The organism is Paenibacillus tyrphae (assembly GCF_000722545.1).
Taxonomy (GTDB): Bacteria; Bacillota; Bacilli; order Paenibacillales; family NBRC-103111; genus Paenibacillus_G; species Paenibacillus_G tyrfis.
Genome location: NZ_JNVM01000017.1, coordinates 288,358 through 346,028 on the forward strand (window position 1 = coordinate 288,358; position 57,671 = coordinate 346,028).

A 57,671-nucleotide genomic window follows, 5' to 3' on the forward strand; every position below is an offset into this window, starting at 1 on the left:
CATGCTGTCGGCCAAAGCTACGGCGCTCGCATCCTTGCCGTTTTGTAAGGTCCATTGAAGCAGCGCCATGGCATTGGCCGCGTACAGCTTCGCCAGATAGTCGATCGAAACGGCGAGCTCAGCCGGTTCCTTTTCCAGATAAGCGCGGCACGCATTGTATAAAATCACCTCGAATTCCACGCGCAAATCCGCTGCGGACACGTGTACGTTCAGCAGTGCGGCAATCTCCGTTTTATGGACTGCCGCTTGATCTATCATCGTTTCAATGACTTCCCCCACATTGCCTTGCTTCATGGATTCAAAGCGCCGCGCAATTTCCCTCTCGAACGTGTCGGCATGCTTCTTCACCAGCTTTTCCAGCAGGTCGTACTTATCGAGAAAGTGACTGTAAAAAGTCGATTTGCTGGTCAGCGAACGGGTACAAATGTCCTTTATCGTAATTTGATTGAAATCTTTTTCGTGCAGCAATTGGATGAATGCTTCGGAAATGCTTTTTTTGGTTTTATACACTCGAACGTCTTCTTCCATCTCGTCCATTCCTTTCTGAAAGTCGCTTTTCGAACCATAGGTATGCGCATCGTCCGATTTCGTACTTCTTGAACTTTTTTGCTTATGGTTAGACCGGGCCGAGCCCTCTACTATAAGGTTTGTAACCCAATCAAGGAGGGATAACGATGTTTAAATCCTATGTTGACAACGAGCAATTCAATTTGCAAATCAACCGTTTCTTGAATGACTTCTATCAGGAAGACGAACGAGCTAATCAGGATTTGCAAGGGATCATCCCGAGATTAAAGGATGCGGAGAGCTGGTATGAAGCCTGGCTGGATTACGCGGTCATGCGGGAAGAGCGGCAGGATTACGATCTCGCTTCCGTTTATTATCAGGCTGCCGAATTTTATGTGACTCCGTCCGATCCGAACAAAGAGAAGATGTATCATAAGTACCGCGAGACGTTCTACAAAGGCTTTCGCAATTTCGACTATGAATCCTATCAGATCCCCTATGAGGATTCGTATCTTCCTGCGGTGAAATTAGTTACGCCGGGTGCCCGGAAAACCTTGCTCGTCTTCGCCGGCTACGATGCCTACATGGAAGAAATTCTCAAGATGATGAACTTCTTAAGAGGGATCGATTATCATATTATTGTCTTCGACGGACCCGGACAAGGCACGGCGCTCAAAAACGGCTTGAAATTCATTCCGAATTGGGAAAAACCGGTAGCCGCCGTCATCGACTATTTCAAGCTTGACCGTGTCAGCGTACTGGGAGCCTCGTGGGGCGGTTATTTTGCGATGCGCGCGGCCGCTTTTGAGAAACGGATTGATAAAGTGATCGCCTTCAACATTTTCTACTGCGGTCTCGATGCGCTGAAAATGAGAATGCCGGACGATGTCTGGAACAAGCTATCCTCCCTGTTGGCTGCCAATGATGCCGATCAGATCAATGACATGTTCTACAGCATGATGGCGTCGAATATCGATCTAAACTGGAAAATCACAAAAGGCATGGAAAATACGGGCGAGACCACCCCGTTCGGTTTGCTCAAAAATTTCGAGAAGCATACGATGGCCGGACTCGGCCCGTTGATCAACCAAGATGTATTGCTGCTGGCCGGGGAGGAGGATCAGTACGTTCCGATCGGCCGTCTGCCGCAAATCCAGCAAGAGCTGTGCAATGCGGCGTCCATCACGACAAAGGTCTTTACCAGAGAAACCGGCGGCGAGCAGCACTGCCAGGCCGGCCATCGTCATCTGGCTTTTAACGAAATGAAAAAGTTTCTGTAAGCCCAGCTTCGTCTATTCTCCAACAGGTTAGGAATCCTACTCCTAACCTGTTTTTATTATCATAGCTGCAAGTTAAACGAAAGGAATAAGCCCTAGTTCCGTCGAACTTCTTCGTATGATGCGAATGAAAAATCACACCACGCTTAAGTATATAGCGACCATTATATTATTTCTCGGCATTCTCCTCGGCCTGCGCTGGATTTGGACCGAAATTTTCTCCACCTTGGAGCACCCCCAGGCCGTCCATGGCGTGCTTGATTTGCGCGGTGTGGACTTGGATCGATCCCCTACCATCTCCTTGGATGGCGAGTGGCAGTTCTACCCTGACAAATTGGCATTTCACCGGGACATAGCGTTGACGGCAAACGAATCTCGCCCGATTCAAGTTCCGGGAGACTGGAGCAGCGTGCTGGCGAATGGCTCGGATCACTCGTATGGGTACGGAACGTATCGGCTGCGCATTCTGGTCGACCCGCTGAAGCAGCCTGTCGCTTTTTGGTTGCGGGGCATACAGGCCTCATCCGGTGTGGAAATCAACGAGCAGGTTAATCCCAATATCGGAAAGCCTGCCGAACATGCGAATGAGTATACGCCCGAAAACGTCTCCTACACGGCCTCCTACGAAACACTGGGGGCTACAGAGCTTGAATTGCTTATCCGGGTGGCGAATTTCGACGACCCTTATAACGGCGGGATCCTGCGCCCCATTTACTTTGGCTCCCAAGCAGCGATCGACTATGCACGCTGGTATTCCATCGGGTTTCAACTGGTTACGTTTATCATCCTGATGCTTCACGGGATGTATGCCTTTATCCTTTATACGTTTAACCCGCAGGAACGGACGTTGGTCATTGTCTTTCTGTTGACGCTGGCAACCGGAATTGCCATTACGACCGGTCATGATAACCTGCTTTTGCTATGGCTGCCGATCAACTATACATGGGCGCTGAAAATCCGACTGATCGCCCTCCTATGGCATTCGTATTTCATGCTTCTACTCTTTCGAAGGTTCTCTTCGGCTCCTCCGAAGAGTGTCGGCTTGCGGGTACTCAGCGCGGTGCTCCTTGCTTATACGGGATTCCTGTTCGCTGCCAATGCGGCATGGGTGAATGGATCGGTTGACTTGGGGATATTTGCTTGCTTCTACTTGCTCCCCTTCACTTGGTTTGCCTATACGGCAGGAACTATGCTCTTCGGGAAAAAAGCCGTCAACGACGGCGTCTTTTTAGTGATGTCCGCAGTCGGTATTATGTCGAGCTTTCTCTGGAGTCTGCGGAGCTCCTATACACCCGTTTATTATCCGATCGATATTATTGCGGCGATTATCGGCTTTTCGGCCTACTGGTTTAAACAATATTTCCGCAACGCCGGGGAAAACGCCGCACTCAACGATCAATTAAGGAAGGCCGACAAGCTGAAGGATCAGTTTCTTGCCAATACATCGCACGAGCTGAGAACGCCGCTGCACGGCATTATCAATATCGCGCAGAGCGTGGTGACCAAAGAGAAAGCGAAGCTGAACGAGCGCAGCCTGAAAGACATGGAGCTGCTGATCACCATCAGCCGCCGCATGTCGCATATGCTTGGCGATCTTCTCGATGTCGCACGGCTCCAGGAACACCGCATCGCGCTGCAGCAAGAGCCGCTGCACATTCAATCCGTCGTTCCCGGCGTCATCGGCATGCTTCAATTCATGCTTGAGGGCAAGCCTGTACGGCTGCATATGGACATTGCGGAATCAATGCCGCCGGTCATGGCCGATGAGAAAAGACTCGTACAAATTTTATACAATCTGGTGCATAACGCCCTCAAATACACGGAGGAAGGAACCATTTCCGTGTCCGCCGAGACCCGGGAAGGGCACGCCGTGATCCATATTTCCGACACCGGGGTCGGCATGGACAAGGAGACCCAGGCGAGGGTGTTTCTCCCTTATGAACAAGGATCTTATGGTATAAGCGACGGGCGGGGCATCGGACTTGGGTTAAGCATATGCAAGCAGTTGGTCGAATTGCACGGCGGTTCGTTGACCGTCCGCTCCGAGCTTGGGAAGGGCTCGGTGTTCAGCTTTAACCTGCCGTTAGCTAACGTATCGCATCTCCCATCGCTGCCGCAAAATCCGCTTCTGCCTCAACATATCGCGAACGGCTTGAAAGAAGTGCGTGCCGGGGCGATGGCCTCGGATGACGCCCTCGGCAAAATGGCTGCTTCCGTGCTTGTCCCGCCGCTTGGGGATGACGTGAAGGCGCACATTTTGGCCGTGGATGACGATCCCGTCAACTTGAATGTGCTTGTCGGCATCCTTTCGTCGGAGCCGTATCATGTCACGACCGCTCATTCCGCCCGCGAGGTGCTGGAGCTGCTGGGTACACAGCCATGGGATCTGCTGATTGCCGATGTCATGATGCCGCAGATGTCCGGCTACGAGTTGACGCAGAAGGTAAGGGAGCAGTACTCCTTATCCGAGCTTCCGGTGCTGCTGCTGACCGCACGCAGTCAGCCTGCCGACATCTATACCGGATTCAAGTCGGGAGCCAACGATTATGTGACCAAGCCGGTCGACGCGTTGGAGCTGCAATACCGGATCAGGGCGTTAATCACGCTGAAGCAATCCATCCAAGAACGGTTACGTATGGAAGCCGCCTATCTGCAGGCACAAATTCATCCTCATTTTCTGTTCAATACGCTGAATTCCATTATGGCGCTGAGTGAGATCGACACGGCAAAAATGCGCCAGCTCGGCGATGCGTTTGCATCCTTTTTGCGGATCAGCTTTGATTTTCTCAATACGGGAAAGCTTGTAGAGCTGTCTTACGAGCTGGAGCTTGTGGAAGCCTATCTGTTTGTTGAACAAGAGCGGTTCGGCAGCAGGCTGTCGGTCTTGTGGGAGGTTGATCCCGGCATCGACTTGCTTCTTCCTCCGCTTTCGATCCAGCCGCTGGTCGAAAATGCCGTCAAGCACGGTCTTCTCAGTCAACACAAAGGCGGGACGCTTCGTATCCGGATTGCCCGACAGGAGGGGGGCATCCATATCGAAGTCGCGGATGACGGCAAGGGCATGGAGCCGGACAAGGTCAAGCAGCTATTGAATCCGGCGGCACAAAGAAAACGCGGAATCGGACTTTCCAATACGAACCGGCGCCTGACGCAATTGTACGGTCAAGGCTTGTCCATTCGCAGCAAGCCGAACGAAGGAACCGCCGTGTCCTTTGTCATTCCGGACAATAGGAACAAAGGTCTTGACCTTGCCCCTGCGGTAATCTTGTAGGATGGAATCAGACCGATGCGAAAGGAGAATCCGCCATGCTTACCGTTGGGCAATTGGCGCGCATTTTTAACGTATCCGCCAAAACGCTTAGGCACTATGACGCCGTCGGCTTGTTCACGCCCGTCAAGGTCGGCGAGGAAAATCAATATCGCTTCTATTCGCCCGAGCAACTGCCCGAGCTGCGCCGAATTTTGTTTCTGCGCTCCATGGGGCTCGGCATCGAGATCATTCGCGAGCTCAAACGAAACGGGACGCTGGGGGATGCCGAAAAGCTGAAGCCGATCCTCTTGGAGCACGCAGGCAGCATTCGTGACGAAATTGGACGCCAACAAAAGCTTCTGGCTGCGATTCAGCACATGGTCGATTATATTTCCATTACAGGAGGAACGAACATGGAACCGAAGCTGGTGAAGAAAGCCGCTTTTACCGTTGTCGGGATGGAGTGGAACAACAAAAGCAGCGAAGGCGGCATTCCCCAATTGTGGGACCGATTTGTACCGCGGGAGGATGAGATTCAGGAAAAATTGCAGCCGGACGTCTCGTATGGCGTCTGCATCCCCGGCTCGAACGGAGATCTCTCGTATATTGCCGGCTTTGAGACGACGGGAGAGCACATCCCGAACGGCATGATTACATTCACGGTGCCGGAACAGACCTACGCCGTGTTTACTCACACCGGCAGTCTGCGCCGTCTCGGAGAGACGATGGAATTAATTTACAGAAAATGGTTGCCCCTGCATAGTCTGGAGCCGTCGCAAGGCATGGACCTCGAAGTATACGACGAACGGTTTACCGAGCCGGAAGATGAACGAACCCAAATCGATTTGTACATCCCGGTGAAGCCTTAAGCTCTCTGCCCATCAAACAGCGGCATGGGCCGCAACTATCCAAAGGAGGCAAGGATCTTACGATGGTTACTCAAAAGGCGCTTTCGCACGTTACCTACACGGGCTCCGGCCCGTACTGCTACGCCAATTCCTTCGCGATGATGTTCGGGGCGGGCTCACCCTCTCCGGCCGTGATCGAGTTCGCTACCGGCAGCCCGTTCGGGATGCAGCTGATCGGCGGCACGCTGCCGTTCTTCGATCCGTACGGCTGGGACCCCGAGGCAGGCTTCGACGACGCGCTGGCTGCCCTGGGCTGGGCGTCCACGGTTACCAAAAGCGGCGACGCCGACGAGGCCCTCGCCCGCCTCAAAGCGTCCCTGTCGGACGGTCCGGTATGGATCGGCCCGCTGGAGATGGGGCATCTGCGGCATCAACCGGAAATGACCGGACCGATCGGCGCCGACCATTACGTCGTCGTCCTTGAAATTGACGACGAGCGCGTGCTCATGCACGACCCGCAGGGCTATCCGTACGTTTCGCTGCCGCTGAGCGACTTCATGACGGCCTGGCGAGCCGAGACGCTCAGCTACGGCAAGCCGTACACAATGCGCACCGGCTTCACCTGGCTCGCGGAAGTGTCCGAGGCGGATGCCATCAGGGCGTCGATCCCCGCCGCGATCCGCTGGCTCTCGATGGAGGGCAACAACAACACGCCGGCAGACACCCTCGGCAACGGCGAAGCCGCCAAAGGGCTCGCGGCGCTCATCGAGAGCGGCTGCAGCAGGGAGCTTCGCGGCCACTTGATTTACTTCGCGGTCCGGGTCGGCGCGCGCCGCGCCGCGGATGCCGCGACCTGCCTGGCGCGCGTCGGATACGCCGAGGCCGCACGGATCGCGGCCGAGCGGGCGCGGATCATCGGCTCGATGCAGCACCCGCTGGTCACCGGCGACGACGCTTCGGCGGCCGCCTTGCTGCGGGCGCTCGCGCCGACGTACGCCCAACTGCTGGCAGCGCTGGAAAGCGGAAGCTGAGCGCAAGCCTAACTAAGAAGCAGGCCGATCCTAAGCTCATGCAGCGTAAGGGTCGGCCTACTTTATTCTTGCTCAAGGCGAGACATGCGGATGAAACCAAATCTTATGGAAATCAAGCCAGCCTAAAGCGCTAATGGTAACTCCACGAACCGATTTATGAAACGAAGTATTGTTTTTCTTTTGAACAAGGTACAGGACGGAATACGTCTCCCGTATCAGATCTTCCACATCTGCCAGTTTGTGTTGGCGTTCGTTCTCGTCGGATTCGCGAAAAATAGATTCGGCCGCTTTTTTTACAGCCTCCGCCATGGGATCGTCAAATGCAGACAAGAAGTAATTTTTTTGCAGATACATCTCCAGCTCGCATACCTCGTCGTTGCTAAAAGTGTTTCCAAACAATAGACAGTCATGCTGTGGCAAAGAATGGTGAACCGCAAATTCGGACGGATCTGTAATTTCGATTTCCATATGAACGCCAAAAGACTCGCATCGCTCCCGAATCCAAGCGGCGTCTTCCCCGTGATATTCGGTTGTAAGCAAACGGAACGTTTCCCCCTGGTAGCCGCTCGCCTTCAACATGGTCAAAATTTCCGAACGACTTACACTGGAATTCGCTGCCGTTATCTTATCGGAGACCGGACGGTATGGACGGAATCCTTGCGCGGGAAATACCCGGTCGCCCCCCAATTCGGCAATCATCCGTTCTCTATCGATGATGTGATGAAGAGCTTCTCGGAATTTTGGATGGTTTTGCGGACCGGTCTTCCACTGGTTAAATACAAGCAAACCGCAGCAACAGAACAACGTTTCCATGTCAAGCCACTCGCCGTTTCCTTTCATCAAAGCATCCCGCTGCGCTTTGGAAGCATCCCCGTCCGAAATCATAACCGATGTCCAGTCAGGCTCCTTCAAGCGGCCTGTTTCTATTTCGGGGAAGATGAGGACCTCGACACGATCCAGGTGCGGCCTGCCTTGAAAATGCGCCGGGAATGCCTCCAAAATACAGATGCCCTCATTGAGACGAACCATTCGAAAAGGGCCTGTTCCTACCGGTTTTTTCCCAAATTCCGCTTCGCCTGCCCGTACAATCTCTTCGGGGACAATACTTGCGGGAATCGTAGAAAGAAACCGCAGAAACAAATAATTCGGTTCTTTCAAACGGATTCGCACCGTTTTATGGTCCATGGCATCGATCTTCTCGATGTCTTGAAACATCCAGCTCGATTCAAATCGATCAGGGTTCAAGCGAAGTCGATCCAGTGAAAAAACGACATCGTGAGCAGTCAGCTCTTGCCCGTGATGGAACATGACGCTTTTTTTCAAATGAAACGTCCATTCTCTGGCATCGACGCTGCTTTCCCAGGAATGCGCGATACAAGGTGTGACGGTTCGGCTTTCCTGATCGTATTCGACCAACGTATTGAACAACTGGCCTACCATGTGCGCATCGAAATTATAATAAATCAGTCCGGGGTCAAGCGTTAAAATCGAACGGTACACGGGAAATCGCAGCGTATCCTGCAGCTTATTGGAAACGGCTTGGGTGGAAAAGCCCATTCCTTCCGACAGCCAGTCCATAAACTGCTCTTTGACAGCAGCCGCCCCGAAACGGTTCATCAGCTCCATCGCTTCCTTTACATTCCCCTGCTCCATCCTAAGCTTAACTTCCCGAAGGAGGATTTCGCCCGAATCCGTGAGTAAGGTCAGCATAGAAGTATGACCGCGGCCCCGCCCGGCTTTCCACTCAATCCAGCCCAGCTCGCAAAGCTTACGGACAATCAGTTTAGCGTAGCGAGGCGTACAGTACCATATCCCGGCAAGCTTGTCGACCGTAACCGAGAAGGGCTTACCTACCTCATGGTTGTTAAAATATTGGCGAAGCTCTAAAAAATGCGGAACCGTCAACATAGTGAACCTCATTTCTCGCTAAAAAAGGTGAAGTGATTTAATCAAATCATACTCTTTTTATCCCTTTTTTGATAGCTATACTGAGGGTTAGGGAAGACGAAACAGCAAAGGTGATGAAGAGGATGAACATGATCTTAAAAAAGCGCTTAAACCTGCCCCGGTTTCATCCGGTAGCATGGGGAGTCATTATCGGAACCTTCCTGTCGCGCACAGGATTTTTTATGACACTGCCGTTTTTGGGTATTTATTTGGGAAAAGTCAAGGGAATCGATCCGGCAACCGTCGGGGCCATTTTAGCCGTAAGCTTATTGGCCGGAACCTTAAGCAGCTTTGTTGGAGGAGCATTATCGGATCGTCTGGGCAGATATCCGGTTATGATTTCATCGATGGCCGCCTGGAGTCTTGTCTTGATAGGCTTCGCCTTTGCCACCGAAACTTGGGCTTTCTTCTTATTGAGTGCGCTAAACGGTCTCTGCCGCAGTGTTTTTGAACCGACCGCCAGAGCCCTGTTGGCCGACGTCACTCCTTCCGAACATCGTGCCGACGCCTTTAATGCGAGATATTTTGCTATCAATCTGGGAGGAGCTATTGGACCATTGGTGGGCTTGAAGCTTGGCGCAGGCAGCTCTTCATCGCTTTTGCCGTTTTTCGCAAGTGCTGTAATTTTCTTTATTTACGCCTTGGTCTTGGTGGTTTTCATGGTCATGTTCAAGCAGAAGCTTCATGAGAAATCGGCATCGATCACGATGAACCAAATGGCACGAATTATTTTTACCGATAAAATATTCCTCTATTTTCTTCTGGGTAATGTATTTGTCACAGGTGCCTATTCCCACTTGGATACTACCTTATCGCAATATATTGGTCATGATCGGGTCGAATCGTATTCGTTTCTTTTCGTGGTCAATACGCTCTCCGTATTGGTATTGCAATATCCTCTTGCCAAACTGATGAAGCGCTTCTCTTCCTTAACGGCATTAAAAGCCGGGTGCCTGTTATTTGGATTGGGTCTGTTCGGGTTTGGGATTTTTGACAATATCTTGATGCTTGCCTTGTCGATGGTCGTTTTTACAACGGGCGAAATCTTATGCTTTGTCATTGGAGATGTGCTTATCGGTGAAATTGCGCCCGAACATCTGAGAGGGGCCTATTATGGCGCCAGCGGATTGGCATTTATCGGGCAGAGTGTTAGCGCTTGGATTGGCGGTATTTTACTGAGCGTACTAGGTTTCGGGCAAGGTCCTGTCCTATTCGCGATCCTCATGCTTTTGGCGTTTATCGCCTTTCCATTCTTCCATCGGGGGCAGCACTTATGGGAACAACGGCAGGGCCTTGAGAAAACAAATGATATGGGGTGCTTATGTGGGGAAAATTCAGGAATTTAAGTGTGTTGCTGCGGCAACATGCTGTCTTTCGTTCTTGGATTTTAGGTGCCTCCTCCATGCTAAAGGCTTCGCAAATGATAAGATCATCGTGCGAAGCCTTTGTAGGTTTATACAATGGGTTACGATTTTATAATATCGGCGACGATTTCGTAAGAACGCAGGCGTGCCTGATGATCAAACACATGGCCAACGACCATTATTTCGTCCGCTTGGGTAGCGTCCAGGAATGCTTGCAGCTTTTCTTTCACCGTTTCCGGACTGCCGAAGATGGAGGAGCCAAGCTGGTTCTGCAAGGCTTGTTTTTCGTGCTCGCTCCATAGGCCGTCCATGCTGTCCACAGGCGGCTGCAGCGGCGCTTCATGCCCCCGGATCAGGTTGAGGAATTGCTGCTGCAATGTCGTGCCCAGACGTTCCGCTTCTTCATCCGTATCCGCGGCAATGACATTGACGCCAACCATCGCATACGGCTTCTCAAGCACTTTCGAAGGCTGGAAGGCACGACGATATAATTCCATCGCCGGCACGGTGTTGGTGGGCGAAAAGTGACTGGCGTAAGCAAACGGCAGACCGAGCTGACCGGCCAGTTGAGCGCTGAAGCCGCTGGAACCGAGCAGCCAGATAGGAATCGTCAGGCCCTCTCCCGGGATCGCCCTCACATGCCTCGGGCCTGAGGCCAACGAGGGGTCGAAATAGGCCCGCAGCTCGGCCAATTGGTCGGGGAAATCCTGGCCTCCGCTCCGAATGTCTCGGCGCAGCGCGAATGTGGTTCGCTGATCGGTGCCGGGCGCGCGCCCGAGACCCAGATCAATGCGACCCGGGAACAGGGATTCAAGCGTTCCGAACTGCTCTGCGATCACCAGAGGCGAATGGTTGGGAAGCATGATCCCGCCCGAGCCTACCCGGATCGTTGACGTACCGGACGCCACATGAGCGATCACAACGGAAGTAGCGGAGCTGGCGATAAAAGGCATATTGTGGTGTTCCGCCAGCCAATAGCGGTTGTACCCCCACTTCTCTACATGCTGGGCAAGGTCCAGCGTGTTGCGAAAAGACTCGGCAGGAGTTCCCCCGGCGATGATAGGAGACAGATCGAGCACGGAGAATGGGATATCGCTCAGTCGTTTGTTCGAATGGTTTGCAGACATATTGTCTTCCTCGATTCTTTTTGTTATTTTGCCTTGCATCCGACTTTTCACGCCATGAATTTATATATCGCGATATCTATCTTTTTAGATACAATAAAAAAAGCAGCATACATGGAAAATCTCTACGCATAGGAATTAACCATGTTTGCAGGTCTATTATTTCATTATATATAGAAATACAGATATGTCAATGCAGGGACCGATCCATAAAGAAGAGCTGTCTTTTCAGTAGAAATCTACTTCAAGGACAGCTCATCCGATTTGTCATATAAAAATATTCCGTTACTCTTACTCGTGAAAATCAAGTCCCGAACGGACTTCTTTAACGTAGCCTGCGCGAATCACGAAATCGCCGAAATGCTCGCCTTCCTCGCGTTCCTTCGCATAGCGGTTCAAGATCGGCCGCAGCTCCGCAAGAATTTGCGTCTCGTCAATATTTTCGCGGTACATTTTATTGAGCCGGTTGCCGGAGAAGCCGCCGCCCAAGTACATGTTGTATCTCCCCGGAGCCTTGCCGATAAAGGAAAGCTCCGCAAGCGCAGGCCGGGCGCATCCGTTCGGACAGCCGGTCATCCGAATGACAATCTCCTCTTCACGCAATCCTGCCTCATCCAAGATCGATTCGATCTTCTCCAGCAGCGTGGGCAAATAGCGCTCCGATTCGGCCATCGCCAGACCACAGGTCGGCAGGGAAACACAGGCCATCGAGTTTCTGCGCAGCGCGGAATATTGAATCCCGTCGGTCAGTCCGTATCCCTTGATGATTTCCTCGATTTTTTTCTTCTTCTGGGCCGATACATTGCCTATGATCAGGTTCTGATTCGGCGTCAGACGGAAATCCCCGTTGTGCACCTTGGCAATTTCCCGCAACCCGGACATTAAGAGGTAATTGTCCTCGTCCTTCACCCGGCCGTTCTGAATGAAGAGGGTGAAATGCCATTTGCCGTTGCTTCCCTTCACCCAGCCATAACGATCGCCATTGTGGTCGAAATGATAAGGGCGCGCTTCCTCCAGCTTCCACCCCAAGCGCTGATGAAGCTCGTCGATAAACCATTCCAAACCGCGGTCATCGATCGTGTACTTGAACCGGGCATGCTTTCGTACCGAACGGTCGCCATAATCCCTTTGGATCGTGACCGTTTTTTCGGCCACGTCGACGGCCTGCTCCGGTGTGACGAACCCGATCACCCGCGCCAGCTGCGGATACGTTTGCGGATCGCCGTGCGTCATCCCCATGCCTCCGCCGACAGCCACATTGAAGCCCAGCAGCCGTCCTCCCTCATGAATCGCGATGAAGCCAAGATCCTGAGAGAAGACATCGACGTCGTTGGAAGGCGGCACGGCTATGCCGATCTTGAACTTACGCGGCAAGTAAACCGGTCCGTATATCGGTTCTTGCGCTTCGCCGTCACGGCTGTCGACAACCTTCTCTTCATCCAGCCAAATTTCGTGATAGGCTCTGGTTCGCGGATCAAGATGATGGCTGATCTTCTTGGCCCATTCGTACACCTGCTCGTGGATTTCGGAAGCGTACGGGTTCGGATTGCACATCACGTTACGATTGACGTCCCCGCATGCCGCAAGCGTGCTTAACAGCGCTTCGTTGACTTCCTTGATGACCTGCTTCATGTTCCACTTGATCACGCCGTGAAGCTGGAACGACTGCCGGGTCGTGAGACGAATCGTTCCGTTCGCATATTGCTGCGCGATGCGATCCATCATCAGCCATTGCTCCGACGTAACGACGCCGCCTGCGGCCCTCACACGCACCATGAACTGGTAGGCCGGCTCCAGCTTCTGTTTATTCCGCTCGTTGCGAAGATCCCGGTCATCCTGCATATAGCTTCCGTGAAATTTCATCAAGCGGTTATCGTCCTCGGGAATGGAGCCCGTGATTCTATCCGTGAGCGTGTCCGCAAGAGATCCCCGCAGGTAGTCGCTTCGCTTCTTGATCTCCTCTACATCGCTATGAGGCGCACTATTTGCTGAAAGTAAATTATTTTCGCTCATGTCCCTATCCCCTCTCGTTATCTTTGAGTCTGAACTCAGTAGACATCTCGCTGATAACGTTTGTCCTGTTGCAATCGTGCCAAATACTCCGCAGCGGCCTCTGAGCTAAGTCCGCCCTCCCGCTCGATCATGGTGGCGAGAGCGGCATGAACGTCATGCGCCATGTGCTTTTCGTCTCCGCACACGTAGATGCCGGCTCCTTCCTCCAGCCATTGATACAATTCCTTGCCGTGTTCAAGAATGCGGTGCTGCACATAGACCTTCTGATCCGTATCGCGGGAGAACGCCACATCCATGCGGGTCAGCACGCCATCCTTCAGCCAACGCTGCCACTCGACCTGATAGAGGAAATCCGTGGAGAAATGGCGGTCGCCAAAAAACAACCACGTCTTGCCCTGCGCCCCGGTTTCTTCCCGCTCGCCCAAGAAAGCCCGGAACGGAGCAGCGCCTGTGCCGGGTCCGATCATGATGATTGGCGTATCCGGATTTTGCGGAAGCTTGAAATTCGGATTGTGCTGGATAAATACCGGCAGCGAATCGCCCAGCTCCAAATGCTCGGCGATATAAGTCGAGCATACGCCGTATCGCTCTCGTCCGTGCGCTTCGTATTGTACCTTTCGGATCGTGAGATGCACCTCGTCCGGGTACGCCTTCGGGCTGCTGGAAATGGAATAAAGACGCGGCGGCAGCTTGCGAAGAATCGATACGAATGATCTGCCCGATACTCCTTTAAGCTGATAATCCTGCACCAGATCCAACAAATCCCGGCTTTTGATATACGCTCGAAGCTCCTGCTCACGTCCCGGCGCAAGCAGCTCCTGCAGGCCGCTGCCCGGGAAAAGAGTGGCCGCTTGCTCCAACAGCGGTTTGGTCAGAACCGTAATTTCATAATGACCGGTCAAAGCCTCAAGCAGGGTGCGCTCGTTGCCGTTTTTATCGACCGGAACGAGCTCCTCCCGGTTCCAATCCATCGCCTGGACCAGTTCGTCGACAAGTCTGGGATGATTCTTGGGATACACGCCCAAGCTGTCGCCCGGCTCATACTGGAGATTGGATCCTTCAAGCGAAATCTCCAGGTGACGTGTTTCCCGGTCCGATCCGCGGCCGTTCAGATTCAAATTTTCAAGCACTGCGGCTTGAAACGGGTTAGACCTCGAATATTCCGTCGGCTGCGTCTCGTTCCAGACGGTTGCACCGCCGCCATTTGCGGAGGACTGGGCCGCAGGGGCCTCGTTCAGAGAAGCCAGGACACGATCCATCCACTCCGCCGCGGAATCCTCAAAATCGACATCGCAGTCAACGCGTGCGGTAAGCCTTTTGCCACCGAGCTCCTCAAGACGCTTGTCGAAGTCCTTGCCCGTCTGGCAGAAAAATTCATAGGAAGTGTCCCCCAAAGCCAATACGGAAAACCGCAAGCCTTCCAATTGCGGCGCCCGCTTGCTGTGCAGAAATTCATAGAAAGACAGCGCATTATCCGGCGGTTCGCCTTCCCCGTGCGTACTCACCAGAATGAGCAGATTTTCAACCTTCTTTAACGTATTCGGCTTGAAATCGCTCATGGAGGAAAGCGTTGGCTGGAGGCCCTGCTCCTTCAGCTTTTCGCTCAGCTTCTTGGCCAGCTTCTGGCTGTTCCCGGTCTGGGAACCGAATAGCACCGTGACCTCCTTGGAGAGGACCGGTTGGTTCACGGCCGGAGCAGCCGCCGAAGCTTCAGTTTTGTGCAGAGCCGTCAAATAACCGCTCAGCCAAATCTTCTGCACCTCGGTAAGCGTAGGCAGCAAACGGTTGAGAAGCTCCACTTGCTCTTGATTAAAAGGACTGTTCATCACCTGTAATATCAACAATATGCACCTCACATAGGATGAAAAATAATTCCCAGTATTCTTATATAATTAATTTTATCTTATCTCCAAGCTATCATAGCCGGGGAAACGGATCAATTAAAAGGATTTTATAGCTTTTATTAGTTTTGCTGATAAATCGCCGGCGCTACCGGATCAAAAATTAATATTGCCCAACAAACCAATATCCGATATATTGGTTTTATGAAAAAAGATCAGATTCAACCCATTCAACGGCAGTCGTTTAGAGATGAAGTCTATCAAACTTTAAAAAAGTGGATTATCACCTTGGAATTACATCCCGGAGAACGCTTGAGCGACAAAGAATTGGCGGAGAAATTCGGCATTAGCCGCACGCCGGTCAGGGAGGCGCTCAAAAGGCTTGAAGATGAAGGCCTGGTCGCCTCCCTCCCGGGATCGTCCACTTACGTAGCGCCATTAAATGTAACGGAGGCGAAGCACGCATTTACGGTCGTCGCCGTCTTGCACGCTTTAGCGGCAAGGCTCGCATGTCCTGTTTTGAAGGAAGCGGATTTTCAAGCACTAGAGGCAAGCAATAACGCCTTGCAGCTTGCGATTGAACAAGGCGACGTGATTCAAGCCATCGAGGCGGATACGCATTTTCACAAGGTGTTCTTGGACGCGGCCGGGAACCCGGAGATCCTACTGGCATTAGAACGCAGTATCCCCAAAATTCAGCGACTGGAGATTTCCCAATTTAATAGCCTGAAAGGGTTAAATTCCGTGGAGCAGCACAATCACATTATGGCCGCTTGCCGAAGTGGGGAGTATGAAAAGGTTGTCCGTCTTGTCGAAGAAAACTGGCTAAGTCTCGGCGAGCTGCTAACCCAACCAACGGAACCGAGGTGAGTCCAGTTGAAGCCCATTTTGATCGGTATATGCTCGGCCTTCTTTTTTGCTTTTACCTTTGTTCTCAATGCCTCGATGGAGCTGTCCGGCGGGAGTTGGATTTGGAGCGCTTCGCTGCGCTATCTCTTCATGGTTCCGCTGCTCTTGGGCATCGTACTGGCTCGAAAAAACCTGCGTCCGCTCTTAACGGAAATGAGAAAACAACCTGGAACGTGGCTATTGTGGGGTACGGTGGGATTCGGGTTGTTCTATGCTCCTTTATGCTTCGCAACCGCATATTCCCCCGGCTGGCTGATTGCCGGCACATGGCAAGTTACGATTATCTCGGGCACTTTGCTTGCACCGTTATTTTGGGAAACGATCTCGACCGACAAAGGACCCATGCAAGCCCGGGGGAAAATTCCCGTTAAGGGTCTGATCATGTCGCTCCTCATCCTGCTAGGGATTATTCTCATGCAGATTGAACATGCCAAAAGCCTTTCCTTCGAAAGCCTAATGCTCGGGGTGGTCCCTGTGCTGATCGCGTCGTTCGCCTATCCTTTGGGCAATCGGAAAATGATGGAGCTTTGCGAGGGGCGTTTGGATCCTTTTCAGAGGGTATTGGGCATGACGATTGCAAGTCTGCCTTTCTGGCTGGTCCTTTCCTTGTATGGCTTGTCTACCGTAGGATTGCCAAGCAAGGAGCAGAGCTTTCAAGCGCTGCTGGTCGCCCTTTTTTCCGGCGTCGTGGCCACCGTCCTCTTCTTCAAAGCAACGGATATGGTGCGAGGAAATATGCGGAAGCTGGCTTCGGTCGAAGCCACGCAATCGATGGAAGTCCTGTTCGCCTTAGCCGGGGAGCTGCTGTTTTTGTCGATCCCGCTGCCTTCTCTTTTATCTTGGTGCGGGATGATTGTCGTTGTTCTCGGCATGATTTTGCATAGTTATGTGGCGAATAAGCAAGAGGAACGTCGATTGAAACCGTCAGCCGCGCTGAACGAAAGAACATAAAAATATCGCCGTCCAGCTCCGACAGAGCGTGTGAACGGCGATATTTTTAATTCCTCCCGCATAGCTAGGAGGACATTTCTTCCAGCAACAGGCCTAACCGGTCGAGGTTCTGTTCATTGCCTTCAATACAGTATGCCTTGGCTTGCTCGAATTCCTCGGTTATCTTGAAAAGCTGACGGTAAGTAACTTTGGTGCGGCCTTCCAGGTTCTCAAAAGTTGCCGTTACCCGAAATTCGGGACTGGACAGATGATCAAGCACGATCCGCTCCAGCGGCACGATCTCGACAAAGACGCTATGGTTCGGGTAATCCGTGCCATTCGGTCCATGCATGGTGAAACGCCACGTGCCGCCCGGCCTGATATCGCACTCGTGAAATGTATTCGTGAAGCCACGCGGCCCCCACCAACGAGCGAGCAAGTCAGGGGTTGTCCAAGCCCGGAATACAAGCTCCCGCGGTACATCGAACTCACGTGAGGAAATAATTTCATTTTTACCCATGGTCATGACCATTCCCCTCTTCAAAGACCTTGCCGAGCGCGTCCAGCATGAGTTTGGTACCGTGCTCCCGTATTTCCGGTGTATCGTGTCCGTCAAAGTAGGCCCCTTGCTCCGTAAAAATGAGTTTCGTGCCGCCCTCCAGCTTGATCAGCTCGACCGTTGTATTCGAGACGGAGACGCGTGTGCTGCCGGAATCCAGGGTGTACGTATAGACGATGCGCTGCTCCGGAACAATTTCCTGGTAGCTGGCGTCGAACGTAAAGACCGGCCCTTCCGGCGGCCCGCCGCTGCTGTACTCGCGCCCGCCAACCCGAAAGTCGAAGATCTCCGGCTTCGAAAACCATTTCGCTTTGGCAACCGGGTCAGCCCAGGCTTGATAAACCCGCTCCGGCGAGGCGGCATAAGTCCGCTCGACGACGAAGGTCGCATGCTTAACAAATCGTTCATTCATTGATTTTCCTCCTTAGGTTTCGGCATTCTCTCCTCGGCAAGAAAGTCCCCCAACAGATCCAGGTTTCGCTCCCAAATCGCTTGCCGCTCAATGACCAGCTTCTCAAATGACATTTTCATCGCTTGCAGAAGGCTCGTGAAATCTTCCACCGTTAATTGCGCCTTGCCCTGCATAAGCTTGGATACATGTTCGAGCTGCTCCAACAGTTTCTGCTGCAGCTTGATCTGCTCTTTGACTCGGTTGATCTGCAAGTTGACGATCTCAAGCGGACTGATTTGCCCGCCGGTTAAAACCGATTTAATCTCCTCAAGAGATAGCCCCAGCTCTTTCAGCGATAAAATCTGGTGCAAACGCGACAGGTCCGATTCATTGTACAGCCTGTGGCCGGATTCCGTATGTTCCGACGGAGAGAACAACCCGATTTGATCATAAAAACGCAAGGTTCGTACGGTAAGCCCCGTCAGATTGGCGAGGTCTCCGATCTTCCAATAGCTCTTCATTCATCATCTCCACTCTTTGGCGCTAGCTTTATACCGGTAGCTTCATTATAAAACCTTACGTTACGTAAGGTGCAAGCATAATTATGCCGTTTGGCGCAGATTTGTTGGATAGCGTAAAAACGACATCACGATCCGCCTTATCTGAAGCCGCGTAGATCATGATGCCGCTCAAATCACTTCATTCGTATGACCCGTCTAAACGACAAGTCCTTCCTCCTGCGCTTTCCTCACCGCGTCTTCCCGGTTATTCACGCCCAGCTTGGCATAAATCATCGTAGTGCAATTACGAACAGTACCTTCGGAAAGAAATATTTTTTCCGCGATCGCTTTTATACGAAGCCCTTTCACCAGGGATGCCAGAATTCCCCGCTCACGCTCCGTCAACCCGTAAGGGCAAACGCGCCCTTGCAATTTACGCAGTCCATCCAGTTCTTCCTGCTGCACCTTCATCTCTTTGAAGAGGACATCTGCGATGGACTGGGTAATCAGCGTTTCCCCTTGGTGGACGACCCTTATCGCCTCCACTAACTCAATGGGGGAAACGGATTTCAACAAGTAACCGTTGGCGCCGTTCTTGAGCGTATCGGTGGCCTGCGAAGCCTCTTCGATGGTTGTCACCATAATGACGCGTAAGGCGGGCCATCGTTCGCGTATCGCTCGCAGCGTACTCGGTCCGTCCAATACAGGCATTCGGACGTCCAGCAGCACCACATCGGGATTCACGTTTGGAATCATGTCTAGCGCTTCCTGCCCGTTTCCGGCGAGCCCAACGACTTGCATATCCTGCTGTTGTTGTAAGATCAGCTGCAAGCTTTCTCTGATGATCGGCTGGTCGTCAACGAGAAGTATGCGAATGCTTGCTGCTTGTGGAAGAACCGCCAGATGAGGCAGGCAGCAAATAACCGCTACACCTCCTTCATCCAGACAATGAAGAGATAAATATCCATCAAGGGCTACAAGCCGCTCCTTCATCGATTGCAACCCGAATCCGAATTCAATTTCCTTGTTTCCATTCCCGTTATCTTCAACCTGCATTCGGATTTGGACTTCTTCGAAGTACAATCCCACTTGTATAAGTGAAGCACCGCCGTGGCGCACGGCATTGGTCAGCGCTTCCTGCAAGCAGCGATACAGGGGTAGCTTCCGGGACCGACTTAATTCAACCTCCTTGCCGTAGATGCGCAGCTTGACAATCACCCCGGTTGACTGTTGAAATTGCTCGATCAATTCGCGAAACGAGGACTCCAAGGTCGTTAACGATTCCCCGGTGGTTTGCGCCCAATTGTGAACGATTCCCCTGGTTTCATTCAAACCGCGGCGCGCCATGTGAAGCAGGGTGTCCAGTCGCTTCACTTCGGTATCGGGCAAGCGAGGCCGAAGCGTCTCCATGCCCATAATTAGCGATGTCATCGTGTGTCCGATCGTGTCGTGCAGCTCTCTGGATATCTTGTCTCTCTCCTCAAGCAGCGTTATTTGCTCCACTCGACTCGCATATTGCTCCAAAATTTGGTTCTGTTCCTTAATGATCAGGCTCTGCTTTTGCGTACGGACCAACAATTGAAAGCCGAAGCCGCACCCGTACATTCCCAAATGGTACAAGATGGCTTGAAAAGCGATACTATCGAAATCCAGACGAGCGGTATTCCATGCGAGAAAGGGAACAAGAAGAATCGTAGCAGGCCCCGTCCAACGGTATGTTCGTTCCGTGCTATGGAATCCCACGACAAAGGCGACAATCACAAACTGCCATTGGGTCGCTTCAAAATAGTAGTTTACAGCAATGTAAAGGCTCCCGCTCAGCGCAATCTCAGCAATCAAATAAGCGCTGGTGGAATACCGGTAAAACCAATAAGGAATAACAAACGCAAGAACCGAAACGAATAGCACCGCCCCTACAGGGTACGGCAAACGGTCGTGATATCGAACAAGCCCGATGACAATCGTGATCCACCACATGAAGCGGATTGTGAAAATGATCCAATCGAACCATGCCCATCGGTTGGCAAATGTCAGCAGGGTGAACACCTCATTTCCGGATTTAACTGTCAACCATTATAGCATGTGCCCCCATGAAGCGATATCACGAATACGAATGACAATGTACAACTTCCCAAAATGACAGGTTCGACCTCATACTCAGCCTTATCGCTACAGCCTGGCGATATCCATCGCTCAAAAACGAAAGGTGAAGATGATGAATATGTCGGATACACGGAAATGGTTGGCTGCTCTACTCGCTTCTTGCTTGGTATTCCTATTGTGCATGCCACAGGCTAATGCGAATGAGGCTTCGCCGTTCTCCGCAGAAGTGTTGGAACAATTGATTGATCCTCTCATGAAGGAGGAAATGAGCAAGCTTCATATTCCCGGCGCAGCGGTTGTCATTACACAAGGAGAACGCATCATGTATAGCAAAGGGTATGGCTTCGCCGATCTGGAACAACAAGTGCCCGTTAACCCGGCAAGCACCCTGTTTCGGCTAGGTTCCTTAACCAAATCCTTCACCGCTACGGCTGCTATGCAACTGGTCGAGGAGGGAAAGCTCTCTTTGCATGACGATGTCAATGCAGCCCTGAAGGATTACCAGGTTAATGGAAATCATGGCCCGATTACACTCCATCACCTGCTCACGCATACGGCAGGTCTGGATGTAATCATGTATGAAAGAGATAATCGCCAAGGATTGATCCCGCAATGGTCGACGGATACGGTTCGGACGTATTTGGAGAGGCAGCCGACGGTGTTTGCCCCCGGAAGTAAATTCCTATACAGCAATGCCGGGATAGGACTTGTGGGAAGTGTGATCGAACAAGTATCCGGACTTCCCTTGAATGATTACATGCGGGAACGCTTGTTCCAGCCACTCGGCATGAGCAGCGCGAACTTGAATCTCCCGCAGGATCGGACCAAGTTGGCCAAGAGCTATGCCTATACGGACAACGGTTATCAAGTGGTTCCTTATTCGGGAATTCATTTTCCCGGGGCAGGAGCCGTCAATATGACGCCGAATGACTTCGCCCCCTACATGATCGCACATTTGTCCAACGGCTATTTCCACGGTAAGTCCTTGCTTAAACCGGAGACGGTCCGGATGATGCATGCGAAGCAATTCTCTTCTCATGAACGCATGTATGGGATTGGGTATGGTTTTTTTCGGTCAGAGACAGTGAATGGAGTTCCCTACTTGTGGGCGAATGGAGGAATTGATGGATTTAATTCGAAAATGGTGCTCATTCCTTCCCATTCGATCGGTATCTTCATTACCGCCAACACCGGAGATAGCGGGATGGAAATGCACGGGAAAGTCGTTCATGCCATATCCCAAATTATCGACTCGAAAGTAGCCCACAAGCCGCTTCCTCCCCTTGAAAGTTCAGGGAGTGCAATCAAGGAACTGGAAGGACGATACGAGCTGCAATTGGCAGCGGAGCATGGCTGGGCCAAGGGGCTTCGCTTGCTAGGCAGCGTACCCTATACGGTTGAAGCAAAAGACGATCGAACATTAGTGGTGACCGGCTTATTCCAGAACGACGGGCAACAGATGCTCAGGAAAGAGTTTACCCAAGTAGATGAAAGGTTCTTCCAAGAAGTCGGCGGGGAGGAACAGCTGTACTTTCATAAAGAACAGGGGAGATGGACGCTGACAGGGCCGATGTACTTCTCAATCCCGCGCACGGCTTCCTTTGAGTCGGGAACTGTCTTGTTGGCGCTGTATGTGGTACCCGGCATTTTGTTCACGCTTATTCCGCTCCTATGGATCGTGAGGTACGCGATACGGCAATGGCGCAAGCAATCGCACAGCATCTCTGTAGTTGTTCCAATCATCGCTCTCCTTCAGAGCATATTCTTCGTTGTCCAGTTCATCTATGGGAATGGAGAGATTCTATACGGATACTCGCAGTTCTATCAGGTCGTGGTGGCTTCAATGCCTCTTATTTCGTCGGCCGCGGCTGTTTATTTCTTGATTCGAATCTTTACTGCCAAGGAGCTTGACCGATGGAAGACCGTAAACGTTGGGATCGCCGTGCTTACACTCCTTTATACGGCTTACTTGTTCTATTGGAACTTTCTTTCCGTACATTACTCTTAGGATTAGGAGGCTATAATGATGTCGCTTAAACGAACGATTGTCTATTATCTGGGGATAACGCTTGGGATTACTTTCATTATGCAAGCGGTGATCGGGGCAGCTTACACCCCCGCAAATATCATCTTGATGATGTGGGTGCCAGGCTTGGCTGCCGTGGTATTCACCTTGTTCGGCAAGGCGCCGCGGCCCGGAATGCTTGGTTTACGGTTTTGCCGCCCCTATGATTTGATTATGGCAGCTGCAATCCCCGCCCTAACGTTTGTCATTACCACCGCAGGCTCGGCTCTATTATTCGAGGGCAGCATCAGATGGGGGGATTACAAGCTTATAGCTGTAACGGACAGCTTCACGCTGAATCTCCTCGTCACGATCCTCGTGGTCGTAGCCAAATCTTCCCTGTTCGCGCTTGGCGAAGAGTTGGGCTGGAGAGGGTATGCGCAAAGCCGGATGATCGCTTCATTCGGTTCCGTGAAGGGGATTGTGATTCTGGGTGTCGTATGGGGATACTGGCATTTCGGGGTTACCCTTACGGGAGCTACCTTTAAAGGCGCGCCGTTGCTAGGGGCACTTGTCTTGATGCCGCTAGCATGCATCGGCATGTCGTTCATATTCGCATGGTTGACTCTGAAGTCAGGCTCCGTATGGCCTGCTGCTGTGGCCCATGGAATAACGAATATTCTCTTTGATTTCTCGTTCCTCTTAACCGATTATAAAGGAAGCGCGGCTCTGTACTATACTTGGATTGTCGCGGTGATGTTACTCGTGGGAGGCATCTTTATGTGCTTGATCCAAAGAATGCGGCCCCCGGTTACGGAAGGCACGAACAGTGCTGCCTGATCCCAATTAAGGAATATCTTCTTAGGCCCGAGTACGATCGAATGACACTCGAACGTGCTCGGGCCTCTTCGGCGCTTCTGGAGTTCCGCTCTCCAATTTGTGTTAAGGTTCAGCTGAAGGGGTCGATCTTCACCTCGCACGCTCGTCGATCCATGGTCGAGGAGGAATGCTCCGCTAAATGTAGAATATTCTCAAAGTGGGGGTCGAGAAGTCTTCCCGCCAATATGTTAATACAAGTTGAATCCTAGAAGAACCGAGGACACGACCAATGAAGCTTCAATTACTATATAACGAATATCTGAATCTAAAATTCAACAGGGGATTACCGTCCGTTTCAACGGATTGCTTTGAATACTGCCTTTATGAAGACGACAGTGCAGAATTATTCTTTATCGGTCGCGAGAATGAGTCGTTTATCGAGTGGGCGGATGAATTACAACCGAAAGATCCGAATTACACCGTAAACCCGGACTGGAAGCCTGTGCTCTCGGCTTTTTTTGAACATCTCGATGTCTATGATGAGCTAATACTCTATTATCTGTTGTTTACGATCAACAAGACGATGTCCATCGTCAAGGTCAATCCGTACAATGCAATGAATGATTTTATGAAAAACTATTGTTTTTTCAGTTAGCTCAATTGTCGGATGCTACAAGCTTGAACGATGAACAGAGACAGCAATTACGAGACTTTTTCTTCTTTTTCTACCTTTATACTCATCCGGTGAATGAGGAGACCCTCTACTCCTTTTCATTCCGCGGGCAAGATTTGGTTCATACGAAAACCAATATCCATATGGAGCATTATTTTTCTGTTTACCACGATTACTACAGCGAGCATCTCGACAAGCACAGAGATGAATTAGTCATCGCTCCCCATGAAATAAATGCCTGCAAACATCTCACGCTGGAGCTGTTAAGGGCAATAGAGGGGAAATCGCCCAAGCTGGCCATGCCTTCGGAAGAAGGCTTGGAAGATATATTACGACTGATCAATGACGTCGATTATTTGATCCATAGCTATTCCGAGAATAAAACAACGGTATTCGGGATGATGAGAGACTTTCTCTCTGACCATCGCTCTAACCCCTATCGCGAGCATTGTTTCTGTACGCTGCTTCAGAATTATGTCTGTTATATCCTTTATTTTAAGTTTGATGAAATTCATGATTTGGTAGATTACTTCAAAGGCACTCCGTCATGGTGCGAAACGATCATCAATAAAATCTTTGCGGACGCCATCTTCATTCAGAAGATGATGAGGCAGAACCGTATAGATATTACCGAGTATGGAGATGTAGTCGAATTGTTCGACGAAGAGGCCCGAAGGATCTATCTGTAATCAGTTTAACGGGGTTATCGGCGAAAAATGCGAAAGGAGCCTGCCGCGGCAGCTCCTTCACAACATGTTAACCCATCATATGAAGAATGGCTTTGTTTACACATGCTCTGGCTAAATCTACAGCTGTCTTCCCATCTCGATCTGTAGCATGAATGTCCGCGCCATATGCTAACAGCATTTCAATCGCGGCAACATTTTCCCTCCTAATCGCTCGATGCAAGGCGGTTTGTTTATAATCATTTCTATATTCAAGATTAGCTCCGTGATCCAGCAGGAATTTAATCCCCACAATGTTATTGAAATCCGCAAAGCTATGTAGAGGAGGGAATGGCTTCTTTTCCTGGTTCACATCACAGCCCAGCCTTAGAATATCTTCCAGCAGAGCTTCGTCTCTACAATGAAGAGCAATCCCGAAGCCCTTCTTATTCACCTCTTTTTGATAAACATCGGGAAATTCCAGACGAATATAATTCACAATATCGCTTGAGCGTTTAAAAGCAATTTCCAGAGGCGTTTGAGTCAGAGAACGTTTTCCTACATTTGCCCCCTTCTCGGCCACTAATCTAAATGCCTCTAAATTATTGTGTTTACTACAAAACTGCAATGAAGTGCCACGATACTTAAGAACTTTGTCTAAATCGGATTTGCTTGCGTGGGTGACTAGTTCCTTAATTTTCCCCATGTCGTTCATATAACATGCGAATACTAATGTATTCTTAATTTTCTCCGCCTTTAACGATTGCTGTAAGACTTCTTTTCTTTCCTCTTCCTTCGGTTCCAAACCATATCTCTGGTAAATGATTAATTCAAAGGCATCCGTATCAAAAAGCTCAGGATTCATATCGTTCACAAGGCCGTGCTCAACTAATTTGCCCGCGTCGACTTTGATACAAAGAATGCCCTTTCCCAGCATGAGTTCCTCAATTTCGTTCATATACTTATCAAAAAGAGCAATCGTGATGTGACCATCATAGGAAACTTTGTTTTCGAAAATGGCAAAATAGCCGCTCGTAAACGAATTCGCGGTGCCTAAAATTAAATAGGTATATGTTTTTTCGCTTAGCATAGGTTCATTGATAATCGCGTCTACTAAATCAGCAAGGTTTTTCATCTATTTAGGCCTCCATGTCTTTTCACGATTTCCGAGATAAATTCATCATTCTGTGGCCCCAGCCATGAGTTCTCAATTCTCCTCCTCGCGCTTCCTCCCTGCAATTTCAAGCATTTTTCGAGCATTCAGAGCAGGAGGACTTCCATTCACGTTGATGGATATATTGCTCGCCCCACTCGCCCAATTGGTCTAAGATGGATTTCAGCGACATTCCTAATTCACTCAGTTCATAGACTACTTTCGGCGGCACTTGATTATATACCGTTCTAAGGATGATGCCGTCTTCCTCCAACTCCCGAAGCTGCTGAGTTAACATTTTTTGCGTAATCTCGGGAATGGCCTTTTTTAAATCGCTCGTTCTCTTCGGCGCGGGTCCACAGTTTAAATGACATAAAATCAGCAGTTTCCATTTCCCTCCTAAAACCTCCAATGTCGCTTCTGCGGGGATGTTAAACGTCCGTGTTGCCTGCCTTTCCATGAGATCACCATCCTCTCGTCGGTTCTTAGGTATAGTTACTTTTTGGTTCCTATATTACTTTTTGGTGCTTATAGAACATAAAAGTGCGTTCTTCCCTTTTTTTCCTGTATAAGAGATAATTTCATCGTACCTCATTCGAAGTAAAAAGTTGAGAGATGGAAGGTGAACTCAATGAAAATCTTGACCGTTGTATCGCACCCTAGGGTGAATTCCTTAACCTTTTCTGTTGCAGACAGGTTTCTACAGGGACTCGCTGATGCGGGACACGAAACGGAGATGCTGGATCTGCATCGCCGCGGCTTTAATCCTGTGTTGTGGGAAGCGGATGAACCGGATTGGTCATCCGATCGCAAGATCTATTCGCCTGAGGTTGAGGCCGAAATCGAACGAATGAAGAAGTACGATGCTCTCACCTATATTTTCCCGATCTGGTGGTTCAATCTGCCTGCTATGCTCAAGGGATATATCGACCGGGTATGGAATAATGGTTTTGCGTACGGCTCCAATAAATTGCATCATAAACAAGTACTGTGGCTCGGTCTGGCAGCAGCTCCGAAGGAACTCTTTGAGAAGAGACAGTACGATAAGATGCTGTCCCAACTGCTGAACACCGGAATAGCCGATTACTGCGGAATCTCTAATAGCAAGGTTGAGATATTATACGATACCTTGGATTCAAGGCCGGAAATTTTTGAGAATCTCCTGATGCGAGCTTACCATCTAGGACTCTATTATGACAACGATGCAAGGGTGTAACTTGCGTCTTTTTATGCACGCGTAGCAAAATCCGTGGTTTGCTCGAACAACAAAAAGGACACGACCCGTTGAAACGAGTTGTGTCCTTTTTGTTTTTATATAATGGCTTCGTTAATATAAATGAATAGCGAGGACATAAATACAATCAATATATGGTGCTTCGCATCGCCAAACTAAAAATGACATCATGTATCCACCTTCTCTGAAGCAGAGTAGATCGTGATGTCATCTACTTCCACCTGGTGTGTCTAAAAGGTCACTAAAATGATATATTGTTGATAATGAACGGAGTGATGGCCGAACTGCTCAATCCTCGAAATGACTTTCTTTCTAAGGGTATTTTCGGCAGTGAAGAAAATCGCGATGTTTTGCTGGCTTTCCTTAACAGAACGTTTTTCGAGGCTGGAAAACGGCCGCTGACAGAAATTGTTCTGCTTAATCCCTACCCCGATGCTCCCCGAGATAAGTCTGGATATTCGCGGCAAAACGACAGAAGGCGATCTGATCAATGTAGAAAACGCAGTTGCTGCCATCAATACGCGGCTCTTTTTCTATCAATGGAGTGCCGATCTGCATTGTATAGTAAGGGGGTATTCGGGTAATTTAAGCTACGAAAGTTGAGTCAATTGTTTCTAAGGATCAAGTTTCCTTCTTCTTGCCATTCACTGAGTGCTTCTTTAACTATCTTTTTGCCCTGTAAAACTTCATTAAATTTAGTTATTCCGATATCTTGTACATGAAGTAAGTTGATATTGCTTCGAAGCATCGACTCTTCTAACGGTTTTGTAGACGGAATTAACTTATAAAAAGCTTTAACATTATAGTTGTCCGCCCCTTTAATAAAGGAAGTTCTAGAAACCAGAAAGCTAGTTTCTCTCGATTTAACCTCAGCCCATTCGTTTCCATTGATTAACTTCAAATAATTCCATGCACTTTCGATATTGTTTCCCTTAGAATTAATAGCCATTAGTCCTTTCAAATTAATTGTTCCACCAGTATTGGGATTCTCGGGATGAGCAGGAAGAGCAGCTATTCCCCAATCAAGCCCAGACTTAGTTGCTTTCATTTCTTTTATTAGCTCTTGTAATTCATTATACTGCAAAATCGACATGGCCAATTTTCCTTTAAGGAATAAGCTTTTTGCATCTTCATTTTCATTTTTGTCATCATAATTTGGAAAAGTTTTGTTTGAATTAAGCTCCTGTATCTTGTTCCAACAATTTTCCCAAAATTTGTTATTAACAAGCAGCTCCTTTGAGGAAGTATCTACCATCTGAATACCAGATGAAGCTATATAAGAATTCAATATTGAATAAAAAGAATTTGATTTATTAAAGCTGAAAGAAAATCCATAAATTTTTGAGTCAGTATTTTTAGTTAGATGCATTGCTTTTACAAATATTTCATCCCATGTCTGATCGTCTGTTGGATAGGACACCTTAGCATCATCAAATATTTTTTTATTGTATATAAGAGCATTTGTTGAGAATTGTGGCGCAAGAGCGTATATTTTACCCTCACCCATCTTTTTCATTGTTTCAACAACAGGCAGTGCTATTCCTGAAATATCATAGTTATCTTTTTTTATTAAAGAATCCAATGGAACTATTAAATTATCCGCTATAAGTAACGGTAACTGATCATAGTTGGTCATTACTATATCAGGAGGGTTGGGATCACTCATTTTATCTTTCATAACTTGAATAGGATCTAATTGATTATTGTTATTCGGGTTATCTATCACCGGCAAAACCCTTACTTTTACAGAAGGATAGGTGTACTCATAAAAATCAGTATATTGTGATCTGAAATACTCTTCCCCCCTTGCACCTCCATAATATAGATCCATAATTTTCAATTCTCCAGAAGGCAGCTTTGTAACATTATCTTTTGAGCAAGAGATGATAAGTATTGTACATAAAAAAGTACTTGAAGCGATTAATACCTTTTTTATGATGTCCATACAATATTCCTCACAATTTTCCTTAGTTTTATTCGGAAGACTACTATCCTACGACGGTCCCATCTTTCATATAAATCCTTTTCTCACAGTAATCAGCTATGGTTTCATCATGAGTAACGATAATAATCGTTTTCCCGGCGCGATTTAAATTTTTCAAAAGCAACATCACGTCCTGTCCGTTTTGTTGATCAAGCGCTCCAGTCGGTTCATCGGCTAAAATAAATTCCGGCTCTCCAACGATTGCCCTTGCTATCGCTACTCTCTGTTGCTGCCCTCCCGACAATTGATGCGGCTTTTTATTACGGGCATCAATAAGATCGAACTTTTCAAGTGCCTCTACAGCTAACTTCTTGCACTCTTTATAAGGCATTTTCCTGTAGAGTAATGGAAGCATAACGTTTTCTAAGGCTGTATATTTTGGAATCAATGAATAATTTTGAAATATAAAACCTATTTTTTGATTTCTAATTTTGGCCAATTGCTTGTGATTGAGATGATTTACATGCATCCCTTCTAATATATATTCCCCGCTAGTAGCTTTATCTAGACATCCTATAATATTTAACAAAGTGGATTTACCTGATCCGGAACGTCCCATGATCGCAATCATCTCACCTTTGTTTACTTTTAAGCAAACATCATGAAGCGCCCTGCTTGTAACATCCGTATTTGAATATACCTTAGTTATATTTTTTAATTCGATAAACATCTTATTTTCCACCTCGGATAAGTTGAGCAGGCTCGATAGATTTTAATTTTAAAATAGGACCGAAGGATGTAATAAACGATATAGAGATACAAAGAACAAATGAATATATAATAATATATATATTGATATCTATGGCTATTGGTGTGTTAATTAAATTTTTCGCTATATAAAAAATAACTAAAGCCAGCGAAAAGGCGAAAAGAGCAAGTACCAATATTTCAAAGATGATTAAGTTTATGAGCGAGGTTATGGTGGCCCCAAGAGAGAATCTGATTCCAAATTCTCTGTATCTTTGAACAACTGACGATAGCATTACGCCAATAAGTCCAAAAATGGACAACAGCAAAATCAAACTGGAAAAGATCAAAGAAAACAAGATGATAGGCCAACTTATTTTTTTTAATTCCTCGAGTTGTTCTTTTATCGTCGAAATATCACCATAAATTTTATTTGATTCTAAGTTTTTTTGAACTGTTTTTTTTACCTCTTCTGTGGAAGTATTCTCTTTGCTTTGAATAAGCATATTGGTTTTCAATCGTGTGATTAATTGGTTACCGTAATTTTGCTCCGATTGCAAGGGACAAATAAACATTGTTTGGTTAGTAAGTATTGAATTGGCTAAGGTAGACGATCCCCCTCCCCAATACACCGGGTTCTCTTTCAAAATTCCAACGACTACAAATTTCTTGTCAACAATGGTCATTTTTCGATCATCGGCTATCCCGCTGGATAAAATCGTGCCTAAAGGAAATTGCTCTTCGAGTGCGGGGCCTATTAATGTTGGAATGATCTCATTTGGCTCTGAACCGACATCATTTTTATCCAATCCTCGTCCCTTCTTAACTTCAAACTTAGTCCACTCGAGTAAGTTTTTATCCAGAAAGACAACTTTGTTGATCCCGGTTTCAGATTGTTTTTTATTATCAATTAATGGGCTATCGATTAATTCCTTGAATGGGATATTAAGATTCAAAAATGTTCCTATATTTTTTATTTTGTCATTCTTTGACAAATTGTTATAAAAAGAAAGTAATTTCTCACTCCTTGAATCAGGGCCTATGTCCTCAATAAACAGATGTAATGTATTTAAATCAGTCACTTTTTTAATTGTTTTATCATGATTCATTGTGCTTTCTAACATGGAAATTCCAATCAAAAAACATATAAACCCTATAAAAAGTTGGATACCAACGAGAAAGGGACGAACCCCCTGTCTCCTTAGCCCCCCTTGGCAGACTCTCAAATTTAAAAACAACTTTCCCAACTCCTCTACTCTTGCTTTAGAACTTCAGACGGTGCTACTTTTAAACATTTATTAACAGGTGTTATTGAAGTAACCAGACCGCAAATCGTAGCAATTCCAAAAGAAATTATCCAATTAGACCAAGAAACTGTAATTTCCGTTGCCAACCATTTATATGCGTTAAAAACATATGTGATACAACTTTGTACAAGTATAGAAATAATGGCCGATAGGAAACAGATAAATAGCATTTCACATGTAATTTGCCTTGCTATGGTCCAGTTTGTAGCCCCTATCGCCTTTAGAATTCCTATCTCATTTCTCCGTTCTACGATCCAAAATAACGTTAAATTGGAGACATTTATAACTGTAACTAATAGTATTATTCCAGACAAAATAGCAGTGACGAGTATATTGCTCCAGAATTCGCTTTCTTTGGAACTAAAATGAGGTTTTTCAGTACTAATTTGTATCTTTTCGGCTGTTTTAGTTATCTCGCTAATCATACGATTAACTTCTTCAGTTGGCTTTTTATCGTTGGTGCGCACCAGAAAGTGATAAGTGCTTTGCCTAGATGAACTGTTCTGTAAAGCTTTAAGGGGCACATAAATATTATCGTCCCACTGTGTTTGTCTGGTTTCTTTCCCGACAACGCCAATAATGTTGTACTGTTCACCATTAACATTGATATATGAATTTTTTTTCAATCCTTCCGGAAAATACTCATCTGCTACTTGTTTCCCTATAACTGCAACCTTTTCCCCTCCAACGAGATCATTTGCATCGAATTGCTTACCGGAAATGAGCGGCGTTTGCCATTCAGGCAATATTTCAAAGTGAACACCTAAAACTACATGCTCTTTTTCATTTATTTTACTATCGATACCTACCTGGATCTCAGCATATTTTCCAGCATCCAGCGCAATTTTTTTAATATCTGAAAATATATTCGAATCACCTTCCTGAAAATTTGCATGAATGAGCTCGAAATGCTCGGGGGAACCGGAAACGGATTCAAGCGCCATTGTCCGGGAAGCCTGTGCGACGCTGATTCCAAAACTGAGAACGACGATTCCAATAACATAGCCAACTAGTAATAACGAGAAAGCCAAGGGACGATAGGTCCATTCTTTGACAATATTCCGCAAAAAAATAGTCATATGCTCACTCCACACGTAAAGTAAATCTATAGGATGAAGTAGTATTAATAGCTTGAGGAACTCCGTCATTGAGATTCTTCCATGGGTTTGCTGCTAAGAAACCTGTAATTTCATAGTCTCCCTTTTCACTAGGGGCAGTAATCTCAATTTCTTTGTACGCAATTTTGTCTCTAGGTAACTTAAAATACCAGTAATTCGTAATGTCTTGAATATTAACTTGTTTCCAATCCATTGTAATCCAAGCTACATATTCTTCACTGTCTTCCCCACCAGCTCTTAAAGCAAATTTTATTTTTTCTCTAGCTTTCGCTTTTATTAAATAATTTGGAATTTTATATCTGTCAAGTTGCTCAAAATCTTGGTTAATAAGAAATCCGGAAAAATTATTAGCCTTAAAAGTCTCTGTTCTTCCTTCTAATTTGGGTTTATTGTTCACCAATTCTCGTTCTTTTCCTATGTACAAATTATATCTTCCGGTAATTCCGTAAGAATCTACCGAAATCTTCATGTTCCCTGCATGTTTATCAGAACCGGCCAAAACTGAGAAGGTTATAACATGATTTCCAGGTGCAAGAGTTTGAGTTTGAAATTTAACTGGAATAAATATATGTTGCTCATTTTTCACATCAAAATTATGAACAAGTTTTTTTTCATTTGATATATCAGTGATATACTCAATTTGTTGGAAATCTACATAAATCAGTAACGCAAAAGTGCTATCCTTGCCGGAACGGTTTATAAATTTAAGTTTATAGTCAAACATTTCATTCTCCTCAAGATTAACAACAAAGTTTTGATATGTTTCTTCATTTAAATTACATAATGTCAAGCCATATCCGCCTAATTGTTCGACCGGATTGATAACCGGGCGGGGATTTTGTGTCCTATTTTGATAAATTGTAATATAAATAATCAGGACTGATATTAGTACGGACACTAAGGCTAATTTTTTACTCAGACTCAAGCACTATTCACCCACTATTCTTATAATGAGCTTTCTAAAATTCTCTATATAGCAAGGAACTCATATCTTAGATATGAGTTCCTTGCTTATTTTCACCTGATTTTAATAATAGTTATATGTGGACCCGAAGTAGTATCCAAACTTACTATCAGAAGCCTCGTGACTTCCATCAAAGTGAACACCTTTAGTCCAATACGAATTGGCATACTGGTCTCCAGTTTCAGCTTTGAAAGTATTATTTTCTGTAGCGGTTCTCGAATTAGTAGTCCCGTCAGTATTTGTAACCTTTACAGTTGCTTTTACTTCGTAGCACTGTAATGTTGCAGTTGTGGATGCGCCTGCGTATGCATTAGAATACACCGGATTTGAAGTGCTCAATTTACCTGTAAAATCGAATCCTTTAATTTTTTGAGTATCAGTGTCTTTACTGGCAGCGAAAGCGGAAGTAGATAATGCGAAACAAAGAACAAGAGATGAAAGAATGATTTTCTTTTTCATTTAACAATCCTCCCATTTTTTGTGTGTGACGTCACAATACCAATAGTATAGTATCAATTTTTGGAAGTCAATTACTTTTTTTATAAATTTTTATTAATATATGTAATTTATTGTAAATATTAATATAATCGATATCCCTTTCAACTCTGGAGATTTTTTTAAACGTGAACGTATTATTTAGGGCTTGCTGAACGACTGTTTATCAGAAATTCAGGACCGTTCGACGGCGGAACAGTAGGCAAAAATGAAGCAAAAGAGAACGCGCAGCCTGCGTTCCAGATTCATCGCCAGCAATTGCAGGGTGATGGCGGACTCGCTCGTCTGTGCAAGGCGCGCTCGAATACGGTCAAACCCGTACTTGCGCTTGCCTTCTCCAAATTTTCCATCGATTGCATTTCGTTCACCGGCATCCTGTTTGTCCAGATTCCGTTGCTCGCTTGTCGGACCGTCCTTTGGCGGTCGCCCTTTCACCTCAATGAGCGTCGTACTCTCCTTGAAATTGTTCCAGGACACTCGATCAAGGAACGCATAGCCCTTCGTCATGCTGACGGCAATCGATGGAACCGACTTAGTTATTGAAGTTAGTTGCAGAGAAGATGCAAGTGGACTTATTGGAAGTATTCCATACGGTATAGCTGTTTCTCTTGAAGTCAAAGAAGGTGTTGATGTTGAGGTTTATCAGGAAGTAAGTACCCGTGTCAGACCGAGAATTAGGCCTTAATGCTAAAATGCGACATCGCTTATATTCAAGCGATGTCGCATTTCTACTGAGGAGGAGTAGCTAAACCAAATATAAAGAGTTTTAATGATTCCAAGCACAGTTACTACAGAATCCATTGCCACCATCGTCTTCATATGAATACTGACTTCCACAGTCGGGGCAGGTGTGTTCGCCTTCACTGTAATCACTTTCATCAAAATCATACTCATCAAATATAATTTTAGTGATCTTAAAAGAAGTAACGTCCTGGTCAAAAATCGTATGTGACTTTGATGGCTCTGTAGCAGTATAGTCAATAGTGTAAACAATGCCGCCATCGTAAATAGCTTTTAATTGTACTTGACCGCTTGTACTGCTTCCCTTTCCCCAATATACACTAATATTGGCGTTGGCTGTTATTTCCGCTTGAAAAACAACACTGACCTCAAAATCAGTTGTATCAAACTCAAATTCGTTATTTAGAATTTTAATATCGCTTATTTCAATGTCATCAATATCGTCAATGTTACCACCAGCAACTGACTCACCATAAGCGTTTGAGCTAATTTCATTAGTTAATGTCTCAGACATGGATTCGGCAAACTCTTCAGTAAGTTTTCTCAAATTATCTTTAAAGTATTTATTGATGTCAGAAATAAAGGCTATTCTTTCGGTGATCTCAAGGATTGAATTTTTACTGATATGCAATTCTTCCCCCAAATGATGTACCAGCTCATGAAAAGGAACCATAAATAAGGAAGCTTGGTTGCTAGAAGCTAATTGAAATTCTTGTTCTAAGACAGAGGGAATTCTATTTTTCTTAACATTTTCAGGAGCCCACCAGTCAGATTTGCGTTCATTATTTACAAAGATTACATTCACAGGACGTTTTTTAACGTAGTTAAGTAATTCTTTCCAAATAATGAGATCTCCATATTTGCGTTCTGGAATTTCTGAAGAATCATCAGAGTCTTTTTTATGATCAGTAAATCCAGGTGGAATTTTATATTTGTAACGCTTTTCTCCTTCCTCATAAATTTCCAGTAATTGCATTACCGAAAATCCGTTTGAATCTGAAAGTTCTTTTTTTAGGTTATCAATATATTTTTCTATGAAGTCTTCGTCCAAATTTATTGAATTCGATATCATTTCTTTTTCGTGATCCATTTGCATTTGTTTTAGTCGCTGTTTAACATTCTTTATTTCTTCATTTAAATGATTTTGTAGTTCTTTATGCAATGTTGTTACATCAGATAATTTATGTTTATTATGTGTATTGAACAACGAAGTAATCTCATTGTTGGCATCTGAAATTACTTTGCAAACCTCATCTTTTAAACTGTTATACCTTTTTATATTTCTTTCCCTAACTTCCTTAACCTTTCGTTGAAACTCAATAAATACTTGATGTGGCATCCAAAATAAATTTGAATTATCAATTGCCTCCATAACATCCGATATTGTTTCTGGTGATAAAGAATATAAATCTAGCCAGACGTTAGTATCCATAATAATAACTAGATCGGAGTTAAGTACTTTAATCAGGTCATTTTTATTATAAATGTATCCCATTAGAGAATCGATCCTCCTTTATTGTATTTGTTTGATAGGGATGATTATTGAGTATCATAAGCCGGGTAAAGCTGTTTAACTAGAACATTAGAATTTCAAGTCTATTTCCATATGCAGTATACCATGTAGCAAAGAAAATTTAACCACTATTGTACTAAATTAGAATTCACGGTACGCCTAACTATTCGCCGCTGCATTTGTTATTCTGGAAATGTAACGGCCTCCTCCGAGTTTACCTTACCAATAGATACGGTGAGCCATATCACAAATAGGTAAAGCAGAAAGTGGAGATGTGTTCGAGTCAACTCATTTGAGTTATTTTCAAATGAAAGTTGTGTAGCATCAAACAGGCCCCCATGCTTTCATGATGAGGACTGCCGTGTACTGTAGCTATTACTGTTTAAATACGCTGTAAATATCGGTAGTTTAGGTGCCATAGAAGCAGTTGTCTAGCGCTACGGTATCGCTCGTCATTGGACGTAACGACTAGCTTTTTGATAACCTGCTCAAGGAGAAATGGCGAGTGCGACGGGATTTAGCCTCATAGAAAAAGCCAAAGAAATGAATCCATTTCAGTATTTTTCAGAAACAAAATAACCGCGCTCGAAGTCGTCTCCATCAGTACCCTCGATGTGGCACTCGTCACACCGAGGGAAGTGTTCAAATCCGCCATATTGAGCAATAGCGCCAGCATCATTCTAGCGCATTCTCATCCGAGCGGGGACACGACGCCGTCTAAGGAAGATGTGGAGCTGACCGAACGGGTAAAGAACGCCGGAGATATCCTCGGCATCGAGCTGCTGGACCATATTATCGTCGCGGACGGAAGGCATTTCAGCCTACGGGAAAACGGGCTCATGTAGCCCGCGCCCCCGCAAAAAAGAAAACCCGCACCGGGACGAACTTCCGATGCGAGCCTTCAAGCCCACAACTACCGCACAACCGCCGACCCCAAAATACCCTTGATAATCTCCACATTCGCCTGCATATGCTCGGGGTCCAGCATCCGTTCGTGTCCCCCGACGCCCTGATAATACGCCACCCGGCCCGAAGTGGCCCCTTGCCAGTTCCGGTACTGTTGATCGGCCTCATCCTTCGGCGGATGACGAAGCTCGTCCTCCGGCTGCGTAGAATGAACGACATGCAGGTCCGCTTGGACCGTACCGATATTATCCAGCAAATAAATATAGAACGAATATTGCTTCAAGCGTTCCAAATCTAGTTCGTTGATGCGAAAATTTTTATAGAACTCGCGAATCACGGGGGTAGCGATATACCCCTCCCACATCGCTTGTAGAGCTTCATCGGTCACGGGCTCCGGCTCGGTCTTCCGGTAAGCATCCAGCATAATGACATCGGACACACGGTACCCGGCCGCCTCCATCGCTTTGGTCACCTCGAACGCCAGATTCCCCCCGGCGGAGTAGCCCAGGAACGTATAATCGCCATCCCTCTGCGCAACGGTGATCAGCTTGACATAGCGATCCATCCGGTCGGGATGATCGATATAATCCAGCGCATAGATCGTGCAATCGTCCATCTGCTTGGCGAACTCATAGTACGCGATCCCGAGACCGCCCATCGGCGGGAAGCAGAAAAGCGTTTTGCGCCGCTCCTTTTTGTTTAAGCGTACGATGGGCTGCGGCTCCGCCTTGCTGTTATCCATCAAAAAGGCGGCCATGCCCCGGATCGTGGACGACTCCAAAATGACGTGCAGCGGAAGCTCGGCCCGATAGTCGTGCTGGACCCGCGATACGAGAAGCATCGCATGGAGCGAGCTGCCGCCCGCTTCGAAGAAATCGTCCGTGACGCCGATCTCCGGCCTCTCCAAAATCTCCCTGCACACGGCCGCCAGCCGATGCTCCCACGGATTGCTCGGGACGGCCTGTGCCTGCGCCTCCGCCGTTTCACGAGCCGTCACGTCGGGCTGCGGCAGCGCCCAGCGGTCGATTTTGCCGTTGGACGACAGCGGCATCCTGCTGAGCTCTGTATAGTGAGTCGGCACCATGAAAGCGGGCAGCCTTGCCATGGCAAATGCCTTAAGCTCTTCCGCAGAGACAGGGGCGGCACAAACGTAATAGGCGCACAGCACGGTGTCGCCGCTCGCCCCGTCCCAGGCCGTCACCGCCGCTTCGCTCAGCCGCTCGTGGCTTCGAAGCACGCTTTCGATCTCTCCGAGCTCGATGCGGTAGCCCCGGATTTTGACCTGCTCGTCTTTTCTTCCCATATATTCCAGCCGCCCGTCTGGCAGCCAACGGGCCAGGTCACCGGAACGGTACATGCGCTCCCCGGGATAGAACGGATCATCCGTGAACGACTCGGCCGTCCGCTCCGGGAGATTCAGATAGCCTCTCGCCAGCCCTCGGCCCGCGATCCACAGCTCGCCCTTCACGCCAATCGGGACCAAGCCGCGGTCGTCGTTCAATACATAGACGCGGGTGTTGGGCAACGGCTTGCCGATGGATAGGGGCCGATCCGGCACAACGTTCCGCTCCAGCGTCGTCACGATGCTATTCTCCGTCGGGCCGTATTCGTCCACCAGCTCGATATGCGGGAACTGCTCCCTGCTCCGCTTCGCCAGCTTGGCAGGCAGCCGCTCCCCGCCCAGCGTCACCACGCGCAAGGAACGGGCATCCTCCTCACTTAGACATTCGACCAGCGCCGTATACACGCTGGGCACGCAGTCGAGATGTGTCACCTGCCGGTCGCGAATATGGTCGCGGAGCGCCAGCGGATTCCACGCTTCCTCATCCGTGGCCAGCACCACCGTCGAGCCCGACAGCAGCGGGGTAAACAAGCAGGACAGGAAGGCGTCGAACGCATACGAGTACAACTGAAGCACCCGGGCCGTCCCGTCGAACGGGTATTCCGCTCGGCGGGCCAGAACCGTATTAACCGCTCCCTGGTGCTCGATCAAGACGCCTTTCGGCTTTCCGGTTGTCCCGGAGGTGTAGATGACGTAAGCCAAATGACGGCTGCCCGAAAGCGACAACAACTCCCCCCGGTCGGCGCGGTCAAGCTCCGGGTCCCCGAGATCGATGCATTCCCCGGCAAAAGGAATCTCCCCCAGCGGCGAAGTCGTCAGCAGCAGCTTCATGCCGCTGTCGGCGATCATATAGGCTTGCCGGTCGGCCGGATAATCCGGCGGAATCGGGACGAAAGCCGCGCCCGCCTTCAGGATGCCAAGCATGCCCGTGATCATCTCCACGGAACGTTCCACGCGCAGGCCGATGCGGTCGTCAGGCTGAACCCCTCTGCGCCGCAGCACATGGGCCAGCTGATTGGAACGCTCGTGCAGCTCGCGGTACGTCATCGTGCGAGTGCCGCAGAGCAAGGCCGGATGATCCGGCGTCTTGCGGACCTGATCCGCGAAGCAGGCATGAAGCGTCTGATCCGCCTGCTCGTACCGGACCGACTGGAAAAAACCTTCCAGAAGTTTCCGCTTGTCTTCTGGCGTCAACACTTCGATCCGCCCGACGGGGATGTTTTCGTCCGCCATGATCTGGTCCAGCACGCCGACGAATTGGTCCTTGAGCTGCTCCATCAGCCACGGCTCATACAGCGATGCGTTGAAGTTAAACTTCATGGCGGCATCCTGCGGATAGACATAGATATTGAACTGCTCCGTCTGCTCTTCGGCACGAATATCCGCGAACTCGAAGCCTAAGCCATCCTTCGACTCGACATTGTCCACGTACCTCCGGTCGAAGGGGAAATTTTCGAAGATCATCAGATGATCCAGTTGGCGATGCTTCACATCGGTGGCCTGATTCATCTCCTGCAAGGGGACAAAATCGTACGCCTTCGACTCCAACGCTTGCTGCTGCACCTGCTTAAGGCATTCGGCAAAGGGCTGTTCGGGCTGCAGCCGGATACGGACAGGGATCGTATTGAGGAAAAGTCCCACCATCTCCTCAATCCCCTTCACCTCGGCGGGCCTTCCCGATACGATGGAGCCGAACACGACGTCGTCGCTCTGCACGTACTGCCGGAGCACGATTGCCCATCCCGCCTGAAACACCGAATTGATCGTCGCCTGGCAGGCTCTGGCGAGCTGCTGAAGCCGCTCCATCCGGACTTGGCCCAACTCTGCGTTGACGCTCATGATCACAGGCTTAACCGCTGGCTTGCCCGCAGGGTCCAAAGCGGAAGAGTGAACCTGAGCGGTGACAGGAAAACCGCCCCGGGATCGCTCTAATCCGGCCAACGTCTTTTGCCAATAAGCGATGCCCGCTTTCTTATCCTGTCTCTCCAGCCATTCCTGGTAATGACTGTAAGGGGACGTTTCCACGGTCGCAGGCTCTCGCTTGTCTTGCAGCAGGCGGTAATTGTCCAACAGCTCCCGGAACACTCGCGCAAACGACCAACCGTCCAAAATAATATGGTGGTTGCACCAGATCCACCGATACTCTTGCGGACCTGTCCGGAATACGGCCATTCGAACGAGAAGATCTTTACTGAGGTCGAAGCCCCGCGCTTTGTTGTCCTGCTTCCATTGGAGCAGATAGGCTTCCTGCCGTTCCTTCGCCTGCCCGGACACGTCCTCGAAATGTAGGCGGAATTTCCGTTCCTTCATCACCACCTGCAGCGGACGCGGCAAATTGTCGTGAACGAATACCGTTCTCAGGATATCGTAGCGCTTCACGAGGGCGTTCATGCTTTGCTCCAGCCGGGGGACGTCGAGCTCTCCCCGCAGCACCGCCTTGATCTGTACGAAAGACTGCCGGGACTCCTTATCCGAGAGCCAGAGATAATACATCCCTTCTTGCGAAGGAGCCAGCGGGTAAATTTTTTTGATTTTGTCCTTGGAATTCATAGGCAGTTCCTCCTGTTGCGCCGCAGCCGGAAAGGCTACTCGATCGTATCGACCAGATCGTACAGCTGATCCAGCTCTTGCAGCGTCAGCCGGTTGTAGCCCAAGTCGCTGGGCGTGGCTTCGGCAGCGGTTTGTTCCCCGCAGTGGCGGATGAGGTCCAGCAGGCGGCCTCGGAACTTGTCCAGCAAAGCGGCGATCGTGCCGTGACGGTGATGCGTGTGGTTGTAGTCTATCGTGAAGTGAAGACGCCGGTCCTGCACATAGCCCGTGATGAAGAGCGAAGCCGTTCGCTCGGCTTCCGAGCTTGTCAGACGGCCGACCGGCCAGGGCGACGGGCCGAACCACCGCTTGTGCAGATCGGTATCGATCTGGCCTAGGTAGTTGAAGCAGATGTCCGGCTGCTGCGTGGACGTCAAGCCCGGCACGCTTTCCGGGGGCGTAATATATTTCAACAGGCCATAGCCGATCCCGTGATTCGGCAGCTGCCGCAAATGCTCCTTGACCGACTTGATCTGGTAACCTAAATCGTCCGTGTGCTCCATCGGCAGAACGACCGGAAACTGCGACGTAAACCAGCCGACCGTGCGAGTGATGTTCATAGCCTTGACGACGTCCTCCCGGCCGTGTCCTTCCAGTTGGATCACGATCCGGTTCGTATTCATCCATTCCTTCAACGTGAGGCCCAAGGCGGTCAGCAAAATATCGTTGATTTCCGTATTGTAAGCGCGGTGGACCTGCTTCAGCAGCCGCTCCGTTTCTTCCGTAGGCAGCGTGATCATCGCTTGAGCCTCGTCCTTCACCCGGTTGTCCGGGGCCTCGAAATCCCTTGGCACGGGTACGCACGGCGTACTCTCGACGGCCGCCCAATAATCGGCCTCGCGCAGCACTTCGCCGCTCCGGGCGTACTGCTGCACGGCCTCCGCCCAGACTTGGAACGAATGCGTTTTGGGCGGCATGACGATATCGCCCTCGTGGGTCAACGCCTGTTCGTAAGCTGCTTCCAAATCTTCCAGCACAATTCGCCACGACACCCAATCCATCACCAAGTGGTGAGCGACGAGCAGCAAATGATCGCCCTGCGGCGTCCGGAACAAGGCGCTCTTCATCAAGGGACCGTTCGCCAGATCAATGCTCTCGTGCAGCCGATTGGCGTGCGCCAGAACGGCCGATTCCATCGAATCGCCGCCGTCCAAAGCCACGGCCTCGAAACCGATCGGCGACTGCTCCGCCGGCCCCCGGTTATACAGCAGCTTACGGCCCCCTTCATCCCTCACCACGGACCGCAGCACGTCATGATGCTCGGCCAGCTTTTCAAGCGCCCGCTTCAAGGCGGTTTCGTCCAAAGCGGTCTCCGAGTGTAGCATAACCGCCAAATTCCAATGGGCCGAAGAAGCAAAGTCGCGATCAAAAAACCACCGGACGATCGGCGTATCCGTTATCGGTCCTTCCACGGCGTCCTGCGAGATCTGCACCTGCCCGTCGGCTGGCTTGAGATCGAGGCTGAGCTCCTTCAGCACCGGAGTCAAAAAGATCTTCTTCATCTCTAGGTCCCAGCCTCTGCGATACAATCGCGATGCGATCTGGATCGCCTTGATGGAATCTCCTCCGAGATGGAAAAAGTTATCTTCTCGTCCGACTGCTTCTCCTCCCAGCACCTCCTGCCATACGGAAGCCATCAGCTCTTCCAGCCCGCCTTCCGGGGAAATGAACTCCGCTGCCGGGCCGCTGGCAGCCGCAGGCTCCGGAAGCCGCTTGCGGTCTAATTTGCCGCTGGACGTCAGCGGAAAAGCGTCCAGCCTCACGTAATGAGCCGGGACCATGTAAGCGGGCAGCCGGTCCAACAGCAGCGCGCGCAGCTCCGCGGTATCCAATTCCCGATCCGCGACGTAATAGGCGCAGAGGGCTTTGCCGGATGCGGAGGCGGACGCGAGCTGCCGGACCAGTACGGCGGCTTCTTTGACCGCCGGATGCCCGTTCAGTGCGGCTTCGATCTCTCCCGTTTCGATGCGGATGCCGTTCAGCTTCACTTGATCGTCGCGCCGCCCGAGGTACTCGATGCTTCCGTCCGGCAGCCGGCAGCCATAATCCCCCGTCCGGTACATGACCTCGCCCGACCGAAACGGATGATCCACGAACCGCTCGGCGGTCAGCTCCGGATTGTTGCGGTAGCCCCGGGCCAAGCCCGCTCCGCTGATGTACATTTCCCCGCGTACGCCGACCGGCACAGGCTGCAAGCTTTCGTCCAAAATATAAACTTGCGTGTTGGCGACGGGATGCCCGATGCAAGCGGACGGACTGTCCGAGTTGAATTCGTGAGCTGTCGCAAAAATCGTCGCCTCCGTCGGGCCGTACAGGTTCAGCAAACGTCTGGAATCCGACAGCCACGCGCGGATGTCGAGCGAGCACGCTTCCCCGCCCGTTCCTACGGTACGCAGCGAATCGGGCAGCCGCTCCGGGGTGAGCGTAGACAAGACGGACGGCGTCAGCAGCATCGCCGTAATCCGCTGCTCCTCCAGAAACCGGTGCAGCGCCTCGCCTCCCGCCGTCGCTTCCGGACTGACGAGACAGAGCGCCGCACCCGAGGCGAGCGTCGCAAAAATCTCCAAGACCGACGCATCGAACGTCGTCGACGCATATTGTAGCATCCGGCTGCCTCTGGTCAAGCCGAACAGCCCGATAGCCGCTTCGACCGCATTGCACACGCTGCGGTGCTCGATCGCGACCGCGTTCGGCTTGCCCGTCGATCCCGACGTATACATCACGTACGCCAGATGGCCCGCGCCCACTTCGACGCGCGGATTGTCCGGGCTCTCCTCCGCAACCGATTGCCAAGCGCCGTCAAGCACGAGCTTGTGCCGCACCGCCGAGACCGACTCCGCATCCGCCAGCTTCGGCTGAATCAGCAGAACTTCGATCCCCGAATCGTCGATCATGGTGCGAACCCGCTCGGCCGGATAAGCTGGATCGATGGCGACGTATGCACCCCCCGCTTTTAGAATGCCGAGCAGGCCCACAATCGTTTCGAACGACCGCTCCATCATCAAGCCAACGACTGTCTCCCGGCCGACTCCCCGCTTCCGCAAAGCATGGGCGACCTGATTCGCGCGCCGGTTCAGCTCCCGGTACGTCATGGACTGGCCGCCGTACACGACGGCCGGATCATCCGGCGTCAGCTCGGCCTGTCTCTCGAACAGATGATGAATGCACGAATCGTCCGGGAACGGCTGCGCCGTCTCGTTCCATTCGGCAATGAGCTGATGCCGCTCTTCGTCCGACAGCATCGCCAGCTCGTGAATGGATTGCTGCGGATTGCGCACGATGCTCTGCAGCAGGGCTTCCCAATGCAGGCTCATGCGCTCGAATGTCTCCCGGCAGAACAGATCCGGGGAATATTCGAGAAAGCCATCCAGTCCGTCTTCCGTCTCGGTTAAGCCGATGGTGACATCGTATTTTGCCGTCTCCCCGTCGATCATCTGAATATCCGCTTCCAGCTCGGGGAGCGCGAACTTTTCCTCCGGCACGTCCACATACACGAATACCGCCTGCACTAACGGATTGCGGCTCGGATCGATCGGAACCCGCAGCTCGTCCAGCAGCAAACCGACCGGCAGCTCCTGATGCTTGTAGACCTCCCTGGCGGTATCGCGCACCTGCCGCAGCAGGTCGATAAAGCTCATCTCCCCCGACATATGCGAACGCAGCGTGCCCATGGTCAGGAAATACCCCATCACTTTTTCCATCTCGATCCGGTTGCGGTTAGCGAGCGGAGTCCCGACCAGAATGTCGGCTTGCCCGGTGTACCGGTAGAGCAGCGCCTTGAACGCCGCCATCACGATCATGAAGGTCGAAGCGTTTTCCCGCTTGGCAATCGCCTTCAGCCCGTCCAAAATCTCCTTCGGCGACCGAAGGAAGACGCGCGCTCCCCGGTAAGTTATTGCGGGCGGACGAGGGAAGTCCGTATGGATGTCGAGGACATAGTCGCAATCCTTCAGCTGCTCCTTCCAGAAGTCGAGCAGCTTCTCCCGGGTTTCGCCCTGCAAATAATTCCGCTGCCATTCGGCATAATCCGCGTACTGGATCGGCAGCTCCGGAAGCTCGGCCGGGACGCCTGCAAGCGCCGCCTTGTAATGCGCCATCAGCTCTTCGAAAAAGATCGAAAAAGTGAGCCGGTCGATGACAATGTGATGGATGGTCAAGACGAGCGTCGACTCCGTATCCGACAGCGTAAACAGCTTGAAGCGGATAAGCGGCCCTTTTTCCAGATCGAACAATTGCTGGACCTCTTCGCGCATGAGCTGCTGAGCGGTGGCTTCCCGTTCTTCCTCGGGAATATCCCGCAGGTCCACGACGGGAACGCTGACGCGGAGCTCGGGCAGCACGGTCTGCACGGGATCGACACGCCCGAATACGGTCCGCCAAGCCTCGTGGCGCTTGACGATTTCGTTGATGCCGTACTCCAGCGCCCCATGATGCAGCTTTCCTCTCAAACGGGCGGCCCCGTACACGTTGTACGCATGCGACTCAGGGTGCATCCGGTTAAAGAACCAAAGCCGCTCCTGATCGAAGGAGAGCGGGCTCGAGCCCGTATGGTTTCGCCGGGGGATCGCTGCGGCCGCCGGATTCGGGCTTAGCTGCTGCGCATTCAAGTTTTTTTGCTTGAGCCGTTTTTCGAACAGCGCCCGCTGCTCCGGCGTCAGCGATTGGATACGGTCGGTCAGATTCTTCATGGGATCAGCTCCTTGTCAAAGGCGAATTTCCGCTGCAATTCGGATAATAATACCAAGCTTTCCATCACCGTCTCCCGGTCCACGCCAAAATCGATCAAACAGGCGATCTCCCCGACGCCGATGTCGCGGAGCGTCTCCACCAGCATCGCGCACTTGTCCGGCGTTCCGAGCAGGGAGCTTTCACGGTAGTACTTATCGAAGGCGCGGGACACGATCGCCTCGAAGTCCGCGTCGGTCATGCCGTCGTAGTCAGCGAGAATTTGCCTTTGTTGGCTTAAAAAAGTCTTGAGATACTCTTTCAGCGGCCGCTCCACCTTCGCCCGGACCGCTTCGTCGTCCTGCCCCAAGCAGGTATGGAGCATGACCGCGACCTTCTTCGTCTGCGGATCGTAGCCATGCCGGAGCAGCGCTTCGCGATACCGCTCGATTTTGCCCTCCAGCTCGGCAAAGCCGTTCCCGAGAATGCCGGTCAGGATGCCCGCCCCGATCTCGGCGGCCTGACGGTACGTCTCCTCGTTCCCGTTCGTGGCGATCCACAGGTTCAACTTGCTTTGGATCGGCCGGGGCAGCGTCTTGATTCGGTGCACCTCCCCGCGGGCGTCGGTAAAAGGAACCGCCTCCCCACTCCATAGAGCCCGAACCTGTTCGATCGATTTGAACAGCTCTTCCTTGCGACGGATATAATAGTCCGGGTCCTGCACCGGCGCGAGGATAAAATCGGCAGGATGCCAGCCCGTGGCAAAAGCGACCGACACGCGCCCGTCCGATAGGTTGTCCACGACCGACCATTCCTCGACGAACCGGACCGGGTGGTGCAGCGGGAGCACCACGCTCCCCGCCCGCAGCTCGACCCGCTCCGTGACCGCCGCCAGCGCCGCGCTGAGCACTGACGGATTCGGGTACAGCCCGCCGAACTCCTCAAAATGCCGCTCCGGCGTCCACACCGCCTTGAGCCCGTGCCGGTCCGCAAATGCTGCGCATTCCATCAGCAGCCCGTATTTATGGCGGTCCATGGTCGAGCCATCCCCAGAGAAGAAAAACAGACTGAAATCCATGGCCGCCCCGCTGCGCCTGCGCTTCGGAACAAAAGCCGCTTCCGCCGCAGCCTGTCCCCGCCCGGGCTTCGCGCTTGCCAGATCCGCCGCCGCGATCCCCTGCTGCTTGAGACGCCGCTCCAGTAGCGCCCGCTGCTCGGGCGACAGCGCCGCCAACCGCTCGTGAATGCCGCTCATTTCCTCATCTCCTTACCCCTCGCGGCTTAATAGCTGCATCAGCTCGTCCTGAGGCATATTTTCGATTTCGCTGAGCAAACGTTCGATTTCGTCCAGCTCCTCCGGCTTGACCTGCGTCTGTGCAATCGACTCGGCCAGCTCGGCAATTGTCGGCGACTGGAAAATAACATCCATCGGGATATCGCCGTGAAACGCTTGGCGCAGCCGGGCGACAAGCTGGATCGAGAGCAGCGAATTGCCGCCCAGATCAAAAAAGCTCTGCCGTCTACCGATGCCGGGAATCCCGAACAGCGTCTCCCAGATGGCCGCGATCTTGTGCTCCGCCTCGGTTTGCGGCGGCTCTTGAACCCAATCCCCGGCCTGATACCCTGCGTCCGCCCTGCCTTGCCGACTATCAGAAGCAGCGCCTTGGCCTGCTGCGTGCAGCCATCCATTGCCCGCTGCATCGTGAATGCTTTGCGTGGACACGACGGCTTGGGACAGACCGCTGGCCGCGATGCGCCGGATCGCCTCCAGCCCTTCCGCTCCGGTAATGCCGAATGTCGCCTGCATCTGCAGCATATGCTCCTTGATATCTGCCGGGAGCTCCGTCTGCTTCCGGACCCAGACGTCGTCCTGCCACATGCCCCAGTTCACGGCGACGGTCCGGCCTCCGGCGGCCGCATGCCACTTGGCGAACGCATCGACAAAATGATGGGACGCGCACTGATCCATCAGTCCGACGCCGCCGGTGAACGAGATCGTGCGCGAGAACACGACCATCAGCTCCAGCGGATGGGAACGAAGCAGCGATTCCAAGGCGAGCAGCCCGAGTGCCTGAGGCGCGATGACCCGTTCGGACCGTTCCCGGTCGCCCAACTGGATCAAACCCGAGCCGTACGGCTCCTGAGCGAACAGCACGCCGTGAATCATGCCGAACCGCTGCTCCGCTTGCCGCACAATGTCCCGCAGCCCGGCTTCATCCGTCAGATCCGCGCTGGCGTGGAGCAGAGGCGTCCCGTTTTGCTCCAGTGCGCGGATGCGCTTGATGATCCCGGCCGTATCGTCCGATTCCTCGTTATGCAGCAAGTAATGCTCCCACTCGCGGGCGGCCGGGAACGACGCATCCCCGATCAGTACGAAAGAAACCTTCGCCGTCCGGGCAATTTCCTCGCATAGCTGCAAGCCGATTTCGCTCGTGGCTCCCGTCACCAGGTACACGCCTCCGTCGCGGAAAGCAGCATCCGCTGGGTCGGCTTCCGGCAGCTTCACCGGTTCGTAGATTTGCGTGAAGCGCTGCATCCCCCGGTACGCAACGACAAAGTCCCCTCCCCCATACTCGATCTCCTGAAGCAGCTGCCGGATCAAGCGCCCGGAGGAAGCCGAAGCAAGATCGGCCAGGCTCACGTCGACGGTGCGAGCCCGTATCTGCGCGTACTCTTGCGGAATGACCCGCAGCGCCCCGAACAAGGTCGCCCGCTCCGGGCTGCGCACCTGCTCGTGAGCGACCCATTGCAGGCTGCCGGTGAGCACGATCAGGTCCGTCCGCTTCGCCGCCGCCTGCATGCCGATCGCTTGGGCCAAATGCATCAAGCTGTAGAGCCCAAGCTGCTGCGACCAGGCGTAACGCTGTGCAATGGGGACAGGGACATCCTCCCCCTCCGATTCTGGTTCGACGACGTTCCAGAGGTGGACGACGGTATCCGGGAAGCGCTTTTGTGCCGCCAAAGCATGCAGCAGCTCCTCATAGGACCGGCCTTGTGCGGGATGGATCGTAAAGACGTCCTCCTCCACTTGCCTGAATCCGCCGCCTTCGAGCACGACGACGACATCGTGCCCCTCGCTTTTCAAGCCCTCGCTCAAGGCCTCGGCCAGCCCATACCGGTCGTGGAACAGCAGATACGTCCGCTTGTGCGGCGCTGCGTCCCCGGAAGCCGGAGGCTGCGGAGGCAGGAACGTTTGTTTCCATACCGGAGTGTAGAACCAGTCGGCCATGTCCGCCCGGCGCTCCTGTCCGGCGGCTGCGGCCGCATCGGCAGAAGCAGCGGGGGCGACGCGAACTTTCTTCTCCAAATAGTAGCGGTAGCGCTCGAACGGATACGTCGGCAAAAGCACACGCCGGTGCATTTTTCCTTCATGCCAGGCGGCGCAATCGATGTCCGCGCCGGCGGACCACAGCTCGCCCAGTGCCTGAAGAACGCTGGCATACGCGGATTTGCCCGCTGTCGCCGGAGGCAACGCGTTGACCGCTGGCGCCCCGAGCGTCGCGTTCCAGGCAGTTTGCTGCCGGACCAGCGAGGTCAAAGACTGCCCCGGGCCGATCTCCAAAAAAGCCGTTCGTCCCGATTCCGACAGCAGGCGGATTCCGTCTGCGAAGCGGACGGTGTCCCGCAAATGCCGGACCCAATACATCGGGTCCGTCGCTTGCCCGGCCGTAATCCACGTTCCCGTCACATTCGAGACGTACGGAAGCTGCGGCGCGTGCAGCGCAATCCCCCGCATCACCCCGGCGAAACGTTCGAGCATCGGCTCCATCATCGCCGAATGGTAAGCGTGCGAGGTCACGAGCCGCTTCGATACGGCGTTCCTGCGGCCGAGCGCCTGCTCCAGCCGTTCGATCGCCTCGAAGGGTCCCGACACCACGCAGGACATCGGACCGTTCACGGCGGCCACGGACAGCTCCGGGGACGCAGTAGCCAGCAGCTCCCGCACTTCCGCTTCGGACAGTGCGATCGCCAGCATCGCCCCTCGATCCATCTCCTGCATCAGACTCCCGCGTGCGGCGACGGCGGTCAAGGCATCGTCCACGGTCATGACTCCCGCCAAGCAAGCGGCCACATACTCGCCGATGCTGTGCCCGATCATCGCCTGCGGGCGAACGCCCCAAGCCTCCAACTGCTTGGCCAAAGCATATTCGAGGACGAACAGCGCAGGCTGCGTCAGAGCGGTTTGGCGCAGGCGTGATGCCGCTTCCTCCGCTTGGGACGGAGGCGGATACAGCACATTGCGCAGATCCAGACCGAGAAGCGACTGCAGCCGCTCGGCACATCGGTCCACCTGCTCTCGATACACGGGCGCGGATTCGTACAGCTCGGCGCCCATATAGATGTGCTGTGCCCCCTGCCCGGTAAACATAAAGGTCACGCTCATCGGCGTTTCTCCGCCGCCCTCAGGCTCTTGAACGCCCCGGCCGGACGGCGACAGGTCCACGAGCTTCGCTTTTAATTCGTCCGCGACCGTCCCACGATCCCGGCCGACCACCGCGAGCCGCCGGGCGAACGTTTCTCTGCCTGCGGCAAGCGTATACGCCACATCGGATAAGGGAACGTCCCGGTTCGTTTGCAAATAGCCGATCAACCGCTCCGTCTTCCGGCGCAAGGCCGCAGTCGTTTTGGCAGACAAGACGATAACGTTCCAATCAATCCCGGTCCCAGCCCCGATCTCCGATTCCGTCTTGGCGGCCCCAGCCCCGGCCTCCGGATGCCGTGCCGCTTTCACTAAGGGCGCTTCCTCCAGCACGACATGCGCATTCGTGCCGCCCATGCCGAACGAGCTTATCCCGGCCCTGCGGGGATGCCCATCCGTTTTCCACTCCCTGAGCCGGTCGTTCACATAGAAAGGACTGCTCGCAAAATCGATTTTCGGATTCGGCTCCGTATAGTGCAGACTCGGCGGCAGCATTTTATTTTGCAGGCACAGCACCGTCTTGATCAGTCCGGCAATACCGGCAGCGCTGTCGAGATGGCCGATGTTCGTTTTGACCGATCCGATGGCGCAGTATTGCCTCCGGCTCGTAGCCTCACGGTAAGCCTCCGTCAAGGCGGCCACTTCGACGGGATCGCCCAGCGCAGTGCCGGTGCCGTGAGCCTCGATATACGTCATCGTCGTCGGGTCGATCTCCGAGACGGCCAGCGCTTCCCTCACGACCTCGGCTTGCCGCGTCACGCTCGGAGCGGTATACCCGACCTTCTGCGCCCCGTCGTTATTGACCGCCGAACCGCGGATCACGGCCAGAATCGTATCCCCGTCCGACACCGCTTCATCCAGCCGCTTCAACAAGACGGCCCCGGCCCCGTTCCCGACCACCGTGCCCTGAGATTTGGCGTCGAACGCGCGACAGCGCCCATCCGGCGACAAAATGCCCCCTTCCTGGTAATCGAAGCCCGCCGTTTGGTCCGCTTTGACCGACACGCCTCCGGCGATCGCCATATCGCACTCATATGTGAGCAACGACTGACAAGCCATGTGAACGGCCACCAAGGAGCTGGAGCAGGCCGTTTGCACCGCGACGCTCGGGCCGCTCAGGTTCAATTTGTACGAGACGCGGGTGGCGAGAAAATCCGGGTGGTTGCCGATGCCGATCTGGAACGGTCCGAACGATTCCACAAGCTCGTCATGGCTGAGGACATGCTGGAGATAATCCGACTGGCCGCTGCCCGCATAGACCCCGACCCGCTCGGGGCACCTCGTCGGAGGATATCCCGCCGACTCCAAGGCCTCGTAGGCGCATTCCAGAAACAACCGGTGCTGCGGGTCCGTCATTTCCGCTTCCCGCGGCGTCATCCCGAAGAAGACGGCATCGAAGTCGGCCGCTTCCTCCAGAATCCCTGCGGCATGCACCCGGTTCTTCTCCGGCTCCTTGAAGGAGGTAATCGATTCCCGCCCGTCACGCAGGTTGGCCCAAAATTGCTCCAAATCCCCAGCTCCCGGAAACCGTCCCGCCATACTGATAATCGCAATTCCCCGTAGTTCCTCGCCTTTTGCAATCGCTTCCATAAGCTCTGTTACCTCCTCTGCGTTCTAAGCCGTTTCTGCCTTTCCATTTCTTCCTTCCGCTGGAACGCCATGCGGTACGCACTTGTGCTTCTGCCGCCGCTTCCGGCCACTTCTTCCTGCCCTGCTGTCCCCCAGCTCCGGTTCAAATGAGCAGCCAGCGCTCGGATCGTGGGGAACCGAAACAAGTCGACGACGGTTACGGAATCATCCAGCGCGTCCCTGACGCTCTGATGCACACGCAGCAGCCGGAAGGAATCCCCGCCCAAGTCGAAAAAGTGATCCTGAACGCCGACCCGCGACAAGCCGAGCGCCTCTTTCCAGATCCGCGTCAGCACCTCTTCCGCCGGATTAAGCGGAGCTGCGCTTTCCATCGCGGACGGCTCTTCGAGGGCGAGCTTGCTTAAAGCCGCCCGGTCCGCTTTGCCGCTCGGCGTCAGCGGCAGCCGGTCGACCACGCGGACGAAATGCGGCACCATAAACGCGGGAAGCCGTTCCTGCAAATAGGCGCGCAATTCCGCCGTCTGCAGCTTGTCCGTCCCGCCCGAAGCCGGGATCGCAAAAGCAACCAGCCTCTTTCCACTTCCGTCATCATGCACGACAACCACGGCTTGCCGGATTCCCGGGTGCAGGCCGAGCACGTTTTCGATCTCCTCCAGCTCGATGCGGTGGCCGCGAATTTTCACCTGATGGTCCGCTCGCCCGACATATTCCAGACTTCCGTCCGGCAAATAGCGGGCCAAGTCTCCCGTCCGGTACAAGCGGACCGCTCCCGCCACAGGCTGGCCAAGCTCTACCTCCACGAACCGCTCGGCCGTCAGCCCGGGACGGTTCCAATACCCGCGGGCCAATCCCGTTCCGCCGATATACATTTCGCCGATAACGCCAACCGGGACCGGCTTCCGGTTCTCGTCAAGCAGGTATACCTTCTTATTGGCAATGGGCCGGCCAATATCCGGCGGCAGCTTGCTGCCGTCGACGGTTCTGTCGGTCACCCATACCGTGGCTTCCGTCGGGCCATAAGCGTTGATAAAGCGCCGGTTGACGCTCCACACGGCAGCGACCTCGGCAGGACAAGGCTCGCCTCCCGAGACCACCGTCTCCAATGTCCGCAAGGTGCCGGCGCTGCCCGGGACTTCCGACAGCACAGCGAGTACGGATGCCGGGGAAATGAGCAGATTGACGGCCTTTTGGCTGATAAGCTCGACCAGCGGCTTGCCTGGGAGCATCGCCTCGCGGGTGTCTGCCACAAGCGTTCCCCCGCTGCACAGCACGGGGAAAATTTCCGCGACCGAGGCGTCGAAGCTGCACGACGAAAACTGCAAAATCCTCGTGCGGCCGGACAGACCCAGTCTCTCCTTCAACGCATGAATGAGGTTGGCAAGTCCCCGGTGCTCGATCATGACCCCCTTCGGCTGCCCGGTGGAGCCGGAGGTATAGATGATATAAGCGAGATCGCCCTCCCCGGGGAAAGGCCAACACACGTCCTTAAGCGCTTCTACCGCACCTCCCTGCGCATCCTTCGGCTCAACAGGAATGACCTGCCATGTCCCGCCTGCGACGGTTTGTCCGATCTCCTCCCTCGTCATAAGGAATTGAGCCTGCGAATCGTTCAGCATATAAGCGATACGTTCCGCCGGATAATCCGGATCAATCGGCAAATACGCTCCGCCTGCACGGAGAACCGCGATCATCGCAGCGATAAGCTCCGGCCCCTTGGGCAGCATCACCGCGACGACGCTTTCCGCCGCCACGCCCTTGCTCCGCAAGCCGTGCGCCATCCGGCGCGTCCATTGCTCCAGCTCACGATACGTCAGGCGTTCGTCCCCGAACTCGACGGCGACCGCATTGGGCGTCCGCCGTACCTGCCCTGCGAATAACTCGGCAAACGTACACTGCGGTTCAAAATCCCGCTCCGTCCGGTTGAAATCGATCAAAATCTGCCCGGCCTCGGCTTCCGATAGAAGGCGCAGGTCTGCCACGGCGCGCTCCGGATGGGACAGCGCATCGTCCAGCAGATTTATGTACCGCTCGCCATGCGCAGCGATTTCGTCTTCGCCGAACAGCGCCCGCCGGTATTCGAAATCGAGCCGGTACGTGCCCGAATCCGTATGATCCTTAACGTGAAAATGCAACTCATCCGAGATCGAGCCGCTAAAATGAATTTCACTCGCAACGCGGATCTCGTCCTCCTTATGAAAATTCATCACTTGAAACTCCGTCCCGATATGAAACAACGGCCCTGCGTCCGGATGACGCTCTCTCGTTCGGGCCACGAGCTGGTTGTAGGGGTATTTCTGGTGGCGCAGCATGCGCATGTATTCTTTGGCAAGGGTTTGGCAATGAGATGTAAAAGCATGCTGCGGATTGACTTCGTAGCGAAAAGCAGCTATACCCGCGAACATGCCGAAGGTATGTTTATCCCGGGGGCTCGTCCGATTCCCGGTTATACTGGCGAGCACAATGTCTCTTTGGCCTGTCATCCGGTACAAATAGGCGTAGAAGACGGCAAGAAAGAAAGCCGAAGGCGTGACGCCGGATTCTCGGCAGAAAGCATCGACGCGCTCCCTCCTGCTCCCGTCGATCAAGAACCCGCAGCGGTCGCTTTCCAGGCTTCCCGTCGGATTCCCGGTCCGGGCCAAAGAAACCGGTTCCGGCAGCGTCCGAAACTTTTCGTCCCAATATTGGCGGTCCTTCGCATACCGATCCGCTTCCAGGTACTCGTGCTCCCGGTCGATCGCTTCGAGATAGGAAGGCTTTTTTTGAAAATCCCGTGCCTGCCCTCGGGCCAAGCACAAATAAAGGTCTACAATGTCGGCCCCGGCCTGCACAAGGGCGGTACCGTCTCCAAGGATATGATGGCATTTAAGATACAACCATGATTCGGTGTCGGAAAGGCGAAGGAGAGCAAAATCATAGAGCCGGGAAGCTTCAAGCGGGTAAGGCTGTCTGGTCGCAGCATCGATCCACAGGCGTGCCGCCTGTTCGGGCGCCTGCTCGTCGTGGAAATCAAGCAGCGGGATATCGGGAAGATCTTCCGGGCTAATATACTGTCGGGGCATGCCGGGATCGTCCAAAGCTGAAGATGTGATCGAGAGCCGGATGGAGTCGTTTTCCAAAATAAATTGGGCGACGGCTTTCTTCAGCAACTCGGGAGAAACGTGCGTTAAAAATTTTACGGACAGTCCAAAGTTCATGAAACCGGAATCGGGATGCATCTTTTGCATGAACCAGATCCGCTTCTGCGCTTGCGTCAGCGGAAACGTTCCAGAAGGCGTTGCGCTCATTCCTCATCCTCCCTGTCTTCATTACCTCCATGTTCTCCGATGTCGATTTCATTGTAGCATGCTTGGAATTTATTTGCCATAAATACCTAATATTGAATATAAACCATATAAATGAATTTGTTGCCCCTCAATCCAGAAATGGAAAAAAGGCCAACCAAAGCATGGCGGCCTGTCCCTTTAACATCGGCATATTTTCGATTACTTCACCGTACTAATTTTTAACCTTATATAATAATTAGTTCATCTTGTCCAGGCAATGCCCTATGACATCGGAGAGGTCCTGCGTATCTACCTTGGAGCGAATGGAAGCTTGCATAACCAAAGACTTGTCCACCCTCGACCAGTCCAGCTGATAACCGGCATTCACAGCGAGCTGACGGATAAATTCCCTCTGTACACGGCCGGCCGTTCCCTTCCCGGAACGGATGCAGGACATTGATCTCTGCCATATAATGACTCGCGCGCTTTGCAAAGTCCGCCATCGGTAAGTCTTTTAGGAATTTCTCCTTGGCAAGGTCGCGGAACAAGTCAGTCGCAGACGATTCCAAGAACTGCATAGGCGCAAACCGGAAAGTATCTTTCACAATATCTTCCGTCCGGAGCTTACCGGCAAACGGATACACATCTTGGAAAATATGATGATGGATGCTTTTTAAATGCGTCAAGTCAAAATTGCCTAAGGTTGGCGTTAGAATCAACTGGGCTAACCGGTTAGCGGTCACAATGCTTTCGAAAACCTTCAGCTGCTCTTCGTCACGAATTCCTGCATAATTAATCAACACATCGGTGCCGGGGTAACAATATTTGGATTGAACGAAATCATTCACGGGTCGCGATCTCAAGAGCCGCCTTCAAGAAATCAGCTTGAGAAATCTCCCCCCTTAGCTGCTTACGGACTAATTCCTGACCATCTTCTGGCACAACAAGCCCTTCGATAGCCAGACTAGCCTGCGCTTGGCGCATCGCTGCATGAATGTTTTCATCCGATTCAGTTGCTTCCGGATCATGACTAAGAGTCCCCTCGCGCTGGAGCTCTTGCTGTTCCAGTTGATTCAGGCGCTGGAACATAGACTCAAACAGTTCATAACTAAGGATGACCGTATCTACATTCCCGTTTTCCGTAATATACTGAGGCAAAGATTTGGCTTTTTTCCGCACTTCGCCGAATTTCTTTGACGCTTCCGAAGAAGAAATCAACTGGTCAACATGGAATGTTGGCTTAAACATAGACGTATCCATCCGATCATTCTCCTTTGCCAGTAACTTATTTACTTATTATACTGCGAAAATCCGTAAAAACATACGGAATATTTTACGGATTCCTTTTCCCTTTTCGTCCGGACTACTGAACTTTTAGGGGAACAGTTGCTTCTCGAAGCAAAGGTACGGCTCCTTGCGCATGGGAAACCGGATCGCCCCGACATCTGCATACCCGGCTTTCCGGTACATTCCGACAGCGCCCGGATTACCGGTAAATACGTCGAGCCGGATACTCGTGCAGCCTTCAGTCCGCGCTTGCTGCTCAGCAAACTGCAGCAGCCTTTTCCCGATTCCGTGCCCTTGAAAAGCCGGATGCACCGCGAGCCGGTGAATGCAAGCCGGATCGCCGGTCTGGTCCGTCCAAGACAGCTCGTTGTAGTTCCCGCTCTGGCGGCGATCCACAACGACCGCTCCTACGACGCGTTCTCCTTCGCGGACGCCGAACGCCGTTCCCCGTTTCACATCAGCCCCGATCACAAAACGGTTCGGATAAAGCCAGTCCCATTGGTGCACGCCGTTTTGGTTCAGATGAGCCGTAACCTCTTTGTATAATGTCAGCAAGCTTTTAAGATCATCCGCGGTCAATTGGTCGATATCCATGCTCATGCTCATACCCCCTGCGCGACGCTTTGCTTGATTTGGGCGAGTTTCGCAGAAGAACGCCGTCGGAAAGCAACCGTCCATAGCACGGCGGCGCCAATGAAGCCGTAGAGCACGAAGTTCGACAGCGCCAAGTATCTCTCGGTGGAAAGGTGGTAGACCATATACACCCGAATCGCGGCTTCCATCGTCAGCATGATTCCCCATACCAAGGTCATCAGTCTCATCACGAAACGGAAGTACGAATGGCGCCAGTTCTCCGGAAACCGATTATTGGCAACAAAACGGAGCGCCAAATAATACATGAGCGGGCGGTTGAAAAACAGCGACACGAGGAAGGCCAGACCGACGGCCGCCGTAACAAGGGATTCCCTGACGAGCAATATTTTCTCGTCGCCGCCGAGCAGGACGAGCGCTATGGTCAGCAGGAAGGTGAACAGCATGAGCGAACCGAAAGCGTCGAGCTTGCGGTGCTTCGCCAGATGGACGACGTTATCGACCAGCGGGACAAGCGTCGCGATGGAAAGAGCGGCAAGGCTGCTTACATAATCGGACAGCCAGACGTACAGGCCCCAGGGCACCAGACCGTTGATCAGCAAGGTGAAAATGACATATGCGCTTTTTGACATCGAAGATGACTCCTTTATCGGGTTAAGTTAGGGTTAGGTTTCTCTTTAGGGAACCAGGACCGTGAAGCTTTGTAGTACCCTTTATCGCAGGGAACGGGTCATGCTCTCAGCGATTAGCAGCAATATAAAACCGACCGACGGTTTGTTATGTCATCACTTTATCATACCGACCGTCGGTTTGTAAATAGATAATTTTGATGCGGGCAAGCTTCCTCCTTCGTTGTGCGCAAAAAAATGATCGTCAACATGACGATCATTCGGATGGCGAACTATTAGGGGGATGAAGTATTATTGCTTCCCGGATAACAACCGAGAAGCTCCTTTGCGCATAAGTGCAGTCCCCCTTCCTTCCAGCGTCTTACCCTACTTTTACCTGCGAGATATACTTAATGATTTCGTCCGTCGCTTGCCGGGCACCGCCTCCCGAGTGCAGC

General features: G+C 51.5%; 40 protein-coding genes and 2 pseudogenes (1 of these 42 running past the window's edge). 14 read left to right on the forward strand and 28 right to left on the reverse strand.

The genetic code is table 11. The annotated features are described in order from the left end of the window. A protein-coding gene (locus tag ET33_RS21685; protein WP_036686521.1) for a TetR/AcrR family transcriptional regulator crosses the window boundary here: on the reverse strand, positions 1 to 528 show its 5' portion. It extends 45 nt beyond the left edge of the window; the window shows 528 of its 573 coding nt (coding positions 1–528); the start codon lies at positions 526 to 528; the stop codon falls past the left edge of the window. A gap of 146 nt (positions 529 to 674) precedes the next feature. Here ET33_RS21685 and ET33_RS21690 point away from each other — a divergent pair, with 146 nt between their 5' ends. The 4 genes from ET33_RS21690 to ET33_RS21705 all read left to right on the forward strand — a co-directional run bounded on the left by ET33_RS21690 (position 675) and on the right by ET33_RS21705 (position 6,913). Beyond that, complete coding sequence (locus ET33_RS21690; RefSeq protein ID WP_036686523.1) at positions 675 to 1,787, forward strand: alpha/beta fold hydrolase; 1,113 nt, start codon at positions 675 to 677, stop codon at positions 1,785 to 1,787. Positions 1,788 to 1,902: 115 nt separating this feature from the next. Continuing rightward, positions 1,903 to 5,055 (forward strand): hybrid sensor histidine kinase/response regulator, encoded by a 3,153-nt coding sequence (locus tag ET33_RS21695; RefSeq protein WP_167336442.1) that lies wholly within the window; start codon positions 1,903 to 1,905, stop codon positions 5,053 to 5,055. Between the two features lie 35 nt (positions 5,056 to 5,090). Then, positions 5,091 to 5,903, forward strand: coding sequence for a MerR family transcriptional regulator (locus ET33_RS21700; RefSeq protein WP_036686525.1), 813 nt, complete (start codon positions 5,091 to 5,093; stop codon positions 5,901 to 5,903). Between the two features lie 62 nt (positions 5,904 to 5,965). Next, on the forward strand, positions 5,966 to 6,913 hold the full coding sequence (locus ET33_RS21705; protein ID WP_036686527.1) for a hypothetical protein: 948 nt from the start codon (positions 5,966 to 5,968) through the stop codon (positions 6,911 to 6,913). 72 nt (positions 6,914 to 6,985) lie between these two features. Here ET33_RS21705 and ET33_RS21710 read toward each other — a convergent pair whose 3' ends face one another. Then, positions 6,986 to 8,821 (reverse strand): SgrR family transcriptional regulator, encoded by a 1,836-nt coding sequence (locus ET33_RS21710; protein WP_036686529.1) that lies wholly within the window; start codon positions 8,819 to 8,821, stop codon positions 6,986 to 6,988. 122 nt (positions 8,822 to 8,943) lie between these two features. Between ET33_RS21710 and ET33_RS21715 the strand changes: the two genes are divergently transcribed. Beyond that, entirely contained in the window at positions 8,944 to 10,206 is a 1,263-nt protein-coding gene (locus ET33_RS21715; RefSeq protein ID WP_036686531.1) for an MDR family MFS transporter, read from the forward strand. 119 nt (positions 10,207 to 10,325) lie between these two features. Here the strand turns inward: ET33_RS21715 and ET33_RS21720 are convergent, their stop codons facing one another. The 3 genes from ET33_RS21720 to ET33_RS21730 form a co-directional block, all read right to left on the reverse strand. After that, positions 10,326 to 11,351: an LLM class flavin-dependent oxidoreductase gene (locus tag ET33_RS21720; protein WP_036686533.1), complete on the reverse strand. Its 1,026-nt coding sequence runs from the start codon at positions 11,349 to 11,351 to the stop codon at positions 10,326 to 10,328. Between the two features lie 288 nt (positions 11,352 to 11,639). After that, positions 11,640 to 13,361: an assimilatory sulfite reductase (NADPH) hemoprotein subunit gene (gene cysI, locus ET33_RS21725; protein WP_036686535.1), complete on the reverse strand. Its 1,722-nt coding sequence runs from the start codon at positions 13,359 to 13,361 to the stop codon at positions 11,640 to 11,642. A gap of 35 nt (positions 13,362 to 13,396) precedes the next feature. Beyond that, positions 13,397 to 15,202, reverse strand: coding sequence for an assimilatory sulfite reductase (NADPH) flavoprotein subunit (locus ET33_RS21730; protein ID WP_036686537.1), 1,806 nt, complete (start codon positions 15,200 to 15,202; stop codon positions 13,397 to 13,399). 204 nt (positions 15,203 to 15,406) lie between these two features. On the opposite strand from ET33_RS21730, the gene ET33_RS21735 reads away from it, so the two are divergent. After that, entirely contained in the window at positions 15,407 to 16,072 is a 666-nt protein-coding gene (locus tag ET33_RS21735) for a GntR family transcriptional regulator (protein WP_036686539.1), read from the forward strand. A gap of 6 nt (positions 16,073 to 16,078) precedes the next feature. After that, a complete protein-coding gene (locus tag ET33_RS21740) occupies positions 16,079 to 17,062 on the forward strand; it encodes a DMT family transporter (protein WP_036686541.1) in 984 nt (327 codons plus the stop codon). A gap of 64 nt (positions 17,063 to 17,126) precedes the next feature. Here the strand turns inward: ET33_RS21740 and ET33_RS21745 are convergent, their stop codons facing one another. From ET33_RS21745 to ET33_RS21760, 4 genes are all read right to left on the reverse strand, one after another. After that, positions 17,127 to 17,567, reverse strand: a complete 441-nt coding sequence (locus ET33_RS21745) for an SRPBCC family protein (protein WP_036686542.1) — start codon at positions 17,565 to 17,567, stop codon at positions 17,127 to 17,129. Then, positions 17,554 to 18,012 carry an SRPBCC family protein gene (locus tag ET33_RS21750; RefSeq protein WP_036686544.1) on the reverse strand — a complete coding sequence of 153 codons (459 nt, stop codon included), beginning with the start codon at positions 18,010 to 18,012 and terminating at the stop codon, positions 17,554 to 17,556. The genes ET33_RS21745 and ET33_RS21750 overlap by 14 nt, the downstream gene beginning before the upstream one ends. Then, positions 18,009 to 18,512, reverse strand: coding sequence for a MerR family transcriptional regulator (locus tag ET33_RS21755; protein ID WP_036686546.1), 504 nt, complete (start codon positions 18,510 to 18,512; stop codon positions 18,009 to 18,011). Before ET33_RS21755 ends, ET33_RS21750 begins: the two co-directional genes overlap by 4 nt. 195 nt (positions 18,513 to 18,707) lie before the next feature. Next, complete coding sequence (locus ET33_RS21760; RefSeq protein ID WP_235206779.1) at positions 18,708 to 20,561, reverse strand: helix-turn-helix transcriptional regulator; 1,854 nt, start codon at positions 20,559 to 20,561, stop codon at positions 18,708 to 18,710. A 151-nt stretch (positions 20,562 to 20,712) separates the two neighbouring features. On the opposite strand from ET33_RS21760, the gene ET33_RS21765 reads away from it, so the two are divergent. From ET33_RS21765 to ET33_RS39860, 4 genes are all read left to right on the forward strand, one after another. Then, positions 20,713 to 22,602, forward strand: coding sequence for a serine hydrolase domain-containing protein (locus tag ET33_RS21765; RefSeq protein ID WP_268808330.1), 1,890 nt, complete (start codon positions 20,713 to 20,715; stop codon positions 22,600 to 22,602). A gap of 18 nt (positions 22,603 to 22,620) precedes the next feature. Then, positions 22,621 to 23,439, forward strand: coding sequence for a CPBP family intramembrane glutamic endopeptidase (locus ET33_RS36575; RefSeq protein WP_051775501.1), 819 nt, complete (start codon positions 22,621 to 22,623; stop codon positions 23,437 to 23,439). Positions 23,440 to 23,707: 268 nt separating this feature from the next. Beyond that, positions 23,708 to 24,073, forward strand: a complete 366-nt coding sequence (locus ET33_RS39855) for a hypothetical protein (protein WP_235206781.1) — start codon at positions 23,708 to 23,710, stop codon at positions 24,071 to 24,073. Positions 24,074 to 24,096: 23 nt separating this feature from the next. Then, positions 24,097 to 24,780, forward strand: a complete 684-nt coding sequence (locus ET33_RS39860; protein WP_235206782.1) for a hypothetical protein — start codon at positions 24,097 to 24,099, stop codon at positions 24,778 to 24,780. Positions 24,781 to 24,847: 67 nt separating this feature from the next. Here ET33_RS39860 and ET33_RS21780 read toward each other — a convergent pair whose 3' ends face one another. Both ET33_RS21780 and ET33_RS21785 read right to left on the reverse strand, forming a co-directional pair. Then, complete coding sequence (locus ET33_RS21780; RefSeq protein WP_036686549.1) at positions 24,848 to 25,891, reverse strand: ankyrin repeat domain-containing protein; 1,044 nt, start codon at positions 25,889 to 25,891, stop codon at positions 24,848 to 24,850. Between the two features lie 106 nt (positions 25,892 to 25,997). Further along, positions 25,998 to 26,369 carry a winged helix-turn-helix transcriptional regulator gene (locus ET33_RS21785; protein ID WP_036686551.1) on the reverse strand — a complete coding sequence of 124 codons (372 nt, stop codon included), beginning with the start codon at positions 26,367 to 26,369 and terminating at the stop codon, positions 25,998 to 26,000. Between the two features lie 171 nt (positions 26,370 to 26,540). Between ET33_RS21785 and ET33_RS21790 the strand changes: the two genes are divergently transcribed. Further along, positions 26,541 to 27,125 carry an NAD(P)H oxidoreductase gene (locus ET33_RS21790; protein WP_036686554.1) on the forward strand — a complete coding sequence of 195 codons (585 nt, stop codon included), beginning with the start codon at positions 26,541 to 26,543 and terminating at the stop codon, positions 27,123 to 27,125. 293 nt (positions 27,126 to 27,418) lie between these two features. Further along, a pseudogene (locus ET33_RS37665) lies at positions 27,419 to 27,641 on the forward strand (PD-(D/E)XK nuclease family transposase); the annotation flags it as partial. Between the two features lie 106 nt (positions 27,642 to 27,747). Here ET33_RS37665 and ET33_RS21800 read toward each other — a convergent pair. From ET33_RS21800 to ET33_RS21835, 8 genes and pseudogenes are all read right to left on the reverse strand, one after another. Then, complete coding sequence (locus ET33_RS21800) at positions 27,748 to 29,088, reverse strand: ABC transporter substrate-binding protein (protein WP_081890428.1); 1,341 nt, start codon at positions 29,086 to 29,088, stop codon at positions 27,748 to 27,750. A gap of 43 nt (positions 29,089 to 29,131) precedes the next feature. Continuing rightward, complete coding sequence (locus ET33_RS21805; RefSeq protein WP_036686563.1) at positions 29,132 to 29,797, reverse strand: ABC transporter ATP-binding protein; 666 nt, start codon at positions 29,795 to 29,797, stop codon at positions 29,132 to 29,134. 1 nt (position 29,798) lies between these two features. Further along, entirely contained in the window at positions 29,799 to 31,052 is a 1,254-nt protein-coding gene (locus tag ET33_RS21810) for an ABC transporter permease (protein WP_036686565.1), read from the reverse strand. 14 nt (positions 31,053 to 31,066) lie between these two features. Beyond that, the gene (locus ET33_RS21815; protein WP_036686568.1) at positions 31,067 to 32,200 is read right to left on the reverse strand and encodes an ABC transporter permease; all 1,134 of its coding nucleotides are present in this window, start codon (positions 32,198 to 32,200) and stop codon (positions 31,067 to 31,069) included. 4 nt (positions 32,201 to 32,204) lie between these two features. Then, positions 32,205 to 33,164, reverse strand: a complete 960-nt coding sequence (locus ET33_RS21820) for a hypothetical protein (protein WP_152570680.1) — start codon at positions 33,162 to 33,164, stop codon at positions 32,205 to 32,207. Positions 33,165 to 33,266: 102 nt separating this feature from the next. Beyond that, on the reverse strand, positions 33,267 to 33,662 hold the full coding sequence (locus ET33_RS21825) for a hypothetical protein (RefSeq protein ID WP_036686573.1): 396 nt from the start codon (positions 33,660 to 33,662) through the stop codon (positions 33,267 to 33,269). Positions 33,663 to 33,872: 210 nt separating this feature from the next. Continuing rightward, positions 33,873 to 34,217, reverse strand: a pseudogene (locus ET33_RS21830) (transposase); the annotation flags it as partial. 247 nt (positions 34,218 to 34,464) lie between these two features. Then, complete coding sequence (locus ET33_RS21835) at positions 34,465 to 35,934, reverse strand: PIN-like domain-containing protein (RefSeq protein WP_036686579.1); 1,470 nt, start codon at positions 35,932 to 35,934, stop codon at positions 34,465 to 34,467. A gap of 593 nt (positions 35,935 to 36,527) precedes the next feature. On the opposite strand from ET33_RS21835, the gene ET33_RS21840 reads away from it, so the two are divergent. Next, entirely contained in the window at positions 36,528 to 36,797 is a 270-nt protein-coding gene (locus ET33_RS21840) for a JAB domain-containing protein (RefSeq protein WP_268808332.1), read from the forward strand. Positions 36,798 to 36,865: 68 nt separating this feature from the next. Here the strand turns inward: ET33_RS21840 and ET33_RS21845 are convergent, their stop codons facing one another. From ET33_RS21845 to ET33_RS21885, 9 genes are all read right to left on the reverse strand, one after another. Further along, a complete protein-coding gene (locus tag ET33_RS21845) occupies positions 36,866 to 40,750 on the reverse strand; it encodes a non-ribosomal peptide synthetase (protein ID WP_036686581.1) in 3,885 nt (1,294 codons plus the stop codon). A 35-nt stretch (positions 40,751 to 40,785) separates the two neighbouring features. Continuing rightward, a complete protein-coding gene (locus ET33_RS21850) occupies positions 40,786 to 45,477 on the reverse strand; it encodes a non-ribosomal peptide synthetase (RefSeq protein WP_036686584.1) in 4,692 nt (1,563 codons plus the stop codon). Further along, positions 45,474 to 46,709 (reverse strand): MupA/Atu3671 family FMN-dependent luciferase-like monooxygenase, encoded by a 1,236-nt coding sequence (locus ET33_RS21855; protein WP_036686587.1) that lies wholly within the window; start codon positions 46,707 to 46,709, stop codon positions 45,474 to 45,476. Before ET33_RS21855 ends, ET33_RS21850 begins: the two co-directional genes overlap by 4 nt. A gap of 12 nt (positions 46,710 to 46,721) precedes the next feature. Then, positions 46,722 to 51,464 carry a type I polyketide synthase gene (locus tag ET33_RS21860; RefSeq protein ID WP_036686590.1) on the reverse strand — a complete coding sequence of 1,581 codons (4,743 nt, stop codon included), beginning with the start codon at positions 51,462 to 51,464 and terminating at the stop codon, positions 46,722 to 46,724. Positions 51,465 to 51,472: 8 nt separating this feature from the next. Next, entirely contained in the window at positions 51,473 to 54,748 is a 3,276-nt protein-coding gene (locus tag ET33_RS21865; RefSeq protein ID WP_036686594.1) for a non-ribosomal peptide synthetase, read from the reverse strand. Between the two features lie 224 nt (positions 54,749 to 54,972). Next, on the reverse strand, positions 54,973 to 55,575 hold the full coding sequence (locus ET33_RS21870) for a Fic/DOC family protein (protein ID WP_051775502.1): 603 nt from the start codon (positions 55,573 to 55,575) through the stop codon (positions 54,973 to 54,975). Further along, entirely contained in the window at positions 55,568 to 55,987 is a 420-nt protein-coding gene (locus ET33_RS36580) for a type II toxin-antitoxin system Phd/YefM family antitoxin (RefSeq protein ID WP_051775503.1), read from the reverse strand. Before ET33_RS36580 ends, ET33_RS21870 begins: the two co-directional genes overlap by 8 nt. Before the next feature lie 114 nt (positions 55,988 to 56,101). Beyond that, on the reverse strand, positions 56,102 to 56,614 hold the full coding sequence (locus ET33_RS21880; protein WP_235206784.1) for a GNAT family N-acetyltransferase: 513 nt from the start codon (positions 56,612 to 56,614) through the stop codon (positions 56,102 to 56,104). A gap of 2 nt (positions 56,615 to 56,616) precedes the next feature. Continuing rightward, complete coding sequence (locus tag ET33_RS21885) at positions 56,617 to 57,237, reverse strand: VC0807 family protein (protein ID WP_036686596.1); 621 nt, start codon at positions 57,235 to 57,237, stop codon at positions 56,617 to 56,619. Positions 57,238 to 57,671: the final 434 nt, after the last annotated feature.

Bases quoted from the DNA above. Each gene is read 5' to 3' on its own strand.
- ET33_RS21700 (WP_036686525.1), top strand. From the start codon at position 5,091: ATGCTTACCGTTGGGCAATTGGCGCGCATTTTTAACGTATCCGCCAAA.
- ET33_RS21780 (WP_036686549.1), bottom strand. From the start codon at position 25,891: ATGAAAAACCTTGCTGATTTAGTAGACGCGATTATCAATGAACCTATG.
- ET33_RS21755 (WP_036686546.1), bottom strand. From the start codon at position 18,512: ATGAAGAGCTATTGGAAGATCGGAGACCTCGCCAATCTGACGGGGCTT.
- ET33_RS21710 (WP_036686529.1), bottom strand. From the start codon at position 8,821: ATGTTGACGGTTCCGCATTTTTTAGAGCTTCGCCAATATTTTAACAAC.
- ET33_RS21790 (WP_036686554.1), top strand. From the start codon at position 26,541: ATGAAAATCTTGACCGTTGTATCGCACCCTAGGGTGAATTCCTTAACC.
- ET33_RS21845 (WP_036686581.1), bottom strand. From the start codon at position 40,750: ATGAATTCCAAGGACAAAATCAAAAAAATTTACCCGCTGGCTCCTTCG.
- ET33_RS21855 (WP_036686587.1), bottom strand. From the start codon at position 46,709: ATGAGCGGCATTCACGAGCGGTTGGCGGCGCTGTCGCCCGAGCAGCGG.
- ET33_RS21720 (WP_036686533.1), bottom strand. From the start codon at position 11,351: ATGTCTGCAAACCATTCGAACAAACGACTGAGCGATATCCCATTCTCC.
- ET33_RS21765 (WP_268808330.1), top strand. From the start codon at position 20,713: ATGTCGGATACACGGAAATGGTTGGCTGCTCTACTCGCTTCTTGCTTG.
- ET33_RS21805 (WP_036686563.1), bottom strand. From the start codon at position 29,797: ATGTTTATCGAATTAAAAAATATAACTAAGGTATATTCAAATACGGAT.
- ET33_RS21885 (WP_036686596.1), bottom strand. From the start codon at position 57,237: ATGTCAAAAAGCGCATATGTCATTTTCACCTTGCTGATCAACGGTCTG.
- ET33_RS21835 (WP_036686579.1), bottom strand. From the start codon at position 35,934: ATGGGATACATTTATAATAAAAATGACCTGATTAAAGTACTTAACTCC.
- ET33_RS21785 (WP_036686551.1), bottom strand. From the start codon at position 26,369: ATGGAAAGGCAGGCAACACGGACGTTTAACATCCCCGCAGAAGCGACA.
- ET33_RS21865 (WP_036686594.1), bottom strand. From the start codon at position 54,748: ATGAGCGCAACGCCTTCTGGAACGTTTCCGCTGACGCAAGCGCAGAAG.
- ET33_RS21690 (WP_036686523.1), top strand. From the start codon at position 675: ATGTTTAAATCCTATGTTGACAACGAGCAATTCAATTTGCAAATCAAC.
- ET33_RS21800 (WP_081890428.1), bottom strand. From the start codon at position 29,088: ATGGACATCATAAAAAAGGTATTAATCGCTTCAAGTACTTTTTTATGT.
- ET33_RS21880 (WP_235206784.1), bottom strand. From the start codon at position 56,614: ATGAGCATGGATATCGACCAATTGACCGCGGATGATCTTAAAAGCTTG.
- ET33_RS36575 (WP_051775501.1), top strand. From the start codon at position 22,621: ATGTCGCTTAAACGAACGATTGTCTATTATCTGGGGATAACGCTTGGG.
- ET33_RS21735 (WP_036686539.1), top strand. From the start codon at position 15,407: ATGAAAAAAGATCAGATTCAACCCATTCAACGGCAGTCGTTTAGAGAT.
- ET33_RS21745 (WP_036686542.1), bottom strand. From the start codon at position 17,567: ATGACCATGGGTAAAAATGAAATTATTTCCTCACGTGAGTTCGATGTA.
- ET33_RS36580 (WP_051775503.1), bottom strand. From the start codon at position 55,987: ATGGATACGTCTATGTTTAAGCCAACATTCCATGTTGACCAGTTGATT.
- ET33_RS21695 (WP_167336442.1), top strand. From the start codon at position 1,903: ATGATGCGAATGAAAAATCACACCACGCTTAAGTATATAGCGACCATT.
- ET33_RS21850 (WP_036686584.1), bottom strand. From the start codon at position 45,477: ATGAAGAATCTGACCGACCGTATCCAATCGCTGACGCCGGAGCAGCGG.
- cysI (WP_036686535.1), bottom strand. From the start codon at position 13,361: ATGAGCGAAAATAATTTACTTTCAGCAAATAGTGCGCCTCATAGCGAT.
- ET33_RS21815 (WP_036686568.1), bottom strand. From the start codon at position 32,200: ATGACTATTTTTTTGCGGAATATTGTCAAAGAATGGACCTATCGTCCC.
- ET33_RS21750 (WP_036686544.1), bottom strand. From the start codon at position 18,012: ATGAATGAACGATTTGTTAAGCATGCGACCTTCGTCGTCGAGCGGACT.
- ET33_RS21715 (WP_036686531.1), top strand. From the start codon at position 8,944: ATGAACATGATCTTAAAAAAGCGCTTAAACCTGCCCCGGTTTCATCCG.
- ET33_RS21705 (WP_036686527.1), top strand. From the start codon at position 5,966: ATGGTTACTCAAAAGGCGCTTTCGCACGTTACCTACACGGGCTCCGGC.
- ET33_RS39855 (WP_235206781.1), top strand. From the start codon at position 23,708: ATGAAGCTTCAATTACTATATAACGAATATCTGAATCTAAAATTCAAC.
- ET33_RS21825 (WP_036686573.1), bottom strand. From the start codon at position 33,662: ATGAAAAAGAAAATCATTCTTTCATCTCTTGTTCTTTGTTTCGCATTA.
- ET33_RS21860 (WP_036686590.1), bottom strand. From the start codon at position 51,464: ATGGAAGCGATTGCAAAAGGCGAGGAACTACGGGGAATTGCGATTATC.